Below are 57,671 nucleotides of genomic sequence, written 5' to 3'. Positions count from 1 at the left end.
TATTATGCTTTAAAGTTAATTGATAAAAGATCTTGTTTCATTTAAAAATAAATTAGATTTGTTAATTAAGAACGAAAACTTCTGCTTTAAATTAACAATCTATTGAGCTCTTATCTGTCTTTTTTTAATTTGAATAAAAAGTTATTTGTAATTATAATATTAACACACTTTGTTTTTTTTATTATTAAAATCTCATTAGGAAATTTTTATTTAGCTGATTCATACGAGTATTACGGTTTAGCCGAAAACATAAAAAACAGCTTTGAGTTTTATTCGGGTCGTTTTGGCACTGAAATAAATTTTGAGCATTATACAAAAAGACCACCAATATATAGCTTATTCATACTCATATTTTCTTTTTTTTTAAATTCGGAAATTAGCGTTTTAATTGCCCAAAATACACTTTCAATAGTAAGTGTTTTTTTATGTGTTAAGTTGTTCAAGAAATACTACAAACAAATAAATCAAAATATTTTAGTTCTCTTTCTGTTAACCTCTGTAAGTCAGTTTATTTATTCAAACTTTCTGATGAGCGAAATCTTGTTTCAATTCTTAATCATTTTATTGTGTTACTTATTTCATCACTTAATCACTAAAAACAAGGCACATCATTTATTATGTTTTCAGATTGTAATTGTTTTGCTGTTTTTAACAAAACCTGTTTTTTATTTGTTTGTTTTACCTAACATTATTTTATGTGTTTGGTTAACCAAGTACATAAAAAAAGCATTTCTATTTTCATTAATACCACTTATTGCATGCCTATTATATATGGATTGGAATTACCAAAGAACGGGCAGTTTTGAGTTTTCCAGCATTCAAAATATAAATTTAAAAAACTGGAATTTATATTATTTTCAAACCTATAAATACGGTGAAGACTATGCTGATAAAATTAGAACGGAAATTACCCAAAAAGCCAGTAAAGAAACTACCTATGCCGAACAACAAAATGCAACTAGAGATTTATGCTTAAATTATTTAAAAAAAGATTGGTTAAGTTACATCTATATGCATTTTAAGGGTGCATTTAAAATGTTTTTAGACCCCGGAAGATTTGATATATATAATTTTTTTGAATTAGACAAACAGGTAGGAGAAGGTTTTTTAAAAGCCTATTATAAAGAAGGTTTTTCAGGAGTATTTAACTATTTAAAAGTACAGCCTCTCATAATAATAATTATTATACCTATTTTGATGTTATTCAATATATTAAAATTAATTGGGTTCGCTCTATTTTGGAAAAATAATTACAAAACAGCACCAAAAGTATTTTGGTTTATGCTTTTTATCATCGCATATATAACGGTTTTAACCGGCTTAATTGGCGCATCAAGGTTTTTAGTTTCGGTATTGCCCATTTATTTGCTTTTCGCTGTTTTGGGTTTTTCAAGAAAAAAGAAACCTTTACAGGTTTTTAAGCAGGGTTTAGTTTCCCGTTCTTTATAAACACATATATTGTATATTGGCAGCCTATTCTATTTTTAATATTTATAAATGAAAAAAGCCATTGTTATTGGTGCTGGCCCCGCAGGACTTAGTAGTGCGCACGAGTTAAGCAAAAAAGGGGTCGAGGTTATTGTATTAGAAGCCAGCAACCATGTGGGTGGCATGTCTAGGAGTTTTGATTTATGGGGGCAAACAGTAGATTTGGGGCCACATCGTTTTTTTTCTAAACAAAAAGAGGTGAATGCCTTTTTTAATGAATTGATAAAAGATGATTTTACACTTGTAAATAGGCAAACCCGAATATATTATAGTGGTAAATATTTTCAGTATCCATTAAAATTTGGCAATGTTTTAAAAAACCTATCATTAGTCACTATTTTTCAAATTCTTTGGCATTATTTGGTTAGAGTTTTTTTTCCCATTAAAAACCCAAAAAATTTAGAAGAATGGATAAGCAATAGGTTTGGAGAAAAGCTATATTCCATATTTTTTAAAAATTACAGTGAAAAACTTTGGGGAATAAAATGTACCCAAATTGATGCAGATTGGGCAGCACAAAGAATAAAAACACTTTCATTGGTTCAAGCCGTAATTTCTTCAATTTTTAATAACCAAGGGCATAAGCATAAAACATTGGTCGATCAATTTGCCTACCCCAACAATGGCACCGGCACATTATATGAACGCGCAGCTGAATCAATTAAAAAGAAAAATGGAGAAATAGCTCTTAACTCACCCGTAAAAAGAGTTTTGCTCGATAAAGGCAATAAAAAGGTTAGCGGTGTAGAATTAACCGATGGCTCTGTAATTAAAGCCGATTACGTTATTTCCACCATGCCGTTAACCAATTTGGTAAATGGTTTGGGCCATCTTCCCAAAAAGGTAAAAGAAGCCGTTAATTCGCTTTATTTTAGAAATACCATCTTGGTTTATTTTGAAGTAGATACAATAAACCTATTTACAGATAATTGGTTGTATATCCACGCTCCAGAAGTTAAATTAGGAAGGGTAACAAACTTTAGAAACTGGTGCCCAACTTTAAACAAGGATAAAAACACTGCTATTTTAGCTTTGGAGTTTTGGTGTTTTGAAAAAGACAAAATGTGGAGTGCCAACGATAATGACCTGATAAAAATGGCAAAGAAAGAACTTTCTGATATCAACCTTATGCCAAAAAAATACAAAATTATCAATTCTAAAGTTATTCGGGTTCCAAAATGTTACCCTGTTTATGAAACTGGATATATGAAAAAACTAGATATAGTCATAGATTGTTTAAAAGACGTTGAGGGTTTAATGCCTATAGGACGCTATGGGGCATTTAAGTATAATAATCAAGATCACTCTATTTTAATGGGGCTTTTAGCAGCCAATAAAATAACAAATAACAATCCAACAGATTTATGGAAGGTTAATACCGATACTGAATATCAAGAAGATGCCAATATAAAGGATGTTTTAATATATTAATTGCATGCTGTTTTAAAGCTGAAAAAATAATGTATTGAACACAAAAAAAAGCTTCTGGGATACCAGAAGCTTTTTGGTCTTTTATATTACAGTTAATTTTAAACCACACCCTGCGCCAACATAGCATCGGCTACTTTAACAAAACCTGCGATATTTGCTCCTTTAACATAATCTATATAACCGTCTTCTTCCTTGCCGTACTTAATGCAAGAATCGTGGATGTTGCACATAATTTCTTTTAATTTGTTATCAACTTCTTCTCGTGTCCATGAGAGCCTTAACGAGTTTTGGGTCATCTCTAGTCCAGAAGTTGCAACACCGCCGGCATTTGATGCTTTTCCTGGTGCGTATAATATTTTGGCTTTGTGAAAGGCACCCATAGCTCCTCTGGTTGAAGGCATGTTAGCGCCTTCGCTTACACATATACATCCGTTTTTAATTAGTGTTTCGGCATCGGCCTGGTCAAGTTCATTTTGTGTGGCGCATGGCAATGCAATATCGCAGGTAACGCCCCAAGGTGTTTTGCCTTTTACAAATTCTGCATTGGGGTATTTTTCTATATATTCTGAAATTCTGGCTCTTTTAACGTTTTTTAATTCCATCACATGGGCCAATTTTTCTGAATCTATACCGTTTGAGTCTATTATGTATCCTGAAGAATCAGACATTGTTAATACTTTAGCGCCCAGCTCTAATGCTTTTTCAACAGCGTATTGTGCCACATTTCCAGATCCGGAAACAACAACTGTTTTGTTGTTAAAGCTATCGCCTTTTGTTTCTAACATTTTTTCTGCAAAATACACCGTGCCGTAGCCGGTTGCTTCCGGACGAATTAAAGAGCCTCCCCAAGAGATCCCCTTGCCGGTTAAAACGCCAGTAAATTCGTTTCTTAGCTTTTTGTACATTCCAAATAAATAGCCTACTTCTCTAGTGCCAACACCAATATCGCCAGCAGGCACATCGGTATTGGAGCCAATGTGCCTAAACAGTTCAGTCATAAAGGCATGGCAAAAACGCATAATTTCGTCATCAGATTTGCCTTTGGGATCGAAATCCGAACCGCCTTTGCCACCGCCCATAGGCAAAGTGGTTAAAGCATTTTTAAACACTTGCTCAAAAGCCAAGAACTTAAGGATGCTGGCATTAACCGTAGGATGAAAACGCAAGCCGCCCTTGTATGGCCCAATGGCCGAATTCATCTGTACACGATAACCCCGGTTTACTTGTATCTCTCCTTGGTCGTCCATCCAGCAAACCCTGAACGAAATTAAACGCTCTGGTTCTACCATTCTAAGAAGTATGTTTTTTCCGTAATAATTCTTGTTGTTTACAATAAATGGGATTATGGATTCTGCAACCTCTTCAACGGCTTGCAGGAATTCTGGTTCGTGATTGTTTCTTTTGTTTACAAGTTCTAAAAAGTCTTCGATGATGTTTTTCATTAATAAAATTGCTTTTATTTTTATTGGAAAATTGATTTAAGGCCACTAATATACACTATCTTAAAAAAACTCTCTTCTTTTTTTTGGGGTTTTAGCCCGCTTTTTTTTTGTAATTTGCGATTGCCTTGGTTTTTAAAGGTAATTAATAATTGAAATCGCATTTTTTTGCCTTTAAAAGTTGTTTTTATTTAATTTTTTTGCAGTTTTGTTGCAAAATAGATAAATGTTTGTTTGTTAATTGCATTTTTATATATTTGTCCTGATAATGCCTCAAAAAAACAAAACCTTGTTTATGCTTAACTTGAAACATTTAGCTTTTGCTATGTGCTTGTTTGTTGTATCTCAAACAGCATATTCCCAATTAGGCTTTTCTCACGAAATAGGTGTTATAACTGGTCCAGTAGAATTTAGATCTGATTTTGGCAGTCGTGATGATGTAAAAACCAATTTTGGTAATTCTGGTTTTGGTTTTGGTATTGTACATTATATAAACTTTTCTTACAGAGCAGATTGTAACTGCTATACCACCGATACCTATTTTAACGACCATTTTAAGATTAGAAACGAAATATCTTGGAATAAAACCACTTTAAACCATCATGGAGAATGGGTAAACCCCAATAGAATTACCGTTAATGCCGATAAGCTAAGAGCGCATTCTGGAATTGCACAAAATCTTGATATTGGAACCCAGATTGAGTTTTTCCCGAGGAGCATTAGGGATTTTCAGGCGTTTGCCTTTAGGTTTGCGCCTTTTGCAAGCTTAGGTGTGCATTATACTTCTTTTAGCCCAAAAGCGAGTACAACCTATGGTAATACTGCCGACCCTAATTATAGAGGGGTTTTCGATCAGGCTAATATTTATTCGCATTGGTTTGATAATTTTGATCCTGCACTAGACCCATATCCCATTAACGTAAACGGAGGTAGTACATGGTCTATGGTTAGTAGTGTGGGTGTGCGCTATAAGCTGGACAAGTTATCTGATTTAATGCTGGATTTTAGGTTTCAATATTACTTTAGCGATTGGGTAGATGGCCTAAACCACAAACTGCAATATAACAAACACAACGATTGGCTTGTGTGGGTAAATGTTGGTTACATTTATTATTTAGATTAAACACAAATTAATTAACAAATAAAAACCCCGTAATTGAAAGCTCAGTTGTAGGTTTTTTGTTTTCTAACCTAAGGCTTGTTTTAAGTCGGCAATTAAATCATCAATATCTTCAATACCTACGCTTAGTCTAATTAACGAATCTACAACCCCTGTTTTTTCGCGTTCTTCTTTTGGTATGCTAGCGTGCGTCATGCTTGCAGGATGTCCGCAAAGCGACTCTACACCGCCTAAAGATTCTGCCAAAGTAAACACCTTTAAATTTTCAACTATTTTAATAGCCTTTTCAAAATTGTTTCCTTTAGAGGTAAACGAAATCATACCTCCAAAAGCTTTCATTTGCGATTTAGCGATTTGATGATTTGGATGCTGTTCAAACCCGGGCCAATATACCTTTTCAATTTTAGGGTGGTTTGCCAAGTACTCAGCTACAGCCTTACCGTTTTCGCAATGGCGCTGCATTCTTACGTGTAATGTTTTTATGCCTCGTAACACTAAAAAGCTATCTTGCGGCCCACAAATAGCACCACTTGCGTTTTGTATAAAATACAGCTTGTCTGCCAAATCTTTGTTTTTTACAACCAATGCGCCCATAACCACATCGCTATGTCCGCCAAGGTATTTAGTTGCCGAATGCATTACAATGTCTGCTCCCAAATTTAATGGTTGTTGTAAATAGGGCGTAGCAAAGGTATTATCTACAGCTAACAGAACCTTGTGTTTTTTAGCTAATGCAGCTACTGCTTTAATATCAATAATAGCCATCATGGGGTTTGTTGGTGTTTCAACCCAAATAAGTTTTGTATTGGTGTTAATGTACCCTTCAATGTTTTTGGCATTTTCCATGCCTATAAAATGAAATTTAATGCCAAAACCCTTAAATATTTTTGTAAATAACCTAAACGAACCACCGTACAAATCGTTAGTAGAAACCACTTCGTCTCCAGGTTTTAAAAGTTTTATAACGGCATCAATTGCTGCAAGGCCAGAGCCAAAGGCAAGTCCGTAGTTACCGTTTTCAATACTAGCAAAAGCGTTTTCCAGGGCGTTTCTAGTTGGGTTGTGCGATCTGGAATATTCGAAGCCCTTATGCCCGCCAGGGGTAGTTTGGGCGTAGGTTGTTGTTTGGTAAATAGGCGGCATAACTGCACCGTAAGCCAAATCGTGCTTTTGCCCGCCGTGTATAACCTTTGTGTTAAATTTCATGCTTTGTTCTCTTTTGTACAAAAGTAGCTTTTATTTGGCCCATAAAAATAATTGTTTCTATCAAATTTTATAACCACTTTTATTAAGTTTATAAGTTTAAAACTCTCTGGCTTGCACTGTTTTTTGCCTTTTTGTGCCTATAGTTATGGGCAATAATGCATCTTGGGCTTGCCCCGAACAATTTTTATTGTTGGCATCTCTATTTCTACTAAAGCTTTTATAAACTATTTAAAATAGCTTTTTCAATTCAAATGCAATAATTACCTTTAGCACAAGTTTATAATTTACTTATGTTAAAAAAGAGATACCTTTTAATTGCGTGTTTTTTTTGGATGCTTTTTAGCTGTGAGAATGATGTGTTAATTACCTTTTCAGAAACAAATATCACTTCAGAAAACAACCGTATTGTTGATGTTAATATTCCTTTGGCAAGCCAAAATACAAGTGCTGCAAAATCTATAAATTCAGCTATCGAGGGCTATGTTATTAAAACGCTTCAAATTAGAGAGCCTAATGTAGCCAATTTAGAATCTGTTAAAGGAAGCATTGATAGTTTTAATAACGAATATACTGATTTTATTGCCCAATTCCCTGAAAGCGCACATAGCTGGGAGGCTCAAATAGATGGCGAGGTTATTTTTAAAACACCAGATATTATATGTGTTTCGTTAACGTCTTATACTAATACTGGCGGCGCTCATGGGGTGTTGAATATTTCCTTTTTAAATTTTGAAGCGGCAACCGGAAAATTAATAGATACGCCTAAATTATTCATAGATATTGAAGGTTTTAAAGCTATTGCCAAAAAACATTTTGAAGCTTCAGTAAAAGACAAAGATCTTCTTTTTAGCAGCGATAATTTTCAGCTTCCAAAAAATATAGGATACAGTGACGATGGTATTATTTTGCTTTACAACACATACGAAATTGCACCACACTCAGCTGGTATTATAGAATTTAGTATTCCTTTTGAAGACGCCAAATCTTACCTAGTTTTTAATAGCTTTTAAGAGCGCCAAAATATAACCGTAATGAATGCCCTCGTGGGTAAGTATAAACTGCAGCGCCTCATCAATAGTGTTTAAAGTGTTTCCGGTTGTAGAAACGGTATAGGCATTATAGTTTTTAAAAACGCCATTGTAGTAATCGGTTTTTGTGTTTTTCAGTGCAGAAAGCAATAAGCCTTTTATCTGGTTTGCTTCCTGTTGGGTTACAGGGCCTTCGGGTTTGGTTCCTTTTTTGTATTTGTCAATCATTTCGTCTGAAACCATAGAAGGCAGGCCCGATAGCCTGTAGGCCAACAATTGCTCTGAAACCACGATGTGGGCGATGTTCCAAATAACATTGTTGTTAAAGCCTTTAGGTACTGTGTTCAAATCTTTCAACGAAGTATTGTCTATTATTTCAGACAAAATAGTTCGTGTATTGTTTAAAACCCGAAAAGTAAAATCCATGAATATTTATTTTTTCGATAAATATAGTATTTATGCTATAATTGGTTTAATTTGTTGTTGGAATTCTTTAGATTCATGCCAACCAAAAAATTAAATTCAATATGAAAAAAGTGTACTATTTAAAAACCTGTAGCACCTGTGTTAGAATTTTAAAAGCATTGGATTTGCCCTCGGATTTTGTTTTGCAAGATGTTAAATCCGAAGCGATAACGGTTAAGCAGTTAGAGCAAATGAAAGCGCTTTCAGGAAGCTACGAAGCGCTTTTTAGCAAACGCGCTAAACTTTACAAGGAGATGGGTTTAAAAAACCAAAATCTTGAAGAGCGCGATTATAAGCATTACATCTTAGAACACTACACTTTTTTAAGTCGGCCGGTTATTATTGTAGAAAATGCTATTTTTATTGGAAATTCAAAAAAGGTAACAGAAGCCCTTAAAGCTATGTTGCACAAAAAAGGGCTAAAAACCTAAAATATATAAAAGCAAAGCGTTGTTTCTTAACAATTGATTAATGGGTTTTTTTAGCTGTTTTCCTTTTTCGGCTTGAAGATAAACGCAGAAGGAAAGTTTTTTTTAATTCTTTTTAAAGCCCTATCGGCTTCTAAACGTGTTCTAAAATTTCCTGCCCATATTTTAAAGTTCGGCGTATCAAAAACAATTTTAGAATACCAGTTGGCATAAATAGAGCCAAATTCTTTTTGTGCGGCCAATGCACTGGCCCTGTTTCCGCTGTGTATCTGTATTTTATAGCGGTCAGATATTTTTTCGTCTTTATTAAGCTCTTTTTTTAGAGCTAACAGTTTAGAGATATTTTTATCTTGGTTTATAACAACATGTCCTTCTTGGGCAAAGCAATTAGCTGTTGTAAATATAAAAAAAACTATGACAAATGTTAGTAAATTGAGATTTGTGGTTTTCATAAGTTTAGAAATTTATGCAAATGTATAAGTTATAAACTAAAACAGGACGCTTTTTGTTATTTAGAATCCCTCTAAATTGATAATTAACACTTCTGTAACATTTATAAAATCGACTTTTAATATTACTTTTGTTAGAGATTTTTTTAACTGTTTCTTTTCTGTATTTTTAAATGAAAAAATCATACCAAAGTTTAGAAGTTAATTCAACCAAAAATATGATACAGGTAATTTACCGCAAACTCACCACAAATAGTCTTCGTTTTGGGTTCATTATTTTACTAGCATTCACAAATTCTCTTTCGGCTCAAGAAGGCGATCCAGTAAAAGGAAAATCCTTATTTAACACCAATTGTGCGGCTTGCCATAGTTTAGACAAAAAAATGACAGGGCCAGCGCTACGCAACTTCGAGCAACGATTGGCCAACGAAGAAGGCTTGGATAGAGATTGGATATACGCTTGGATTAAAAACAGCGCGGGCTTGATTAAAGCCGGCGATGCTTATGCCAACAAGATTTACAACGAATACAATGGCGAGCCAATGACAGCGTTTCCGCAATTATCTGATAAGGATTTAGACGATATACTCGCTTACACGGCCCAAGAAAAGAAAGCGCCCGTAGTAACAGAAACAGCAGTGGCCGCCGAAGAAGCCGCCGGAGGTGCCAGAGGCATTTCAAACCAAATAATATTGGGGGCCTTGGCTATTTTGTTTGCTTTATTGGCCATGGGCTTGTATTTAGTAAACAAAACTTTGCGCAGGTTTGCTGCAGCAAAAAATATTGATTTTGAAGACCAAGCTAACCGAACTCCTTTATGGAAGGCTTTTGTGCAAAATCAGTTTTTAATGCTAGTTGTGGCCATATTCTTTTTGTTGGCCAGTGCCTATTTTGCATTTGGTTATTTTATGCAAATTGGTATAGACCAGGGTTACGAGCCCGTGCAGCCTATCCATTACTCGCACAAAATACATGCAGGCGATAATGGTATCGATTGTAAATATTGCCACTCATCGGCAAGAACTTCAAAACATTCTGGAATTCCTTCCTTAAATGTTTGTATGAACTGCCATAAATCCATCTACGAAGTGGCTCCAGAAACACAAGCTGAAGGCCTGAAAATAGGGGTAGATTACAATGCCGAAATTAAAAAGTTATATGCCGCAGTAGGTTGGGATGATGAAGAGCAAGAATACACAGGAGAAACCCAACCTGTTAAGTGGGTGCGTATTCATAATTTACCGGATTTTGTGTATTTTAACCATGCACAGCACGTTACGGTTGCAGGTATCGAGTGCCAAACTTGCCATGGGCCAGTAGAAGAAATGGAAGTTATGTACCAACACGCCCCATTAACCATGGGCTGGTGTATAGATTGCCACAGAACATCAAATGTTAAGGTTGAGGATAATGCCTATTACGAGAAAATACACAAAGAGCTTTCAAAAAAATACGGCGTAGATAAATTAACACCTGCCCAAATGGGAGGATTGGAATGTGGTAAGTGCCATTATTAATTTAAATTTTTTCCGCTCAGTTACCGAGCCAAATCAAAATACATGCGGAAAACTTTAAATAGTTAGTATTGATTTCCGCGAAAGCGAAAAAAGTAAAAATAAATAAGAAGTAATTCAATTATACAATATGTCATCAAACAAGAAATACTGGAAAAGTGTTGAAGAGCTAAACGAAAACAGCTCTATTGTTGAGACGCTAAAGCAAAACGAGTTTGTTGAAGAAATTCCAACAGATGAATTTTTAGGCGATAAAAGCACCTTAGAAGCAACCTCAACAACACGTCGCGATTTCTTAAAATATGTTGGTTTTAGTACTGCTGCGGCATCTCTTGCTGCCTGCGAAGGGCCTGTTGTTAAATCTATTCCTTACGTAGTACAACCCACCGAAATTATTCCTGGTGTTGCCAATTATTATGCAACAACCATTGCCGACGGTTTCGATTTTGCAAGTGTTTTGGTAAAAACACGCGAGGGGCGCCCCATAAAAATTGAAAACAATACCCTAGCAACTACTAATGGTAGCGCTAATGCCAGGGTTAACGCATCGGTTTTAGGATTGTACGACAGTTTAAGAATTCAAGCACCCGTTCATGGCGATAGCTATATTGACTGGAGTGATCTTGATAATGGTGTTAAGAGCGGTTTAGAAGCTGCAAAAGCTTCTGGGAAAGACATTGTATTATTAACACAAACATTTGCAAGCCCTTCAACTAATAAGTTAATTGCAGAATTTACTGAAAAATACGGTAATGTACGCCATGTAATTTACGATGCCGTTTCAGAATCTACCGCACTAGATGCTTACCAAGCCAGATACGGCGAACGCGGATTGGCAAATTACGATTTCTCTAAAGCGATGACCATTGTTTCTGTGGGAGCCGATTTCTTAGGCGATTGGCAAGGGGGCGGATTTGATTCGGGCTACTCTAAAAATAGAGTGCCAAATAAAGGTAAAATGTCGCGCCATATCCAGTTTGAATCTAACATGTCTTTAACCGGAGCCAATGCCGATAAGCGCGTGCCCCTAACACCAAGCCAGCAAAAAACGGCTTTAGCTAAATTATATAGTTTAATTTCAGGGCAATCTGTTGCCGCAACAGATTTGCCAACACCTATCGAAGAGGCAGTTAGCAATGCAGCAGCTCAACTAAAAAAGGCAGGAAGCAACGGTGTTGTAGTTACCGGAATTCAAGATGTAAACGCTCAAACCGTAGCTTTAGAAATTAATGAGGCCTTAAACAGTAAGGCTTTCGATGCTAAAACACCCATAAAAACAAGACAAGGTAACGATAAGGCAGTCGCTAAATTAGTTGCCGATATGAATGCGGGAACTATTGGCGCCTTAATTATGAGTGGTGTTAACCCCATATACACCTTACCCAATGCTTCAGAGTTTGCCGAAGGATTAGAAAAAGTTGATTTATCAGTAACTTTTTCTATGAAAGCAGACGAAACATCAACACTTACAGATTATATCGCAGCAGCACCGCATTATCTAGAATCTTGGGGCGATGTCGAATTAAAGAAAGGACATTATGCTTTAACGCAACCAACCATACGTCCTTTGTTTGATACCAGACAATTTCAGGACGCTTTGTTAAAATGGATAGGAAACGATAAGTCTTATCACGATTATATAAAAGACGCTTGGGGAACAACTATTTTAGCAGGAAGTTCTTTTAATAAAGCATTACACGATGGGGTTTATGTTGGAACCCTTGCAACAGATACCGCAAACACTTCCGAATCTGTTGAAGCTGAAGAGGTAGAAATCCCTTCAGGAAATGCAGCAAGAGCCTTAGCAGCATCTGTACAAACCGATTCAGAATTCGAATTAACCCTATATACCAAAGTAGGGATGGGTGATGGCCAACAGGCCAATAACCCATGGTTACAAGAATTCCCGGACCCATTAACCAGAACTTCTTGGGACAACTACTTAACCATGTCTAAAGCCGATGCCGATGCGTTGGGGATTGTTAATACACACGATGCCACCGGAGGATTAAACGGAAGTTATGCCAATATTTCGGCAAACGGCACAACTATTAAAGCCCCAGTAATAATACAGCCAGGGCAAGCAAAAGGCTCTGTTGGTTTAGCCTTTGGCTACGGAAAAACATTGGGTTTAAAAGAAGAAATGCAAACCGGTGTTAACGCCTATGCATTGTATAATAACTTTAATAATGTGCAGCCAGTTACTATTGAAGCTGCTAGTGGAGAGCACGAGTTTGCTTCGGTACAGCTACACAATACGCTAATGGGTCGTGGCGATATTATAAAAGAAACCACATTAGAAATATTTAATACCTACGACAAAGAAGATAAAGAACACGGTTGGAATGTAGTTCCAAAAGTATCTTTAAATCACAAAGAAACACCGGTAACATCTCCCGAGGTGGATTTGTGGGACGAGTTCGATCGTTCTATTGGGCATCATTTTAACCTATCCATCGATTTAAATGCCTGTACGGGCTGTGGCGCCTGCGTTATAGCATGCCATGCAGAAAACAATGTGCCCGTTGTAGGAAAAGAAGAAGTGCGCCGAAGCCGCGATATGCACTGGTTGCGCATAGATAGGTATTATTCATCTGAAGAAACCTTTACAAAAGATATTGATAAAAAAGAAAACATATCGGGCTTGGGCAGCTCTTTGAGTGAGTTTGGAGAAATGGAAAATCCAGCCGGAAACCCACAAGTTGTTTTTCAACCCGTAATGTGTCAGCACTGTAACCACGCCCCTTGCGAAACCGTTTGCCCTGTAGCAGCAACATCGCATGGTCGCCAAGGCCAAAACCACATGGCATACAACCGTTGCGTGGGTACCAGATACTGTGCAAACAACTGTCCGTACAAAGTGCGTCGTTTTAACTGGTTTTTATATTCAAGTAACGATGAGTTCGATTATCATATGAACGATGATTTAGGGCGCATGGTGTTAAACCCGGATGTGGTTGTGCGTTCTCGTGGTGTTATGGAAAAATGTTCAATGTGTATTCAAATGACACAAAAAACCATTATGGACGCCAAACGTGAAGGTCGCGAAATAAAAGACGGCGAATTCCAAACCGCTTGTTCCTCGGCCTGTAGCAATGGCGCTATGGTATTTGGCGATATTAACGATAAAGACAGTAAAGTTGCAAAACTTAAAGAAGATAACCGTATGTATCACTTGTTAGAGTATGTGGGCACCAAGCCTAATGTACAGTACCAAACAAAAGTGAGAAATACAACCGAAGCATAAATCTTAGTAAAAAGTGGAATTGTTATAAAGTTGAAAGACATTCTAACAAATAAACGAATAAACAAATAAACAATAAAAAATGGCGTCTCATTACGAAGCACCTATTAGAAGACCTCTAGTTACCGGCGAAAAATCATACCACGATGTTACTGTGGATGTAGCAAGACCTGTAGAGGGAAAAGCAAACAAACAATGGTGGATAGTTTTTGGTATTTCGCTTACAGCTTTTCTTTGGGGAGTTGGTTGCATTATTTATACCATATCAACAGGTATAGGGACCTGGGGGTTAAACAAGACCATTGGTTGGGCCTGGGATATTACCAATTTTGTTTGGTGGGTTGGTATTGGCCACGCAGGAACACTTATCTCTGCTGTACTTTTACTATTCCGCCAAAAATGGAGAATGGCCATTAACCGCTCTGCTGAAGCGATGACGATTTTCGCAGTTGTGCAAGCAGGCCTGTTTCCGCTTATCCACATGGGGCGCCCTTGGTTAGGCTATTGGGTACTGCCTATTCCCAATCAATTTGGATCGCTATGGGTAAACTTCAACTCACCATTGCTTTGGGACGTATTTGCAATTTCAACTTACTTATCGGTATCTTTAGTATTCTGGTGGACAGGTTTATTGCCAGATTTTGCCATGTTACGCGATAGAGCTATAAAGCCTTTCCAAAAGAAAATATATGCTTTATTAAGTTTTGGATGGTCTGGCAGGGCAAAAGATTGGCAGCGTTTTGAAGAAGTATCTTTAGTGCTTGCCGGTTTAGCAACACCTTTGGTGCTTTCTGTACATACCATTGTATCGTTCGATTTTGCCACATCGGTAATACCAGGTTGGCATACTACCATTTTTCCTCCATATTTTGTTGCGGGTGCTGTATTCTCTGGATTTGCCATGGTAAACACCCTGCTTATTATTATGAGGAAAGTGTGTAACCTTGAAAACTATATTACCCTACAGCACATCGAATTAATGAACATTGTTATTATGATTACAGGTTCAATAGTTGGTGTGGCCTATATTACAGAGTTGTTTATTGCTTGGTATTCTGGTGTAGAATACGAACAATACGCCTTTTTAAACAGAGCAACAGGGCCTTATGCCTGGGCTTATTGGTCGATGATGATCTGTAACGTGTTTTCTCCGCAACTTATGTGGTTCAAGAAATTAAGAACATCTATCATGTTCTCCTTCATCATATCTATTATAGTAAATATTGGCATGTGGTTTGAGCGTTTTGTAATCATTGTAACCTCATTGCACCGCGACTATTTGCCATCTTCATGGACCATGTTTTCGCCAACCTTTGTAGATATTGGCACGTTTATAGGAACCATTGGGTTTTTCTTTGTACTCTTCTTATTGTACTCAAGAACCTTTCCTATTATCGCTCAAGCGGAAGTAAAAACCATTTTAAAATCATCTGGAGAGCGCTATAAAAACATTAGAGAACGAGGTGATAGCTTAGTAGGTACAGGCGCAGACCAAAGAACATCAAGTATAAAAACAACCCAAGAAACAGCAGAGGACAATCTTAATCCAAATAATTCCGAAAAGTTAGACAACCTATTACAGGGCATAGGCAAATTCGATCCAGCCTTACAAACACCAGACGATTTAAAAGTGATTAAGGGTATTGGCCCTAAAATGGAAGGTGTACTTAACAGCTTTGGTGTTTTTACTTACCTACAGGTAAGCAAAATGACCAAAAGAGAATATGATTTATTAGACGACATTACAGGGGCTTTCCCAGGGCGCGCAGAACGCGACGATTGGTCTGGGCAAGCTAAAAAATTAATAAACTAGAAAGAAATAGAGTCAATGGAAGCTTCAAAAGTTATTCACGCTATTTATACCGATGATGATATTTTAATGTCTGCCGTAAAATCGGTAAAGGCACAAAAACATCACATTGAAGAAATATATACGCCGTTTCCCGTACACGGACTAGATAAAGCCATGGGGTTGGCGCCAACGCGAATTGCCATTACCGCTTTTTTGTACGGTTTGGTAGGTCTGGTAGTATCTGTGGTTATGATGGATTATATTATGATTGAAGATTGGCCCCAAGACATAGGAGGAAAACCAAGCTTTAGCTATCTGGAAAACATGCCCGCATTTGTACCTATTATGTTCGAGCTTACCGTATTTTTTGCAGCCCATTTAATGGTAATTACCTTTTATTTGCGCAGTAGAATGTGGCCCTTTAAAAAAGCCGAAAACCCAGACCCTAGAACCACCGACGATCATTTTTTAATGGAAATTGCAGTTCATGGCAATACCGATGAACTAGAAAACCTACTTAAAGAAACCGGAGCAGTCGAGATTAATATTATTGATAAAGAAGACGCACATTAATATGAAGAACTTAAAACATATAAGTTTTGTAGCAGTATTGTTGTTATCGGCAACATCCTGCTTTAACAAAAGCGAGCCTAACTATCAGTTTATGCCAAACATGTACGAATCTGAAGGTTACGAAACCTATGGAGAAGCTGCTTTCCCAAATGGTATGCAAGCACAATTACCAGCAAAAGGCTCTGTGGCTAGAGGGCATATACCTTTCGATATTGAAAACACCACAGCAGGTTACGAGTTGGCAAAAGCAACATTAGCTAATCCGTTGGATTCTTTACAAGTAGATTTTAAACGAGGTAAAGAACTTTACGATATTTACTGTGGCATTTGCCATGGCAATAAAGGAGACGGCCAAGGTAAATTAGTGCAACGCGAAAAAATTCTTGGTATCCCAAGTTTTAGCGATGTAGGTCGTGCCATAAACGCCGGTAGTACCTACCACACTATTTATTACGGTAAAAATGCCATGGGTTCTTATGCTAACCAATTAAACGAAGAAGAGCGATGGCAAGTCGTTTCATACGTGTTGAAGCTAAAGGAAGATTTAGAAAAGTAAGAAGATAAGATTATATAGATATGTACACATTTTCAAATAAATTAAAAACATTTTCTATCATTCTAATGGTTTTAGGAGCTGTTGGAGTTGGAATTAGTTTTGCCACATCTCATAAATCTTTTGAAGAAGTAGAGCACTTACTTACAGAAGAATCCCATGGTAATAGCCATGGAGAAGAAGCGACACACAGCGAAACAGTATCACACGATACAAATGATAATAAAGCAGACGCACATGCCGAACATGTAAAACACGTACAGCATCAAATAGCAAATAGGCCATGGGCTTCTTTATACGTGGCAGCCTTCTTTTTTATGATGATTGCTTTGGGCGTTCTCGCTTTTTATGCCATTCAAATTGCATCGCAAGCAGGTTGGTCGCCCGTGCTATTCAGAGTTATGGAAGGCATTACAGCATACCTATTGCCCGGGGCATTAATTGTGTTGTTAATAGCCGTAGCTTCCGGAACCATAGGCCACTATAATTTATTTATTTGGATGGATCCAGAAGTGGTTGCCCACGATAAACTAATCCAAAATAAATCAAGTTGGTTAAATTTGCCCTGGTTTGTTATTAGAGGCCTAATATTTATAGCCGGTTGGAGTTTATACCGCCATTTCTCACGTAAATTTTCAATAGCACAAGATACCGCCCAAGATAACAGGAACTTTAAAAAATCGTTCCGTATCGCTGCAGGTTTTTTGGTGTTCTTTATTTTTACCGAATCTATAATGTCTTGGGATTGGATTATGAGTTTAGATCCGCACTGGTTCTCAACATTATTCGGGTGGTACGTATTTGCTAGTATGTTTGTAAGTGGCATTACCGTTATCGCACTACTGTCTATTTACTTAAAATCTAGAGGCTATTTAGATTTTGTTAACGAAAACCATTTACACGATGTTGCTAAATACATGTTTGCATTTAGTATTTTCTGGACCTATTTATGGTTCTCTCAATTTATGCTTATTTGGTACGCAAACATACCAGAAGAGGTTACCTATTTTGTATCGCGTTTTCAAGATTACCAATTACCGTTCTTAGGTATGGTGGCACTTAATTTTGTGTTCCCCATTTTAATGTTAATGAATGCCGATTACAAACGTGTTCCATGGTTTGTGGTTATGACGGGCATTGTAATTCTATTCGGGCATTACTTAGATGTGTATGTTATGGTTATGCCAGCAACAGTAGGTGATAGATGGTTTATAGGCATCCCAGAAATTAGTTCCGTAATGCTTTTTACAGGGTTGTTTATATTTATAGTATTTACAGCTTTAACAAAAGCACCATTGCTGGTAAAAAGATACCCTTTCAAAAAAGAAAGCGAAGAATTTCATTATTAATCAAGATATAAATAAAGACGAACAATATCAATGACTGCTTTATTAACAATTATAGTTTTAGTATTTATTTTAGTTGCCATTTGGCAAATGGTAAAGATTTTTGATTTGGCTCAAGCTAAAATTGAAAACACCCAGGTGGCCACAGATAAAGACAACACCGTAAACGCCTATTTAATGATGGCTTTTTTGGTATTTATCTACGCCATAACCATTTACTCTTTTATTAAATGGGGCGATTTGCCATTAATGTCCAATTCGGCTTCAGCCCATGGACCAACTATAGATAATTTAATGGTAATCTTAATGATTATCATATTTATAGTACAAACCATTACTCAGTTTTTATTGCATTATTTCGCTTTTAAGTACAAAGGCGAAAAAGGAAAAAAAGCCCTGTTCTTTGCCGATAACAATAAACTGGAAGCTATCTGGACCATTATTCCCGTAATTGTTTTAGCAGGATTGATAATATACGGGCTAAACACCTGGATAAACATTATGGGTGTTGAAGAAACCGAAGACACCTTAGTTGTAGAATTATATGCACAGCAATACAACTGGAAAGCCAGATATGCAGGTGCCGATAATACCTTGGGAAAAGCCAACGTTCGATTAATTGATATTGATCGTGCCAATATTTTAGGTTTAGATGAAGCCGACCCCAACGCACAAGACGATATTATTACAACAGAATTGCATTTGCCGGTAGGCCGGCCGGTATTGTTTAAAATGCGCTCTCAAGACGTATTGCACTCGGCATACATGCCACACTTTAGAGCACAAATGAACTGTGTTCCGGGTATGGTTACACAATTTGGCTTTACGCCAACGGTAACCACTGCCGATATGAGACAAACACCACAGATTATTAAGAAAGTTAAAAATATAAACGAGATTAGAGCCGAAAACAGTAAGGAACTGTTAGCAAAAGGCGAAGAGCCACTGGAGCCATACGAGTTTGATTATTTGCTATTATGTAACAAAATTTGTGGAAAATCGCACTACAATATGCAAATGAAAATTATAGTTGAAACCCAAGAAGAATTTGATGCTTGGTTAAGCGAGCAAAAAGAATTTAAAAACTCCCTGATAAACTAATTTAAAAAGATAAATACCGAAATAAGATTATGTCAGCACACGCAGATAACCAAGCTCACGACAACGACCACGGACATCATCATAAAGAAACCTTTGTAACTAAATATATATTTAGCCAAGACCATAAAATGATTGCCAAACAGTACCTAATTACAGGTACTATAATGGGTGTTATTGGGGTTTTAATGTCTATGATGTTTCGTATGCAAATTGCATGGCCAGAAGAGCCAAACATATTGTTTGAAGCATTATTGGGCAAATGGGCACCAGACGGTGTTATGGATGCCGATATTTATTTGGCTTTAGTAACCATACATGGAACCATTATGGTTTTCTTTGTGTTAACAGCAGGTTTAAGTGGTACGTTTAGTAATCTATTAATTCCGTTACAAATTGGTGCTCGCGATATGGCATCAGGTTTCTTAAACATGGTATCGTATTGGTTGTTTTTCTTATCAAGTGTTATCATGATTATGTCTTTATTTGTCGAGGCAGGACCAGCCGCAGCGGGTTGGACTATTTATCCGCCATTAAGTGCTTTACCAATGGCACAAGGAGGCTCGGGTTTGGGCATGACGCTTTGGTTGGTTTCTATGGCCTTATTTATTGCTTCCTCTTTATTAGGATCGCTTAATTATATAGTTACCGTAATAAACTTGCGTACAAAAGGGATGTCTATGACACGATTACCACTTACAATATGGGCCTTCTTTGTAACGGCTATAATTGGTGTGGTATCGTTTCCGGTATTGTTATCTGCGGCTTTATTATTAATAATGGATAGAAGTTTTGGTACCTCGTTCTTTTTATCTGATATTTTTATTCAAGGCGAAGTATTGCATTACCAAGGAGGATCGCCCGTATTGTTCGAACATTTATTTTGGTTCTTGGGCCACCCAGAAGTTTATATTGTAATATTACCTGCTATGGGTCTTGTTTCTGAAATTATGGCATCCAACTCGCGTAAACCAATATTTGGTTACCGTGCCATGATTGCTTCAATTTTAGCTATTGCTTTCCTTTCAACAATTGTTTGGGGGCATCACATGTTTGTTTCAGGAATGAATCCGTTTTTAGGATCTGTTTTTACATTCACAACCTTATTAATTGCTATTCCATCGGCTGTTAAAGCATTTAACTGGATAACCACACTCTGGAAGGGTAATTTACAAATGAATCCTGCTATGCTATTCTCCATTGGTTTTGTATCAACTTTTATATCAGGAGGTTTAACAGGAATTATTTTAGGAGATTCTGCCTTAGATATTAACGTGCACGACACCTATTTTGTGGTTGCTCACTTCCACTTGGTAATGGGTATATCTGCACTTTATGGTATGTTTGCCGGAATTTACCATTGGTATCCAAAAATGTTTGGTCGAATGCTAAACAAAAACTTAGGCTATATCCATTTTTGGTTAACCGCTGTTTGTGCTTATGGTGTGTTTTTCCCTATGCACTTTATAGGTATGGCAGGACTACCCCGTCGTTATTATACCAATAGTAACTTTCCTTTATTTGACGATTTAGCCAATGTAAACGTTATTATTACCATATTTGCATTAATTGGTGGCGTAGTTCAAATCATATATTTATATAACTTTTTCGCTAGCATGTTTGTTGGCAAAAAAGCCACACAAAACCCATGGCGTTCTACAACTTTAGAATGGACTACCCCCGTAAAGCACATACACGGAAACTGGAAAGGCGATATCCCTCATGTATATCGTTGGGCTTACGATTACAGTAAACCTGGGCATGACGACGACTTTGTGCCCCAGAACGTGCCATTAAAAGACGGTGAAGAAGAATTGCAGCACTAAAAATTCTTTATAAATATTATTGAAAAGCCTTTCTGAATTGGAAAGGCTTTTTTGTACTGAATTTATTTCAGTATGTTTATATTTGCTTGTGCTGAACTTGTTTCAGTATCTTTATCACTTAAGAAATAAAGACTAAATGAACGAGAATCTAGACCCAACAGACAGTAATTTTTCGCCCGAAGAATTAGATGTAGAAAAAAAATTAAGACCGCTATCATTCAATGATTTTACGGGACAAGATCAAGTGTTGGAAAATCTTCAAATTTTCGTTCAAGCTGCAAACTTACGTACTGAAGCCTTAGACCATACCTTGTTTCATGGGCCACCGGGATTAGGCAAAACAACACTAGCCCATATTTTAGCAAACGAATTAAGTGTTGGCATAAAAGTTACCTCGGGCCCCGTATTGGATAAACCAGGAGATTTAGCAGGTTTACTTACCAATCTTGAAGAACGCGATGTGCTATTTATTGATGAAATCCATCGATTAAGTCCCATTGTAGAAGAGTATTTGTACTCCGCCATGGAAGATTACAAAATCGATATTATGATTGAGTCTGGACCAAATGCAAGAACCGTTCAAATCAATTTAAACCCATTTACTTTAATTGGTGCCACAACACGCTCAGGGTTGTTAACATCGCCCATGCGCGCACGTTTTGGTATTCAAAGCAGGTTGCAATATTATAAAACCGATTTGCTTACCACCATTGTACAACGAAGTGCCACTATTTTAGATGTGCCAATAACCATGGAAGCCGCTATTGAAATTGCAGGCCGAAGCCGTGGCACACCCAGGATAGCAAACGCTTTATTGCGTCGCGTTCGCGATTTTGCACAAATAAAAGGAAATGGCAACATAGATATTAAAATTGCAAAATATGCTTTAGAGGCTTTAAGTGTTGATGCCCATGGGTTGGACGAAATGGATAATAAAATCTTAACAACCATTATCGATAAATTTAAAGGAGGCCCCGTGGGTATTACAACCATTGCTACTGCAGTAAGCGAAAGCCCCGAAACCATCGAGGAAGTTTACGAACCCTTTTTAATTCAACAAGGCTTTATAATGCGCACACCGCGCGGGCGAGAAGTAACAGAATTGGCTTATAAGCACTTAGGGAAAATAAAAGGGAATATTCAAGGCGGATTGTTCCCATCTTAATCTTCCTGTTTCAACTTTGCTCAGCACAGGCTCAGGGATAAACTGTTGAAGGAAAAATAACTAAATAAATTTTAAACAAGGGCCTTGTAAATTTGTTTTGCTCCGTTAACCTATGTGTTTTCATCCGTCTTTCTCTTTCAAATAAACATATATCATATAATTGAACCCTAAAACAAAACATACCAACCTCATAAAAAACCAAGCAAAACAACTTGGTTTTCTGTCTTGCGGCATCAGTAAAGCTGTTTTTTTAGAAGAAGAGGCGCCGCGACTGGAAAAATGGCTGAACAACAACATGCACGGGCAAATGCAGTACATGGAAAACCACTTTGATAAACGCTTAGACCCCACAAAACTGGTTGAAGGTTCAAAAAGTGTCATTTCCTTATTACTCAATTATTATCCTTCAGAACAACAAAATCAAGATAGCTTTAAAATTTCCAAATACGCTTACGGTACCGATTATCATTTCATTATAAAAGACAAACTCAAATCATTTTTACAATTTATTCAAGAAGAAATAGGAGAAGTTTCCGGAAGGGCCTTTGTTGATTCCGCCCCGGTTCTCGATAAAGCCTGGGCTGCAAAATCTGGTTTAGGATGGATAGGTAAGCACAGTAATTTGTTAACCCAACAAGTTGGTTCGTTTTATTTTATTGCTGAATTGATTATCGATTTGGAGTTGGAATACGATACCGTTACCACAGATCATTGTGGCACGTGTACAAAATGTATCGATGCCTGCCCCACACAAGCCATTACAGAACCCTACGTGGTAGATGGCAGTAAATGTATTTCGTATTTTACTATTGAACTCAAAGAAAATATCCCGTCTGAGTTTAAAGGAAAGTTTGACGATTGGATGTTTGGTTGCGATATCTGTCAAGATGTGTGCCCGTGGAACCGGTTTTCTAAAGCGCATAACGAGCCGCTTTTTAATCCACATCCCGAATTAGTTACAATGACAAAAAAAGACTGGGAAGAGATAACTCAAGAAACTTTTAGTAAAGTATTTAAAAAATCGGCAGTAAAGCGTACCAAGTTTTCGGGTTTAAAAAGAAACATCAATTTTTTAAAAGACTAGCTGTTTCGTAAATAGGATTATTATATTTGTTATTCAGCGAAAGCGAAAATAAAATAACCTATCCATTATGAGCGAAGAAAGCAAACGAAGAGAAGCCCTTATATACCACGCCAAACCAACTCCGGGAAAAATAAAAGTGGTCCCTACCAAAAAATACGCAAGCCAAAGAGATTTGTCTTTAGCCTACTCGCCGGGAGTTGCAGAACCTTGTTTAGAAATTGAAAAGGATAAAAACAACGCCTATAAATATACCGCCAAAGGTAATTTGGTAGCTGTAATATCCAACGGAACCGCTGTTTTGGGTTTGGGCAATATTGGTCCGGAAGCATCAAAACCCGTAATGGAAGGGAAGGGTTTGCTGTTTAAAATATTTGCCGATATTGATGTATTTGATATTGAAGTTGATACCGAAAATGTTGACGAGTTTATTGAAACCGTGAAAAACATAGCGCCCACTTTTGGGGGCATTAACCTTGAAGATATTAAGGCGCCTGAGGCTTTTGAAATAGAACGCCGTTTAAAAGAAGAACTAGATATTCCGGTAATGCACGACGACCAGCACGGTACCGCAATAATATCGGCAGCCGCATTAATAAACGCTTTAGAGCTTGCCGAAAAGCACATTGAAGACGTAAACATTGTAATAAGCGGTGCTGGTGCAGCAGCTATTTCTTGCTCTCGTTTGTACCAAGCATTTGGGGCAAAGCGCAAAAATATGGTTATGTTAGATAGTAAAGGCGTGATAAGAGACGACCGCGAAAACCTGTCTAAAGAAAAAGCCGAATTTGCTACGCATAGAAAAATAGATACCCTTGACGATGCCATGAAAAACGCAGATGTATTCATTGGTTTGTCTATGCCAGATATAGTAACGCCGCAAATGCTGTTAAGTATGGCAAAAAAACCTATTGTGTTTGCTATGGCCAATCCAAACCCCGAAGTGAAATACGATATCGCAGTAGCCACACGTAAAGATATTATTATGGCAACAGGCCGCAGCGACCATCCTAATCAGGTAAATAATGTATTGGGGTTTCCGTTTATTTTTAGAGGCGCATTGGATGTTCGTGCAACAAAAATTAACGAAGCCATGAAAATGGCAGCGGTTAAAGCCCTTGCGAGATTAGCTAAAGAACCCGTGCCAGAGCAAGTAAATATTGCCTATGGCGAAACCCGATTAACTTTTGGAACAGATTACATCATTCCTAAACCTTTCGATCCGCGTTTAATAGCAGAAATCCCTCCTGCCGTAGCAAAAGCCGCTATGGAAAGCGGTATTGCCAAAGAACCTATTACCGATTGGGACAAGTATAAAGATATCCTTAGAGAACGATTAGGGTCCGATAATAAATTGGTTAGGCTTTTAATAAACAGAGCTAAACTAAACCCCAAACGTGTTGTTTTTGCAGAGGCCGACCAATTAGCGGTTTTAAAAGCTGCGCAAATAGTTTACGAAGATGGTATTGCATTTCCAATTTTATTAGGGCGAAAAGAAACCATTGAAAACCTAATGAAAGAGATAGAATTTGATGCCGATGTACCTATTATAGACCCAAAAGCAGACGAAGAAACCAATCGAAAAAACAAATACGCCAAAGTGTATTGGGAGCAGCGTAAACGCAGAGGTGTAACACTATATTCAGCACAAAAATTAATGCGAGAACGCAACTATTTTGCTGCAATGATGGTAAACGAAGGCGATGCCGATGCACTTATTTCTGGGTATTCCAGAAATTATCCAACCGTTGTAAAACCCATGCTGGAGCTTATTGGCATGGTAAAAGGCGCTACTAGAATAGCAACTACCAATGTGATGATGACAAAAAGAGGCCCGCTTTTTTTAAGTGATACCTCTATTAATATAGACCCAACTGCCAAAGATTTAACCAAAATAGCACGAATGACATCTTGGGTTATTAAAATGTTTGGTATGGAGCCCGTTACAGCAATGATCTCGTACTCTAATTTTGGGTCTTCAGAACATATCAATGCATCAAAAGTTCGAGAAGCCGTATCGTATTTACACCGCCATTTCCCTGATATGGTTGTAGATGGCGATCTGCAAACCGATTTTGCTTTAAATGATGCCATGCTTCGCGAAAAATTCCCCTTTTCTAAACTGGTGGGTAAAAAAGTAAACGCGCTTGTTTTTCCAAATTTAGATTCTGCAAACATTACTTATAAATTACTAAAAGAATTAAACGAAGCCCAATCTATCGGCCCCATAATGATGGGCATGCGCAAACCCGTACACATCCTTCAATTAGGGGCCAGTGTCGATGAAATTGTAAATATGGCAGCCATTGCGGTAATCGATGCGCAGCACAAAGAAAAACGAGAGCAGAAAAAGGCAAGTAACACGTAGTTTTAATAAGCCAGGAATTGTATTGGAAATAAAATAAAAACGATGGCATTTGCTTCAGTAAAAACCATGCATTGCCCCTTTGTTTAAATTTTCATTTTAAAACAAACTATCCATCAAAAAAAGAGCATTTTAGCACCGTAAAATCAAATAGCAAATGGTTTTAAATGCAAATAATTTTATTACATTTGGTCGATTAACGAAAAGGGATACATGATAACACATATACAAGGAAAACTTACAGAAAAAAACCCAACAAGTGTTGTTATTGATTGTAATGGCGTGGGCTATTTGTTAAATATTTCGTTACACACCTATTCCCAAATCCCAGATAGCGAGCATTTAAAACTATATACGCATCTTCAAGTTAAAGAAGATTCTCATACGCTTTACGGATTTTCATCATTGGCCGAACGCGAAATTTTTAGATTGCTCATTTCTGTAAGCGGCATTGGTTCTAGTATTGCACGTACCATGTTATCCTCGTTAACCCCAAAACAGGTTAGAGAAGGTATTGCGGTTGGCGATGTGGCATTAATACAATCTATTAAAGGCATTGGGGCAAAAACGGCGCAACGTGTTATTATTGATTTGAAAGACAAAATTCTGAAGATTTACGATATCGACGAAGTTTCTGTTTCTAAAGACAATACCAATAAAGATGAAGCGTTATCTGCATTAGAAGTACTTGGTTTTGCAAAAAAGCAGGCCGAACGCGTTGTCGATAAAATTATAATCTCGCAACCCAATGCCAATGTTGAAACCATTATAAAACAAGCTTTAAAAAATTTATAACAGATTTTGAATATAAATAAACCAAATTTTTATAAATCAATAAAAAAGTGCTTTACTAAGTTTAAACAATTTGAGGTTGCTGAGCGTAGTCTAAGCATTTTTTTAGTTTTTGTATTGTTATTTTCGTTCTCGGCTTGGGCGCAACAACCCGCACAAGATTCTATAAAAACAGGTTTTAGTTTAGGAAAAATAAAAGCGCCAAACCCCAATAGTGTCGAGTCTAAATACACCTATGATCCCGTTACCAACCGTTACATTTATACCGAAAAAATAGGTACTTATAACATAAAATACCCTGTTATTTTAACACCAAAAGAGTATTATGCTTTGGTGGCTAAAGAAAATTTAAAAACCTATTACAAAGAAAAAATCGATGCCTTTGATGGCAAAAAAGCAGGTGCTAAAGACGGACAAAAAAACCTAATTCCCGAGTTTTATGTGAAGTCCGATTTTTTTACCTCCATTTTTGGGAGCGATACCATAAGCGTCATTCCGCAAGGTTCAGTAGAAATGGATTTGGGTGTGCTGTTTTCAAAACAAAACAACCCGTCGTTTTCACCAAAAAACAGAAACAATTTCACGTTCGATTTCGACCAGCGCATCAGCCTAAGTTTACTTGGTAAAGTAGGTACGCGACTGCAAGTAACGGCAAATTACGATACGCAGGCCAGTTACGATTTTCAGGATATTATCAAATTAGAATATACCCCAACCGAAGACGATATTATTCAAAAAATAGAAGTTGGTAACGTAAGCATGCCCTTAAACAGCTCGTTAATTACGGGCGCACAAAGTTTGTTTGGTGTTAAAGCGCAGTTACAATTTGGTAAAACAACGGTTACCGGGGTGTTTTCCGAGCAGAAATCGCAGTCCAATAACGTCGTCGCACAAGGTGGCGGAACACTTGAAGAATTCGAATTGTTTATTAGGGACTACGATGAAAACCGGCACTTCTTTTTAGCTCAATATTTTAGAGATACTTACGACGATGCTTTAGAACGATACCCAATAATGCTTAATAAAGGATTGCAAATTACAAGACTTGAAGTTTGGGTAACTAACAGAAGTAACCGAACCGATAATGTTAGAAATATTGTGGCACTTCAAGATTTAGGGGAATCCGATTTAATTGGCTTGCAAACGCCACCTGCAGGTTTTATAAATGCAGGACCGGGTGCTGTTCCAGATAATGGTAATAACGATTTCGACCCAACGGCCATTGGCACAACAAGTGTACTAACCAATGCCGTTAGAGATGTCGCAACCGTGCAATCGGGTATTTTGGTTTCCAATGTAAATGAAGGCTTCGATTACGCCAAACTGGAAAACGCCAGAAAATTAATCAATAATCAAGAATATACTTTTAATAAGGATTTAGGATATATTTCATTAAATCAACGTTTAAATAACGATGAGGTTTTAGCGGTGGCCTTTCAATTTACCATTGGCGGAAAAGTGTATCAAGTGGGTGAGTTTGCCAACGATGGCGTAGATGCTACCGATGTTACAACAGATAATTCTGGACAAGTAACCGGTGTAACCAATAAAAACCTAATTTTAAAACTGTTAAAAAGCAGTATCACCAATGTGAATCAGCCCATTTGGAAGCTGATGATGAAAAACATTTACGATACGGGTGCGTACAATTTAAGTCAAGACGATTTTAAACTGAATATTTTTTACAACGAAGCTTCACCCTTAAACTTTATTTCACCCGTTGCAAGCACGCCGTTTCCGGCACCCGGCCCAAACGAAGACCCGTTAAACGAAACCCCTTTGCTCAGGGTGTTCAGTTTAGATAAACTGAATTTCAATAACGATCCGCAAACCAAGGGCGATGGGTTTTTCGATTTTGTGCCCAACATAACTGTACTGCCGCAAACCGGAAAAATAATTTTCCCAAGTGTGGAGCCTTTTGGGGAATATCTGTTTGATAAATTGTCTATAAATGCCAGTGAAGATTACGATAATGATGCAACATATAACGAAAACCAAGCAAAATACGTTTACGACGTATTGTATAAAAGCACCAAAACAGCAGCTTTAGAAGAGGTTGAAAAAAACAAGTTTAAATTAAAAGGGCGATATAAATCTGTTAGCGGTGGCGGTATTCCCATTCCGTTTGGCGCAGCACGAGGATCGGTAAGTGTAACTGCGGGCGGGCGCGTTCTGGTTGAAGGTGTCGATTACGTAGTGAATTATGCCTCTGCAAGAGTAGAGATTTTAGACGAAGCCTTAAAAGCATCTAACACGCCTATTAATGTTTCAACAGAAAACAATGCAGTTTTTGGGCAACAAACCAAACGTTTTACAGGCATCAATATCGAGCATAAATTCAACGAAAACTTTGTTTTGGGCGGTACGCTTTTAAACCTAAACGAACGCCCCATTACCCAAAAAGCAAATTACGGCTCAGAGCCTATAAACAATACCATTTTCGGGTTTAACGGAAACTATTCAACCAAAGTGCCCTTTTTTACGCGCTTGGTAAATAAATTACCCAATATAGATACCGATGTGGAGTCTAATTTATCCTTGCGCGGCGAGTTTGCATATTTGGCTCCAGGCGCCCCAAAAGGCACGAACCTTAATGGCGAAGCCACATCGTATGTTGATGATTTTGAAGGCTCGCAAGGCAGCATCGATTTAAAATCGCAGCAATCCTGGTTTTTATCGAGCACCCCTTTCGATCCCAGTTTAGGCTATACAGAAGTTGCAGATCCCAACAGCCCTTTAAACCTACAAAACGGTTACCAACGTGCCTTGTTAAATTGGTATAGTATAGACCCCATTTTTTACAGTAGCAGACGACCCGATGATATTTCGGATGATGATGTCTCAGATTTATTCACAAGTCGTGTTTTTATAAACGAACTGTTCCCCGAAAGGGATTTGGTACAAGGTCAAAACTCTGTGCTTTTCACTTTAGATTTGGCCTATTATCCTTCAGAAAGAGGGCCGTACAACTTCAACCCCGCGGCAAATGGCAATACACTACCCAATCCGCAACAAAACTGGGCAGGCATTACCCGAGCATTAACATCAACAGATTTAGAGCAAGCCAATGTAGAATATATCGAGTTTTGGCTGCAAGATCCGTTTCAGGAAAACCCAACAAACCCCGGCGGTAAATTGGTGTTTAACTTAGGAAATATTTCTGAAGATGTTTTATCAGACGGAAGAAAACAATACGAAAACGGATTGCCAGATTCATCAAACAACGCCTTTACAACCCAGACCGCTTGGGGGCAAACACCAGCAAACCAATCGTTAATTTATGCCTTTGATACCACGGGGCAAGATAGAGTTCTTCAAGATATTGGTTACGATGGTTTAAGCGATGCAGACGAAAGCGTTAAGTTTCCAAGCTTTGCAGGATTGGAAGATCCGGCAAACGATAATTACAGCTATTTTTTAGATACCGAAGGCAATATTTTCGAGCGTTATAAAAAATACAATGGCGTTGAAGGGAATACACCCGATACGTTTTCTGATACCGTTAGGGCCGCCAATACACAACCCGATGCCGAAGACATTAATCGTGATAATACCATGAATACGATTAATAGTTATTTTGAATACGAGCTGGATATTACACGCCAAAATTTACCCGAAACCGAAGCCGATTTTGATAATATCCCTAACAGTAATCCGTTAAAAGATTTTTTAAGAGATTTTAAAAACAGACCCAGATTATTGCCAAATGGCGATACAAAAAACGTGCGGTGGTATCAGTTTAGAATTCCGGTTCAAGGTAGTCATGTTACCTCAATTGGTGGTATTAGCGATTTAAGATCGGTACGTTTTGCTCGTGTATTTCTTAAAGAATTTTCAGAAAATACGGTATTCCGTTTCGGAACTTTAGATTTAGTGCGAAGCGATTGGAGACGTTATACACAAGCTTTAGATAAAAACGATCCTACGCCCGATGATCCGCAAACCGATTTTTCAGTGGGTGTTATTGGTACACTTGAAAACGAAGGAAGCTACAAAAGACCTCCCGGAATTGATCCTGAGGAATTGTTTAATAACAATACGGTTATTCAACAAAACGAGCAATCGTTGGTTGTAAATGTCTGTAATTTAGAGCAAGAAGATTCAAAAGCAGTTTATAAAAACATAAGCATAGATATGCGTCAATACAAACGTTTACGCATGTTTGTACACGCAGAAGCCGATGATTCCGGAAGCGCTTTGGCTAACAATGAACTGGTTGGGTTTATTCGAATTGGTAACGATTTAACCGATAATTTTTATCAAATAGAAATCCCGTTGCAAGTTTCCACATCAACAACAAGAGAAGGTTTGTGGCCAGAAGATAATGAGATTAATTTACCCATTGATGTTTTAGGACAAATTAAATCCATCGGAATTTCAGATGGAACATTAACCAATTTGGATCCCACCTTTTACGATGTTATTAATGGCGAAGCAATTCCTATTACCAGCGATCAATATTCAAATTATGTAGCGGGACAACACAGAATAGCCATAAAAGGAAACCCGAATTTTGGTGATGTAAGAACGTTGATGGTCGGTATAAAAAATGCCACCAATAGAGACGATGTCTGTGCCGAAGTTTGGTTTAACGAATTGCGTTTATCCGATTTAGATAACGAGGGCGGTTGGGCAGCTGTTTTAAGCATGGACACCAATTTTGCTGATTTTGCAAATATTAGTGCCACGGGCAGACAAAGCACTTCTGGTTTTGGTACTATTGAACAAGGACCCAGCCAGCGCAGTTTAGAAGATGTTAAGCAGTACGATGTGGTAACCAATGTAAACGTTGGGCAGTTATTGCCAAAAAAATGGGGCGTTCAATTACCGTTTAATTATGCGCAAAGCGAAGAATTAATTACACCAAAATACGATCAGTTTTATAAAGATTTAACCTTAGAATCCAGATTGGATGCTGCCAATGATGCTGCGGAGAGAAAGCAGATAAAAGAAAACTCAGAAGATTACACCAGACGCCAAAGCATCAATTTTATTGGCGTTAGAAAAATAAGAACTGGCGACTCCAAACCGCGTTTTTACGATGTTGAAAATTTAACGCTAAACTATTCCTATAATAAATTAGAGCATCGCAATTTCGAAATTGAAAATTCAGTCAATAAAACGGTTAGGGTTGGTGCTAATTATGCCTTTAATTTTAATCCGATAACCGTTGAACCTTTTAAAAAGAACGATTCGTTATTCACAGGAAAATATTGGAAAATCCTAAAAGATTTCAACTTCAATTTATTGCCTACCAGTTTTACGGTTAATACCGATATTAATCGTCAATTCAACCGACAAAAATTTAGGGATATCGATTTAGGTACTGGCAACATAGGTATTGAAGAGCTGTTTAGAAGAAATTACACCTTCGATTTTCAATACACCATAAATTACAACTTAACAAAGGCCTTAAGCTTAAACTTTACGGCAGCAAACAATAACATTGTCCGTAATTATTTTAAAGACAATATTGTAAATGGCGAGCAAGACCCAACACTTGATGTTTGGGATGGCTTTTTGGATTTTGGCGACCCCAACAGGCAAACCCAAGATTTAGGAATAACCTACGAATTGCCCATACATAAAATCCCAACATTCAGCTTTTTAAAAGCAAGCTATCAATATTCCGGGAATTTCCAATGGCAAAAAGGGTCCGATTTGTATGGCGAGGTTTTGGGAGGCGATGTTAACACCATTCAAAACGCAAATACCCATAATATCAATTCAACCTTAGACATGAAAAAGTTGTACAGATATATTGGGTTGGTAAAAAAACCGGTACGGCGGGTAAGGAGCAGAACACCACAAGCAGCTAGCCCACCGGGAGCAAACCGAAACGCTAAACCTGCAAAAAGTAAAAACAAATCGGTTACAAAACTGTTAAATGCCGGAGTAGATGTTTTAACCAGTATTAAACGCATTCAATTTAATTATTCTGAAAACAACGGCACATTTTTACCGGGCTATACCCAAACCCCTGGTTTTATAGGTACATTAAAACCCACGTTGGGCTACACTTTTGGAAGCCAAAGCGATATTAGGCATTTGGCAGCAAGAAACGGTTGGTTAACCGTATTCCCCGACTTTAACCAACAATACACCGAAACCCATACCAAACAATTGGACTTTTCGGCAAATTTGGAGCCCGTAAGCGATTTAAAAATTGATATTGTTGGAAACCGAGCACATTTTGAAAACTATAACGAGAACTATAAAGTTGAAAACGGCGTTTATCAATCCTTAACCCCAAACACCTTTGGTAACTTTAATATTTCTACCCTTTTAATTAAAACCGCATTTGGTAAAAGCGATGAAAACACATCTGATGCCTTTAACGATTTTAGGGCAAATAGATTAAAAATAGCCAATAGGCTTGCCGAAAAGTTTTACGGTAATTCAACCTATACCAGAGATGCAGAGGGTTACCCGTTAGGATTCGGCAAAAATAATCAAGCGGTATTGCTGCCCGCATTTTTAGCGGCTTATTCTGGGCAAGATGCCAACAAAGTTAAAACCAGTGCTTTTAGAGATGTGCCCATTCCTAATTGGGATTTAAAATACACAGGCTTTATGAAGTTTGCGTGGTTTAAAAAACGCTTTAAACGCTTCTCTGTAACCCACGGATACCGTTCAACTTACACCATTAATCAGTTTAGCACAAACTTAAATTTGAATTTAGATGCGAATGCAAACGAAGCTCCAATTCCGGGAACGGATTTTGCTAGCCAACCCCCTGAGGCTTTAGATCAATCGGGTAATTTTAAAAACGGTACCTTATTTAGCAACATTAATTTAACCGAGTTATTTAGTCCGTTGATTCGAATCGATTTCGAAATGAAAAACTCCATAAAAATTCTTGCCGAAGTAAAAAAAGACAGATTATTGTCGCTTAGTTTCGATAATAATTTAATGACGGAAATTCAAGGGAATGAGTACGTTATCGGTTTAGGCTATCGCATAAAAGATGTCCGCATCCGTTCACAGCTTGCAGGGCCAAAAAAACGTATTGTAAGCGATTTGAATATGAAAGCAGACATATCGGTTCGAGATAATAAAACCATAATTAGATATTTAGATTTGGAGAACAACCAAGTAACCAGCGGGCAAACCATTTGGGGTTTAAAATATTCGGCAGATTATGCGTTTAGCAAAAACTTAACAGGTATTTTCTATTTCGATTATGCGTTTTCAGAATATGCGATTTCAACAGCATTTCCGCAAACCACCATTCGCTCAGGCATTACACTCAGATATAATTTTGGTAATTAATCGAAAAGAATTCCTCAATGCTATACGTTGGGGTTTCCGTTTAAATTGTCATTCCCATGAAAATGGAAATCTTAATAAAAGGATTTTGATTTTTGAACCTAAGGTCAAAATGAAACGAGAAAAACACTTCTATAGCTCTGCCTCGAAGGTAGTTCGTTTCAAGAAATTCTTTTATTTTGAAATTATCAATTGAATAAATACATTTGTCAAAAGAAATAAACGAAATTAAATTATTATAAATGAATATTCCATCAGAATTAAAATACACCAAAGACCACGAGTGGGTTCGTATTGAAGGCGACGTTGCCACCATTGGTATTACAGATTTTGCACAAAGCGAATTGGGCGACATCGTATATGTTGAGGTTGAAACCGTTGATGAAACCCTTGAAGCCGACGAAGTTTTCGGTTCTGTAGAGGCTGTAAAAACCGTATCCGATTTGTTCTTGCCTTTATCTGGCGAAATTATTGAGTTTAACGAAACCTTAGAAGACGAACCCGAAAAAGTAAATACCGATCCTTATGGCGACGGCTGGATGATAAAGCTTAAATGCTCAGATCTTTCGCAGGCCGAAGGCCTTATGTCTGCCACCGATTATAAAGCACTAATAGGTGCTTAAAAAGTACGCACTTTTAATCGCCGTATTTTATTCGCTCGCACTTGCATTAGTAAGCCTTGTTAGGCTTAACAATTTGCCAGATGTAGGGGTGTCATTTGGTGATAAAATATTTCATTTTTTAGTGTATGCTGTTTTGGCTTTTTTGTGGTTTAACACCTTTTTCTTTGTGTTTAAGCAAAAAAAAACAAGGGCTGTTCAATATGCGGCAGTCTTCTCAATAGTTTTTGGTATAATAATTGAGGTGTTACAAGGGAGTATTACCGTATCAAGACATACCGATGTTTATGATGCCATAGCCAATACTTTGGGCGTACTAATTATGGCAATAATATTGTTAGTTAACAAAAACGCCCCTATTAAAAAATTATAAACGCTTGCTTTATTGACAAATAAATAGTTATTTTAGCAATCTTCTAAAAACATTTAAATTATGGAACCCAAAAAAAATCCTAAAGCCAATGTGGGGCGCAACAGTTCGCTTTATTTTGCAATTGGTTTGGTATTGATGCTTTTTTTAACAAATTACGCCATCAATTACAAAGTTTACGATAAAGATGCTATCGACATTGGACAACTGAATTTAGACGATCTAGATGAAGAAGAAATCCCACTTATCGAACAAATAAAAACCCCGCCACCGCCACCGCCACCGCCCGCAGCACCAGAAGTTATTGAGGTTGTTGAAGATGAAGAAGAGGTAGAGGAAACCGTAATCGAATCTACAGAAGCCGATCAAGAAACAGAAATTGTAGAGGTTGAAGAAGTAGAGGTTGAAGAAGTAGAAGAAGATATTGAGGTGCCTTTCGCGGTTATTGAAAACGTACCGGTTTTTCCAGGATGCGACAAAGGAAACAATGCCGCCAAGAAAAAATGCATGTCCGATAAAATCACAAAATTTGTACAAAGAAAATTCAATACAGATTTAGCCGGCGATTTAGGTTTGTCTGGAAGACAGCGTATTAACGTTATCTTTAAAATAGATAAAACAGGTAATATAACAGGCATACGCTCTAGAGCACCACATCCAGCTCTAGAAAAAGAAGCCGCTAGAGTTATTAAAATGTTACCTAAAATGAAACCAGGTAAACAACGTGGTAAAGCCGTAACTGTTCCATATTCTTTACCTATTATTTTCCAGGTGCAAGATTAAATAAATATAGAATAATTTGTCATTGCCACGAAAGCGGGAATCTCATTAAATAGAATTTTAGGGTTTACCTATAAACTCTAAAGCATATAATCCCGTTGCAATTCCGAAATTTCGGAATTGCAACGGGATTTTTTTTGGTATGCTTATTGTTATTTTACCATAATATTAACATTTAAACTATAAATATTATGAAATAAGCACAAACAAAATACAGATTTAAACACTCTGAAAAGTATAAATTTTGTTTTGCGAATTGCATTTTCACCTTAGTTTGAAATTAAACAATAACAAATGAAAATTCCAAAGAAAACCCACAAGCTCATTCGGCAAAAGGAGCAAACCTTTAGCAAACCACAAAAGCACGATGCCAATTTGCAAAAAAACACAACCCTTTACTTTCAAATTGGTTTAATTGTATGTCTGCTTGTCGCCTATGGTTTGTTTGAAATGAAGTTTAAAACAACAATTCCCAATTATGGCGATCTGCCCGAAATAGAAGAGCCTTTTTACATCGCGACACCAATCATTAAAACAGTAAAGCCTACTTTTAATGAGCCTGTTAAGAAAAAACAAAAACAGTTTAATACCTTTACAGAAGTGCCCAACGATGCACCCGATAAGCTATTTAAAGATGAGCCAACAGAAATAACCTCAGATGATGTAAACCCACCAATCGACCCCGGTGATATTGAGGTTATTCCAGAACCCGAAGAGGTAGATGTCCCTATCTCTTTTGTAGAGCAAGTACCCATTTATCCCGGTTGCGAAAAGAAAAAAACAAACAACGACAGGCGTAAATGCATGTCTGAAAAAATAAGCAAACTTATCCAAAAAAAGTTTAATACAGGTATTGGTGATGATTTGGGCTTATCTGGAAAACAAGTTATTCGCACACAGTTTAAAATTGATAAAACAGGCAACGTAACCCATGTTAAAGTTAGGGGCACTCATCCAGAATTGGAAAAAGAAGCAAAGCGTGTTATTAAAACAATACCAGAAATGACACCCGGAAAACAACAAAATAAAAACGTGGGTGTTATTTACGCTTTGCCCATTGTGTTTAAAGTGCAGCATTGAAATACAAAAGCTATCGTTTATAAATAACAAAACCGTTATCGAGTTAAATTGATACCGGTTTTGTTTTTTGTTTCAAGCAGAATCTATTCCGGTTCTCATTACAATTGCATGTTGCGAAATAATATCCCAAATCTTTAGTAAGCCCATCAATCTTAAAAAATATAGTATCTTTCAGCACAAAACCAATGCTTATTAAATCCTATGAAGCAATACCTTGTCCTAATTCTGCTTTTAGTTCAAAATAATATCTTCGCCCAAGATACTTTTCAATATGAAAAGCCGCCGGTTTTTCCTAATTGCGAATCTGTAAATATTGAAGCCTTGCAGCAATGTTTTGATAAAAGCATATTCACTCACGTTTACAACAGTTTTAAAGTGCCGCAAATAGCTTTAGACGAAAATTACAAAGGCAACGTTGCCGTACTTTTTGAAGTGGATACCACAGGTGCATTTAAAGTGATTTATGTCGATGCCATTTATAGCGAATTAAAAGCGGAAACAAAACGGGTTTTTGCATTGTTGCCCAAGGTAAAACCGGCAACTTATAATGGAAGAACGACTTATAAACAATATTCCATTGAAATTAAAATACCATTGGTAAATCCATCTGCCAGTTCTAAAAATTCAACACAAGTTAACGCAATCTCTAAATTGGAAGCCGCTGCAAAAACTGAGTTTGATAGTGTAAACGCAAGCTTAAAAACCTTCGAAAACAAAGGGTATTCCAGTCAGTTAAATATTCCTTTTACGCATAGCGATTATTCCAAATTTGATAGACAAATGAATCTTATCGGAACAAATAGCCACACGGCATCAAAACCTTATGTTTACGAAGAAGTTTCGAATTATTACGATTTTAAAGACGAAAACCAAAAACTCCAAAAAGAAGCCAATACTTGGGCAAGAAAAAAACTTTGGAACGAACACTTAGTGCAAATACAAAGTAAAGATTATTGGTTTACCATCGACCCCATTTTCGACTTGCAAGTGGGTAAAGATACCGATGCCGAATTTAGCTCAACCTACAACAATACCCGTGGATTTTTGGTTCAAGGTGGTTTGGGTAAAAAGCTCAATTTTTACGCCTCGGTTTTCGAGAGTCAAGGGCGATTTGCACAATATGTTAATCAATATGCTGAGAGTTTAAAAGCCTTTGGTCCAGACCCTGCGATAATTCCTGGGCGAGGTATCGCAAAACGATTTAAAAGTGATTCTTACGATTATCCGGTTGCCGAAGCCTATTTGTCGTACGCGCCAGCAAAATTTATTAACATGCAGTTTGGCCATGGTAAAAACTTTATTGGCGATGGGTACCGCTCGCTGTTGTTAAGCGATGTGGCGAGTCCGCACCCATTTTTAAAATTGAACACCAAATTTTGGAAAATAAAATATACCAATACTTGGCTATGGCTAAAAGATGTACGACCAGAAGTTACGGAAGATGGCGCGTTTTTAACCAAATACATGGCCAACCATTATTTAAGTTGGAATGTATCAAAACGATTTAATTTAGGTTTGTTTGAATCGGTTATTTGGACGAATTCCAATAACAGAGGCTTCGATGTTAACTATTTAAACCCAATCATTTTTTACAGAGCCATTGAGTTTGAAACGGGGCAAGATGCCGGAAATGCCATTATTGGCGCATCGGCAAAATATAAATGGAACGATAATGTGAATATTTACAGTCAGTTTATTTTAGATGAATTCTCGCTGAGCGATATAAAAGGTGGCGAAAGAAGTTGGAAAAATAAATACGGCTATCAAATAGGTGTTAAATATTTTAATGTGTTTAAAGTTGATAATTTAATGCTTCAGTTTGAATATAACCGCATACGGCCTTATACCTATTCGCACAACACGATTGCTACAAATTACGGACACAACAACCAATCTATGGCGCATTTATGGGGTGCAAACTTTAGTGAAGCGATTATAATTGGGCGTTACCATTACAAGCGTTGGTTTGCCGATGCTAAACTTATTTTTGGTGTTCGCGGATTAGATTTTAACGAGGGCACCGATAATTTTAGCTACGGTGCAGATATTTTTAGAAACTATAACGACCGACCTTTTGATACTGGTGTAGAAGTGGGGCAAGGTATAAAAACAAAAACCTTTAACGGCAATCTGCAAGCGGGTTATATAATAAATCCGGCAACAAATTTAAAGCTGTTTACCGATATTACGTTTAGAAATTTTAACCCCGAAGCCACCACCGCATCAACCTTTAAAAACAATACGGTTTGGTTTAATTTTGGGTTACAGACCGATTTGTTTAATTGGTATTTCGACAACTAAAGTTGTCGTGCTGAACTTGTTTCAGCATCTCATAATTCTTTTCCTAAAACCAAGTTGAACTCATTCCGATGCATATCGGGATTTTATCAATTTCATCATTCCCTCGAAGGAGGGAATCTCATAAATAGAACCTAGTTTCAAATTATTCCTTTCCTAAAATTTATTAAAACTCAATTTTTTACGGGTTTCCCACAGCACTAAATATTAAAAAGCATCTGTTTTCGATGAAGTACATAGTATTGCTTATGCTTTATGGTGTTTTTTCTTATATTTATATTGAATAAAAAATAAAATTATGAAATTAAATTTTTTCACACTTAATGACTTTATGAAAACGAATATTTTAATTATTTCACTATTGTCTTCAATAAGTTTTAATTATGCACAAAATGTGAATACATCTGTTGCATCTGATATGAATACTGTATTCAGTCTTTTAGAAAAAAAACGAATACCTTATGATATTCACCTTGATTATGGCTATGATTTTATTGATGTAAGTCAATATAATGGTACTTTACAGACTAATAACTACTTGAGTATTGGCAATTAAAAAGAAATATATAACACCTTAGTATCTTCAATAACTGCCACTGGTGTTTCAGGAATTGCTTCTCCAATGCAAGAGTATAACGAATGGGCAAATCTTCAAAAACAAGAAAACAATACAAACAAGACCACTAATACTGTCTCAGTTGTTTTAAGTGGTTTGCTATATAATTATTCTAAAATTAATAACAATGCTTTAGCTAATAATAAAATACAAGTTGTAAATGGTAAATATGACGACAAATATATTAATGGTGTTTGGCAAAACCCTTACGATACAAATATAACTTTTGCAATAGCTTCTCCAGTAATTACTTTAAGTAAAGCAAATGTTGCAGTTACATTACCAACCACTTTGTGGCAAAAAAACGTCTCAACTAGCAGCATTGATATTGATTTTGGCGATGGTACTGGTTATAAAAGCCTAAATAATGCTGCTACAGCTTCAACAACATATACAACAATTGGTAATTATACTTGGACTTACAAGGTGCAGCTCTCTGGTGGGCAATATAAATATTGTAGACAGAAAGTGATTGTAAAACAATTTATTACAACCGTCTGATAATGAATTTACAGGTGGTTCGGCAACCTACGTTACTGATATTTCTGAATCAACTGGACAATATGAAACTGATGAAAATAATTTTGGAGAAATAACTTTTACAAGATTTAATGAACAAAACGGTATTATGTCTGGTACGTTTTACTTTCAAGCACAAGAAACAACATCAGGAGAAATATTAACGATTACTGATGGCAGATTTGATTTAACATTTACAAACTAAAAAAATTATAAAACTATATTTACACTACTTTTTCATTATACTATTGAATTTAACTTTAAATGCACAAGTAATTTATCCAACACAACCAATTCCAGCTAAGCGTGCCTATTTAGGGCAAACAAGTTCTGCTACCATACAAATTGATGATGCTAATAGTGATGGATTAATAACTAAACCATTAATTGTTGCAGAAGGCTTAGATACTGGCTTTTTTGCACAAGGCGGTACTATTGGAGATAATGATTTATCTACTTTCGTTAGAGCAATTAATGATGCATTTAGTTTGGATTTTCAAAATTTGTTAACAGGAGGAACATTTTTTCCAACAGGCAATCAAGATTATGACATTATATATGTAAACTGGGATAATGGAGTAGATTATTTACAGCGTAACGCTTACGCCTTAGAGGCAGTAATAGCTTGGGTAAACCAACAAAAAGCGAGTGTGGGTAGTACAGAGCAAAATGTTATTTTGGCCAAAGTATGGGCGGTGTTATTGCCCGTTGGGCATTGGCAGATATGGAGGCGTGGTTTAACCCACGATACCCGTTTGTATATAAGCCACGATGCGCCACAGCAAGGGGCAAACACAGCTATAAGCGTACAGTTGGCTGGTAGTCACTTGCGTAGCCAATATATTATGTCTCCCATACCGCTTATTGAAGGCGAAGTACTACTGCTATTAGCTTATAATTTTGCTGAAGGATTTTCTGCTGTTTATAATTTATTTGGAGGAGATTAAAGTATCCCTCCTGTAATTACACCACTTCGTGCATTTTCAATAGCCTATGTAGCTGCGGCAAGACAAATGCAATATTGTTGGGTAAATAATAATTATGGAATAGACAACACCATTCACAATGCTTGGATAAATGAATACAGTCAAATGGGTTATCCACAAGGTTATAATGGGAATCCCATTCGTAATATAGCAATTGCAAACGTTAGCGAATGTGGTATTGAACAGGTTGTTAATGCAAACATAATTAGTTATATAAAAACTTCTGGTAAAAATACTGTTTTAAGTGCTTTTATCAGTTTATTAGATATCGCATTGGGGGCTACTCTTTTAAGATCCGATATAGTTGTTACATCTTTGTTTCCGGGTAATTCTTATTGAGACATAAATTTTCAATGTAAATACATGGAATATCTTAATCAAAATAAAAACTTATACCACGGTAGTATAAATGCAAAGAGACTGTCATTTAAAACAGTCTCTTTTTTATTTGTAGTAGCGGTTGACTTATATGTTTTTTAGTATAATACTATAAAACCGCCAGCTTTAATTTAGTAATTCAGCAATAAACCTATTTAAAACAATTACGAAACGGCTTTAAGTTTCTTAATGGTGGTTTTAGTTAATTTGCTCTCTGCGTATATTTTGGTAACGTTAAGTTTGTTTTCGTTGCTACTTGGTAATTCAAACATGGCATCGGTTAATATTTCTTCGCATAACGAGCGTAACCCTCTAGCGCCAAGTTTATATTCAATGGCTTTGCCTACAATAAAATCTAAAGCACCGTCTGTAATGGAAAACTCAATGTTATCCATATCAAACAACTTTTTGTATTGCTTGATAATGGCATTTTTAGGCTCTGTTAAAATAGCTCGAAGTGTTTTAGCATCTAAAGGATCCATATAGGTTAACACGGGTAGTCGCCCAATAATTTCTGGAATTAATCCAAAGTCTTTTAAATCTTTCGGGATAATATACTGCAATAAATGATTTTGATCGACCACATCATCAGACATTGAAGCGCTGTAGCCAACGGCCTGCATGTTTAATCGTTTAGAAATAACCCGTTCAATGCCATCAAAAGCACCACCTGCTATAAATAAAATATTTTCTGTATTGACCTCTATAAATTTTTGATCCGGATGCTTGCGCCCGCCTTTTGGCGGAACGTTAACAACGGTACCTTCTAAAAGTTTCAATAGGGCTTGTTGCACACCTTCGCCAGATACATCGCGAGTAATGGATGGGTTATCGCTTTTACGGGCAATTTTATCAATTTCATCAATAAAAACAATGCCTTTTTCAGCCTTTTCCAGATTGTAGTCGGCGGCTTGCAAGAGGCGCGTTAAAATGCTTTCTACATCTTCGCCTACGTAGCCCGCTTCGGTTAAAACCGTAGCGTCAACAATGGCAAGGGGTACATTTAGCATTCTTGCTACTGTTTTGGCCATTAGTGTTTTTCCGGTTCCTGTTTGGCCAACCATGATGATGTTTGATTTTTGAATCTCGATATCATCTTTAGTTGGGGGTTGCAATAATCTTTTGTAATGGTTGTAAACGGCTACAGACATAACCTTTTTGGTCATGTCTTGCCCTATAATATATTCATCAAGAAAAGCTTTTATTTGCTGTGGTTTTCTAAGTTTGAGCTCAGCAGATAAGTCGCTGCTATCGGTTTGTTTGGATTCTTCTAGTACAATACCGTGAGCTTGCTCGATACAACGGTCGCAAATGTGGGCATCTAAGCCTGCTATTAATAAATTTGTTTCAGGTTTTTTTCGTCCACAAAACGAGCATTCTAATTCTTCTTTTGCCATTAATCTATATTTTTAAGAAGATGTAATTTTATAAGATCTTCTTTATCAATCTTATAAAATTACAAAAATTTTATTTAATTACGTGCTAAGATTTCATCTATCATTCCGTATTCCTTTGCTTTATCGGCTTTCATCCAATAGTCTCTGTCGCTGTCTGCATATACTTTGTTGTAATCTTGCCCCGAATGCTTGCTTATTATTTTGTAGAGTTCTTCTTTAAGAATTAGTATTTCTCTTGCCGTAATCTCAATATCGCTGGCTTGCCCTTGTGCGCCGCCCAAAGGTTGGTGAATCATTACTCGGGAGTGTGTTAAGCCGCTGCGTTTCCCTTTTTCTCCGGCGCAAAGCAGTACTGCGCCCATGGAGGCTGCCATTCCTGTACAAATTGTGGCTACGTCTGGTTTTATAAACTGCATGGTATCGTAAATGCCTAAGCCTGCATATACGCTGCCTCCTGGTGAGTTGATGTAAATTTGTATGTCTTTTGTGGCATCGGTGCTTTCTAGAAACAGTAGTTGTGCTTGTACGATGTTGGCAACTTGGTCGTTAATGGCGGTTCCCAGAAATATGATCCTGTCCATCATTAGGCGCGAAAACACATCAAAAACGGCAATGTTCATTTGGCGTTCTTCGATAATGTTTGGGGTTAGCCCCGTTGGGTACATGCTACTTATTATTTTGTTGTAATAGGTACTGCTGATGCCTTGGTCTTTTATTGCGAATTTTTCGAACTCTTTTGCGTAATCCATAGTAAATTTTAATAATTTAATTTAGCTAAACTCTTGATAAGTATCCAGATAATTTATAATCTATTTTTGGTAGATTGTTTAGTTGAATAAAAAGGCACTTAAATATGTTTATTTAAGTGCCTAAATATAAGGAATTATTCTATTATTTATTTGTCTCCGTAAACTTCTTTAACAAACTTTTCGTAAGTTACTTCTTTTACTTTTATGTTTGCGTTTTCTTTATATACGGCCAATAGTTTTTGGCTTACTAATTGTTCTGAGATACGGCGGGCTTCTTCTGTGTTGGACAGTATGCGTCTGGCTATATCGTCTAATTCTTTTTCAGAAGGGTTGGGTTGTCCAAATTGAGCCATTTGCGCTTTTATCATGTCTTGCGCATGGTTTTTAAGATCGACTACAGATACTTCAATGTTGTGCTCTTTGGCTATTTTGCCTTCAATTAACTGGCAGCGCAAGCTTTTTTCTGATTTTTCGTATTGTTCTTTTGCTTTTTCTTCGTCGATTTCTTCTTCGCTTGCGGCTTGCATCCATTTTGTAAGGAATTCTGCAGGTAAATCGAATTTTGTGTTTTCGATTAAATATTCGGTAACATCGTTTAAAAACTTTTGGTCTGCTTGTTGAACAAATTGGTTTTCCGCATCTTCTTTAATTCTGGCTTTTAATTCGGCTTCAGAAGTTATTTCGTCTTTCCCAAAAAGTTTGTCGAACAGTTCTTGGTTTAGCTCTGCGAGCTCGCGTTTGTTTACTTCGGTAATGGTAAAAAGCACCTCGATATCAAGGTCTTTTGCTTCTTCTGCGCTTATGTTGAGTACACGGGTTAGGTCTAGCTCATTCTCATAAAGCCCTTTTGTTTTTAAAGTGATAACATCGCCTACTTTGGCTCCAACAAATAGTTTGGCGGTAGATTTTGATTTGAATTTATCTAAAAACAGGGTTACGGTGTTGTTTATCTCTTTTTCTTCGTTGGTAAAGGTACCGGTTACTTCGCTGTTTTTCTCAACGGTGTCTTGCGATATTAATTTACCGTATTTTTTTTGAAGACGCTCAATTTGCTCGTCGATCATTTTATTGTCTGCAACAATGTTGTATTGCGTAATGGCTTTTTTGCCTTTAAGGTTTACTTCAAATTCTGGTGCTAAACCCAATTCGAATTCAAACGAAAAATTATCGGCATCCCAATCTATTTCGTCCTGTTTTTTGGGAAGTGGTTGGGCAAGCACATCTAACTTTTCTTCTGTTAAATATTTGTTTAAGGCTTCTTGCAACAGCTTGTTTACCTCATCGACTAAAACAGCTTTACCGTATTGTTTTTTAACCATGCCCATGGGTACGTGCCCTTTTCTAAAACCGGGTATGTTTGCTGTTTTACGGTAATCTGTTAAGATCTTTTCTACCTTGTCGCTGTAGTCTTCTTTTGCAATATCTACTTTTACTACGGCGTTTACGGCATCAACGTTTTCTCTTGTAATGTTCATTTTAAAATGATATATAACCTTTAATCAGGCATTTAACAAAAAGGTTTATTTTAAAAAACCTATATTTTATGTGTTTAAAATTGGGATGCAAAAATAATATATTTTTACATCCAAACAAAGTTTTTAATTGCTTGATTTAAAACTACTTTTTATCTTCTTTTAAGAGTGAATGCAGAATGGATTCTAAAATGGACAATAGGATGCTAAAGAGCAATGCCCACCAAAAACTATCGACCGAAAAACCGTTTACTAATTTATCGGCCAAAAGAATAATTATGGCGTTAATAACTAATAGAAACAATCCTAAAGTTAAGATGGTGGCAGGTAAGGTAAAAATAACCAAAATGGGTTTTACAATTACATTTAAAATTGAGAGCACTACAGCTACAATTAACGCACCAACGTAACCGTTAACATGTACCCCAGAAAGTAAGTGTGCTAAAATAAAAACGGCGACGGCATTTAGTAGCAGTTTGATTAAAAGTTTCATTTGTGTTTTGTTATGTAAATTGCTAAAACTAACGAGCGGTTATAAATAATCAAATTTAAAGATAATAAAATTTGGTTAGAAAATCTAAGATACAAATTGAATTACAGCATCAAAAAAGTCCGTCGGGTTTTCGGCATGCAACCAATGCCCCGAATTGGCAATGGTAACTATTTTTGCTTTTGGGAAATGGTTTAAAATGATACGCTCGTCGTCAACACCAATATATTCTGATTGATCGCCACGTAAAAACAGGGTGTCTTTTTCAAATCTTGAATAACTGGGTAAGGCTTCGCCAATCTCGGCAACCTCATCTTTTAAAACCTTTAAATTTAGGCGTAATGCCAGTTTGCCCTTTTCAATCCAATACAGGTTTTTAAGTAAAAACTGTCGCGTCCCAAAATCTGTAACATATTCGCTCAAGGCTTTGTCTGCTTGCCCTCTGCTTTTTATCGTCTTAAAATCCAAAGCGTTAAAGCCTTCTAAAATGGTGTCGTGGTGAACGGGGTAAAAGCGCGGTGAGATATCGGCAACCAATAATTTTGACACCAATTCTGGGTATTGTGCAGCAAAGAACATGGCTGTTTTACCGCCCATGGAATGCCCCAGCAAAATAATATTTTTTAGTTGGTGCGTATTGCAGTAGTGTTTTAAATCTTTGGCAAGAATTTCGTAATTAAAGGTATCGCTCCAAAAGCTTCGCCCGTGGTTTCTTTGATCGACCAAATGCACCTCGAAACCCTTTTCGCTCAAGTTTTTACCGTGGGTTTTCCAGTTGTCGCCCATGCCCAAAAAGCCATGTAAAATAATAAATGCTTGCCCTTTGCCAATTATGTTAGAATGTAAAATATCTTGTTTTGCCACGAATTCACAAATATTTAACTGTTATTTACTGCCGACTGCCAACTTACTTCAATTTATGCAAATACATCTGTATCACGTTTTCTACGCCTAAATATAAACTTTCTGAAATAAGCGCGTGCCCAATGGAAACTTCCAACAAGTTAGGTGTATTCTCTTTAAAAAACTTGATGTTATCCAACGATAAATCGTGCCCTGCATTAATGCCCAAATCCAAATTATTTGCTAATTCGGCACATGCGGCATACGGTTTTACAGCTTCTTTATTTCCTAAGCTATATTGATGTGCAAAGGCTTCGGTGTACAATTCAATTCTGTCTGCGCCTGTTTCTTTTGCGCCATCAATCTGTTTTAAAACAGGGTCCACAAAAATAGACGTTCTTATATTGTTGTTTTTAAATTCCTTTATCACATCAACTAAAAAATCTTTGTGCTTTAAGGTGTCCCAACCTGCATTGCTGGTAATAGCATCAACTGCATCGGGTACTAGGGTAACCTGTGTTGGTTTTACCTCGAGCACCAATTTTACAAAAGAATCTATGGGGTTTCCTTCTATATTGTATTCGGTATAGACTTCGGGTTTTAAATCGCGTGCATCTTGGTAGCGTATGTGGCGTTCGTCTGGTCTTGGGTGTATGGTTACGCCTTGGGCTCCAAAGCGCTGTACGTCTTTTGCAAACTGCACTACGTTGGGCAAATCGCCACCTCGTGAGTTTCTTAAAGTTGCTATTTTATTTATGTTTACGCTTAACTTTGTCATTTTTCAATATTTATATGGGCATTAAATTAAAGCTTTTGGTTTTTGGCTAAAAATTACTTCTTCTAATTATATGTTAAGGTGTTCTTGCACAGTTGTTAGGCTATGGGCTTAAGGTAAAAATAGGGTTTAAAATATATAGCACTGAAATTTTCGCTTCCTAAGGAAAAATCTCTTTTAATTCTGCAAAAATACAAAGTAGAACATGCTTATATACTATTTTTTTGATTAATTTGCACACTTACAATGTTTACCAATGAAACTTTCAGAATATATTATAAACGACATAAAGCCATTGCGTAGCGATAGCAAAATAAGCGATTTACAGCATTTGTTTAATCAGTTAACCTATTCGCACATTCCGGTTAAAGATTTGGAAAACAGGTATTTGGGAAGTGTTTCTGAGACCGATGCTCACTGTTTTGAAAGCGACAAGCAATTAAGCGAATACGCCTATGCACTTGAAGATTTTTACGTTAGGGACACCGCCATTTGGTTAGATGTTTTAGAGGCTTTTGCAAAAAACGCAACTAATATTATGCCGGTTTTAAGTGCCGGAAATGTGTATTTGGGGTATTACGAATTAAACGATGTTATTGGGCTTTTTAACGAAACCCCTTTCTTTTTTGAAGCTGGCGGCATTTTGGTTATTGAAAAAGGCTTAACAGATTATTCGTTTAGCGAAATAAGCCAGATTGTAGAGTCTAACAATGGCAAGCTTTTAGGTGCCTTTATTTCTAACATTAAAAACGATGTGGTGCAAATTACACTTAAAATTGGCAACTCAAGTTTAAGCGGTATTATTCAAACCTTTCGTAGGTACAGTTATAATGTAGTGTCTGGGCACGAAGAAGACAGTTACAACGCGAGCCTTAAAGAACGGTCTGATTATTTAAGAAAATATCTAAACATTTAGTTTTATGAAGGTTGCTGTTTTTGGTCTGTTTTACAACGAGCGTACTGCTGTTTCGGTAGAGTCTTTGTTTAGCTTTTTGTTAAAAAATAATTTCGACACCTATATAGAAAGCGCGTTTTGCAAGCTTATAAACCAAGAGGCCAACAATAAAAAAGATTATGCGTCTTTTAAAACCTTTGAGGCTTTAGATGCATCTTTCGATCTGCTTATTAGTATTGGTGGCGACGGTACCATTTTAAGGGCCATAGCATTTGTGCAAGATTTGGGTATTCCGGTGATAGGTATAAACACGGGCAGGCTTGGGTTTTTGTCCACCATACAAGTTGACGATATTGAAAATGCCATACAAAACATTGTTGATGGCAAGTATAGTATCTCCGAGCGTAACTTGCTTGCCGTTGAAACCCTGCCCGAAAACAGTAAGATAGCCTCGCTTAATTTTGCTTTAAACGAGGTAGCCGTAAGCAGAAAAAATACCACCTCGATGATAACCGTAGATACGCACCTTAACGGCGAATACCTTACAACGTATTGGAGCGACGGCTTAATCGTTTCTACACCAACAGGCTCAACCGGATATTCTTTAAGTTGCGGTGGTCCGGTAATAGCACCGGGTACAAATAGCTTTGTGTTAACACCCATTGCCCCTCACAATTTAAGTGCGCGCCCATTGGTAATCCCTAATAATACCGAAATACAACTTAAAGTAAAAGGTAGGGAAGAGCAGCACTTAGTGTCGCTCGACTCCAGAATAGCAACCTTAAACAACGGGACTTTAATTAAAATAAAAAAAGCGCCCTTTAAAATTAAAATGATAAATCTTTTAAACGAAAGCTTTTTAGATACCCTTCGCAAAAAACTACTTTGGGGCGAAGACAATCGCAATTAAGCCTTTGCAAAAAACAATAATTTACCAGAAAAACTGTTTTACACAACACCAAGTACGCTAAGGGTGGCAGTAAAATCTTATTTTATTATATTTGCAAACTTTTAAATATTTATGAAGCACTTAACGGTATTGATATTAAGCCTTTTAAGCTTTCAATTAAGCCATTCGCAAATTAACGAAATTGGTGTTTTTGCCGGTGGTAGTAATTTTATTGGCGATGTTGGTGCAACCAATTACATTGCGCCAAACAGTCCTGCTTTTGGCCTGATTTACAAATGGAACGCCAGCCCCAGACATTCTTGGAGGGCAACCTTGATATATTCTGATTTAAAAGCTGATGATATAGATTCAGACGACCCAAGGCGTATCCAGCGCGGTTACAGTTTCGATTCTAATCTGTTAGAACTTTCGGCGGGCATAGAATTTACCTTTTTCGATTTCAATTTACATACCGGCGAAAAATTGGTTACACCGTATTTATATTCGGGAATAAGTGTAGCTAAACACGATAACCACTATTTTGTTAATGGCGTACAAACCCCCGAAAACACTTCTAGTTGGGCCTTTGGCATCCCTATGGCTCTAGGTGTTAAAAGCAATGTTTTTGGCAACATTGTTTTAGGCTTAGAGGTTGGCGCACGCTATACGTTTTCTGATGCAATAGAGGGTAGTTTTCCAGACAGTGCAGCAAATCTGCAATACAGATTTGGCAACATAAACAATAACGATTGGTATGTGTTTTCTGGTTTAACGTTAACTTATACATTTGGATTAAACCCTTGTTATTGCCCCACAGATTAAAAATGGATATAAAACAAAACATAAACACGAAAGCGCTACCAAAGCATATTGCCATTATTATGGACGGCAACGGGCGTTGGGCAAAGCAAAAAGGCATGCTGCGGGCTATTGGGCACGAAAATGGCACCAAAGCTGTAAGGCAAACCGTAGAAGCTTCAGCAGAATTGGGCATAGAAAACCTAACGCTATACGCCTTTTCTACCGAAAACTGGAACCGCCCAAAACTAGAAGTACAAACTTTAATGAAACTTTTAGTGTCTTCGCTAAAAAAAGAAATAAAAACACTTCAAGATAATAACATCAAACTATTGGCTATTGGCAATTTAAACACCTTGCCAAAAAAAGTCCACAAAGAACTAAACGAAGTTATTGAAAGCACTAAAAGTAACAATAGGATGACTTTAACCCTGGCTTTAAGCTATGGCTCTAGGGAAGAAATACTAAATACTGTTAAAGAGATTAGTATTAAAGTTAAAAATAATATAATTTCGCCCGATAAAATTGATGAATCGATTATTAATGAGCATCTTTACACGCAAAATTTGCCAGATGTAGATTTGCTTATTAGAACCAGTGGCGAACAACGTATAAGCAATTTTTTGCTTTGGCAAATAGCTTACGCAGAATTGTATTTTACCAATACGCTTTGGCCAGATTTTTCAAAGCAACATTTGTACGAAGCTATTATTGAATATCAAAAAAGAGAACGACGATTTGGGAAAACAAGTGAACAACTTAGCTAATAATTTATCTTTTACAAAATTAAAACACTGTTTATTAGCAATAACAATATTGTGCGGTTTTAGCATAAAAGCACAAGACTTGCCGTACAGCGATGGTAAAAAATACACCTTAGGAAGCGTTTCGGTTTCTGGAAATACTACATTTAGCGAGCAAACCATAGTTACCTATTCTGGTTTAAGAAAAGGCAAGCAAATGACTATTCCTGGAGAGGATATTAGTAACGCCATAAAAAAACTTTGGAGCTCTAAATTATTTAGCGATATAGAAATTTTCATTACCAAAATTGAAGGCGATGTAGCGCATTTGGAAATCAGATTATCCGATTTGCCACAGCTTAACGAGCTGAAAATAAACGGCATTAAAAAAGGCAAAAAAGAAGCTGTAATTAACGATGCAGGACTAAAAAAAGGTACCAAAGTAACAGAAAACCTAATAACCAATACTAAAAATTTTCTTACAAAAAAATACAAAAAAGAAGGGTTTTACAACACCAAAATACTTATAAATACCATTGATGTTAAAGACTCTATAGAAACAGCCAGGGTAAACATGGTGGTAAACATAGATAAGGGCGAAAAAGTAAAAGTAAAGGATATTGTGTTTAACGGCAACGCCGTTTTAAGCGACAAAAAGCTTAGAAAGGCCATGAAAAGCACAAAAAAAATTAACCGTCTTCGCATATTAAAACGCTCAAAATTTGTTGATTCTGCCTATCAAGAAGATTTATCTAAAATCATCGATAAATACAAAGAAAACGGATACAGAGATGCGCGTATTCTATCGGATAGCTTAATTGTTAACAACGATAACAAAACCGTTTCACTTCATATTAATGTTAATGAAGGCGAGCAATACACCTTTGGCGACATTACATTTATTGGCAATACCGTTTACAGCAACGAGTTTTTAAGCAGGTATTTAAGAATTAAAAAAGGCGATACCTACAACGGTGTTTTACTGCAAGAGCGTATTGCAGACAACACAAAGCCCGATGCTATCGATATTACAAACCTATACCAAAACAGCGGATATTTATTCTCTACCATAAACCCTGTTGAAGTAAATGCCGACGACAATGTTATTGATATGGAAATTAGAATATCTGAAGGAAAACCGGCATATTTCAATAAAGTATCGGTTGTTGGAAACGATAAAACCAACGACCATGTTATTTACCGCATGTTACGTACGCGCCCTGGGCAATTGTACAGTAAAGAAAACGTGGTGCGTTCGGTTAGGGAATTGGGGCAATTAGGCTTTTTTGATGCCCAAGAGATTTCACCAAACTTTAACAACCCAAACCCAAATGAAGGGACCATTGATATGGAATACTCTGTTAAAGAAACAGGTTCCAGCCAAATAGAACTGCAAGGTGGTTATGGCGGCGGCGGCTTTATTGGTACGCTTGGGTTGTCGTTTAACAACTTTTCAATAAAGGACATCTTTAAAAAAGACGCTTATAAACCCATCCCCATGGGCGACGGGCAAAAATTGGCGCTTCGTTTACAAGCCAGCCGTTTTTACCAAACCTATAGTTTCTCGTTTTCTGAACCTTGGTTGGGTGGAAAAAAACCAGTGCAGTTTTCAACATCTTTATCGCATACAAGGCAATTTGCATACAATCCACTTACTAGAAATGCAGATAAAAGTCAAAATTTTAATATCACAGGAATTTCAGTTGGTTTAGCAAAACGTTTAACCGTACCTGATGATTATTTTACATTATCACAAGCTGTAAGTTTCCAGAGGTATGATTTGAATAATTATAACATAAGTTCTTTATTCACATTTGGAGATGGTTACGCAAATAACTTTTCATATACCGTTGGTTTAAGCAGAAACAATACTAGAATAGATCCTATTTACCCAACGGGTGGTTCAAGCTTTTCGGCTACAGCAAAACTTTCTTTACCATATTCTTTATTTGATGGTGTCGATTACAAAGCATTAAAAGAAGATAGAGAACAAGCTATTATCGATCAAGATGCAACTAAACTAGGAGAAATAGACCAAGAACGTTACAAATGGTTAGAGTTTTATAAAATAAACTTTAAAGCCGACTGGTACACCGAAATTGTAAAAGACCTCGTATTAAAACCAAGCGTAGAATTTGGTTTCTTGGGAGCGTACAACAACGACAGAGGCGTTATCCCTTTTGAGCGTTTCTTTGTTGGTGGCGATGGTTTGGGCAGTTACAGTTTAGATGGCAGGGAATCTATTGCACTTCGTGGGTATCCAAATCAATCCTTATCAAATCAAGATGGAGGCACCATTTACAACAAATTTTCATTAGAGCTTCGTTACCCTATCACTTTAAAAGCATCAGCAAAAATATTTGCATTAGGTTTTATTGAGGGTGGTGCATCCTATAATAGTTTTAGGGATTACAACCCATTTAGCATAAAACGATCTGCTGGTTTGGGGGTTCGCATTTTTATGCCGGCATTTGGTTTGTTAGGTATCGATTTTGGCCATGGATTCGATCCATTGCCGGGAGAAACTGTTAAAAATGGTTGGGAAACCCATTTTATTATAGGACAACAATTTTAATCAATCTATATAGCAAAATTTACTTTGGCACGATATTTTCTAATAGCAATTTGATGATTTGAGTTCCAATTGAAATTTTTCAGGTTAAAATTCGTTAATTTTGAAATGCGCAACCTAAAATTTTTCAAATTGCGGAAAATGATTACTTTGCGAATGACATCTGACTGTTAAAAATCAATGTAAAACAATCAGATAAAAGCACAATTCAAAAAACGACAGAATTCAAAAAAAAAAAAAATCATCTGTCTATTTTAGAATTTATAGCCAATAAATTATAAAACACCAAACAGATGAAGATGAAATTAAAAGTTCTTTTTTTACTGATAACAATGTTTACATTAAGCCTTTCAATACATGCGCAACGTGGCGTAAGAATAGGCTATATAGATACAGAATATATTTTAGAGAACGTTCCGGAATATAAAGAAGCCATGGCGCAATTAGATGAAAAAGCCCAAAAATGGCAAAACGAAATCCAAGCGAAGCTAAGCGCTGTAGAGCAAAAACGTAAAGATTTAAGCAACGAAAAAGCCCTTTTAACAAAAGCGCTTATTGATGAGCGCGAAGAAGACATCACTTTTGAGGAACAAGAAATATTAGATTACCAACAAAAGCGTTTTGGGCCAAATGGCGATTTAATGATTCAGAAAAAACAACTTATGCAACCTATACAAGATCAAATTTTTGCCGCGGTACAAGATTTGGCCGGAAGCAGAAAATACGATTTTATATTTGATAAATCTGCCGATGTTGTTATGCTGTATTCGGCAAAACAATTCGATTTAAGCGAGCAAATTTTAAGAAGCATAAAAAGAGCCTCAAAACGTAAGCAAGTACAAACCAAGGCAGAACGTAAAGAAGCAGAAAAAGAAGATGTTGTACCAGAGGTTAATTTAGAATTGGAAGCACGCGAAAAGGCATTAGAAGAAAAAAAAGCAGCCCGACAAAGTGCTGTTGAAAAAGCAAGACAAGAAAAATTAGCCGCTCGCGAAGCTAAAGTAAAAGCAGCAGCAGAAAGACGCCAAAAAGCTATAGACGATCGTGCAAAAGCAAAACAAGCTAAATTAGACGAAAGAAACAAAACAACAAAAAATGAAGCCAGTAAATCTGCCGATGTAAAAACAACCGGAGAAACAAAAACAAGAGCACAACTTATAGAAGAAAACAGACAAAAGAAATTAAAAGATAGAGAAGCCAGAAAAAAAGCTTTAGAAGACCGAAAGAAAAAAATATTAGAAGACCGCAAAAAAGTAAAAGACAGTATAAATAACAATTAACAAAACAATTTATAACACATTAACACTATTTAAAAAATGAAACAATTTAAAACTATTTTATTAGCAACGGCATTATGCATAGGAACCTTAAGTTTTTCTCAAGCACAAAATAAAGTTGCCCATATAAATACACAAGAATTAATTAGTGCCATGCCAGAGATGAAGGCTGCACAAACACAACTTGAAACGCTTGGTAAAACCTACCAAACCGATATTCAAAATATGGCAACCGAGTTTCAAAATAAGGTAAAGCAATACGATGCCGAGGCTTCTACAAAAACCCAAGAAGAGAATACCAAAAGAGCCCAAGAAGTACAAACAATGGAACAAAATATCCGTCAGTTTCAAGGACAGGCCCAACAAGATTTGCAGAAAAAAGAAATAGAGCTTTTAAAGCCTATCACAGAAAAGGCCAAAACAGCTATTTTAAAAGTAGCACGAGCACAAGGTTTTGAGTATGTATTAGATTCTGCACAAGGCGTAATGATTATGGCCGACGGTAAAAACCTGCTTGACGATGTAAAAAAAGAGTTAGGCATATAGTAAACAACTACTCTTTATAAAATAATAAAAAAGCCACCTCAAACAAGGTGGCTTTTTTATTTTTATTACCTAAATTTATACACATGAGTAAACATCCTATTGGTATTTTCGATTCTGGCGTTGGCGGCACGTCTATTTGGAAAGAAATTCATCAACTTTTACCTAAAGAAAACACCATATATTTGGCCGATAGCAATAATGCGCCCTATGGCCCAAAAGGGAAAGAAGCCATTATAGAACTCAGTATAAAAAACACCGAATATTTATTGAAAAAAAGCTGTAAACTTATTGTCGTGGCATGCAACACCGCTACTACCAATGCCATTGACTATTTACGCAAAACCTATAATGTGCCATTTATTGGCATTGAACCCGCCATAAAACCCGCAGCCTTACAAACCAAAACAAATGCCATTGGAATTTTAGCTACCAAAGGGACTTTAAGCAGTGCGTTATTCTCGAAAACCTCGGGGTTATTTGCCAGTAATATTAATGTTGTTGAACAGGTTGGAGAAGGCATAGTTGAATTGATTGAAAGCGGAAAATTGTATTCTCACGAGATGAAAAGCTTGCTGAAAATTTATTTGCAACCCATGATTGACGCTAACATTGATTATTTGGTTTTAGGTTGTACGCATTACCCGTATTTAATGCCTTTACTTATTGATTTATTACCAAATCATGTAAAAATTATAGATTCTGGTGAAGCAGTGGCACGACAAACTAGAACTGTTTTAAAACAACATAATTTGCTAAATAGTCAAGTTTTAAATACTAAAAATGATTTTTTTACTAATGGAAATCCAGATGTGATGCAATCGCTTTTACACGGAAAATTTAATGTTGATTATCTGGGGTTTTAATTAGAATGTCATTCTATGGAGTGCAACGACGTGATAATCTCATAATCGATTGATAGATTGCCACAGAAAATTAGAAATTTTCTTCGCCTTTGCGCTCAAAAAAAACGTGAAGAAAGTTGTGAATAAAAAATGATAATACAACCAACAAAAATAAAAATCTTTATTAACTTGTACAGTTAAATAGGAGATAATGACTAAGGGAAGAATTAAAATAGAAAACATTGACGGACAGCTATTTGAGATAAAAGTAGTTGATCCTGAAAATTCTAAACCAGCTTCATTCACACATTATATACATAATCACAAAAATGGAGTTTCTCAATTCTATAAAAAAGATGCACTCTCTTTTGTCCGAGAAATCCTCGAAAAAGAATATCCCAAAAAAAAAGTCACAAATAAAATTGCTGAAGAAGCACTTCAGTATCTAATTTTTGACCTCAATAAATCCGTTCCATTTCCATCACCTAAAAAACCAAAATTTAAATTCATAGATCTTTTTGCAGGAATTGGAGGGTTTCGGTTGGCACTTCAAAACCTAAAAGGTAAATGCGTTTTTACAAGCGAATGGGATAAGTATTCGAAACTAACTTATAAAACAAATTTTGGAGAAATACCATTTGGAGATATTACAAAACCTGAAACAAAAAGCTATATCCCTGATAACTTTGATGTACTTTGTGCTGGATTTCCGTGTCAAGCATTTTCAATTGCAGGAAAACGTGGTGGATTTGAGGATACAAGGGGGACTTTGTTTTTTGATGTTGCAGAAATCATAAGGGAAAAGCAGCCAAAAGCTATTTTTCTTGAAAATGTAAAAGGATTAAGAAACCACGATAAAGGAAAAACTTTAGCAACAATTTTAAATGTACTTCGAGAAGATTTGGGCTATTTTGTTCCTGAACCACAAATAATAAATGCAAAAGGATTTGGTGTACCCCAAAATCGAGAGCGAATTTTTATAGTTGGCTTCCACGAAAACACTAGAATAACCGAATTTGAGTACCCAAAACCAACCAATAATGAAGTTGTCTTAGAGGATATTTTAGAAGAAAATGAAGTTTCTGTAAAATACTACCTTTCTACAACTTACATCGACACTTTAAGAAAACACAAGGCAAGACACGAAAGTAAAGGAAATGGCTTTGGCTATGAAATTATCCCAAATGATGGGACAGCAAATGCAGTAGTTTGTGGAGGAATGGGAAGGGAAAGAAACTTGATTTTTGATGATAGATTAACCAATTTTAAGCCTATAACAAACATTTCTGGAGAAGTAAATAGAGAAGGCATAAGAAAAATGACACCGCGTGAATGGGCTAGGCTACAAGGATTTCCAGACAATTTTAAAATCTTAGTTTCAGACGCACAGGCATATAAACAGTTCGGTAATTCAGTTGCAGTTCCCGCAATTCAGGCAACAGCTGAAAAAATAATAGAAAAACTAAACGATGCTTAAAGAACTAGGAATTGTCATTGGAAATGACACAAAAGCTGGAAATATATTTAAACATCTTTTTTCTGATTTTATAGAAATAGATTATGAGAAACCTTCAGAATATATTAAACTCTTTTGGGATAAATATGAGGCTTATCCAAAACGAAATTCAAACCTGAATGGTAAAATGTTTGAATACATTTTGGCTTCTCTATGTATTAGAGAGAAAATTTTACCTATTTATATGAGTGCAAAAGTAGCTTTTGTGCCGAATGTAGTTTATGATTTAATGTTCTATTCATCTGAGCGTGGACCAATTTGTTGGAGTGTAAAAACTAGCTTAAGAGAAAGATACAAGCAAGCAGATTTGGAGTCAATTGCCTTAAAATATGTTCATAGAAAAGCTTTAAGTTATTTAATAACACTAAACGAAACAGAAGCGCAAAGTGTGAAAAAGAAGATAAAAACTGGCGATGTTATTGACACTATCCCATTAAGTGTGTAAACTTAATTTATCGAGGGTTTGACTTTCTTAAAGTTGAACCCTTTTTTCAAATATAGTTAAAAATTGGTTTAAAATAATGCCCCAATTCCTAATAGGCATTGAC

The 57,671-nt window shown here is 36.6% G+C and carries 47 protein-coding genes and 1 pseudogene; 38 read left to right on the top strand and 10 right to left on the bottom strand.

All coding sequences use genetic code 11. The features are described from left to right. Positions 1-102: 102 nt before the first annotated feature. The 3 genes and pseudogenes from ACFSQS_RS14820 to ACFSQS_RS14810 form a co-directional block, all read left to right on the top strand. Positions 103-753 (top strand): annotated as a pseudogene (locus tag ACFSQS_RS14820) (glycosyltransferase family 39 protein); the annotation flags it as partial. Positions 754-771: 18 nt separating this feature from the next. Further along, positions 772-1,449 carry a hypothetical protein gene (locus tag ACFSQS_RS14815; protein WP_388020993.1) on the top strand — a complete coding sequence of 226 codons (678 nt, stop codon included), beginning with the start codon at positions 772-774 and terminating at the stop codon, positions 1,447-1,449. A 48-nt stretch (positions 1,450-1,497) separates the two neighbouring features. Beyond that, entirely contained in the window at positions 1,498-2,919 is a 1,422-nt protein-coding gene (locus tag ACFSQS_RS14810; protein WP_388020729.1) for an FAD-dependent oxidoreductase, read from the top strand. Between the two features lie 98 nt (positions 2,920-3,017). On the opposite strand, the gene gdhA is transcribed toward ACFSQS_RS14810, so the two are convergent. Beyond that, positions 3,018-4,361 carry an NADP-specific glutamate dehydrogenase gene (gene gdhA / locus ACFSQS_RS14805; protein ID WP_388020726.1) on the bottom strand — a complete coding sequence of 448 codons (1,344 nt, stop codon included), beginning with the start codon at positions 4,359-4,361 and terminating at the stop codon, positions 3,018-3,020. 292 nt (positions 4,362-4,653) lie between these two features. Between gdhA and ACFSQS_RS14800 the strand changes: the two genes are divergently transcribed. Continuing rightward, the gene (locus ACFSQS_RS14800) at positions 4,654-5,481 is read left to right on the top strand and encodes a THC0290_0291 family protein (protein WP_388020723.1); all 828 of its coding nucleotides are present in this window, start codon (positions 4,654-4,656) and stop codon (positions 5,479-5,481) included. Positions 5,482-5,544: 63 nt separating this feature from the next. Here the strand turns inward: ACFSQS_RS14800 and ACFSQS_RS14795 are convergent, their stop codons facing one another. Then, a complete protein-coding gene (locus ACFSQS_RS14795; RefSeq protein WP_388020720.1) occupies positions 5,545-6,684 on the bottom strand; it encodes a cystathionine gamma-synthase in 1,140 nt (379 codons plus the stop codon). Positions 6,685-6,974: 290 nt separating this feature from the next. Between ACFSQS_RS14795 and ACFSQS_RS14790 the strand changes: the two genes are divergently transcribed. Next, complete coding sequence (locus tag ACFSQS_RS14790; protein WP_388020717.1) at positions 6,975-7,694, top strand: DUF3298 and DUF4163 domain-containing protein; 720 nt, start codon at positions 6,975-6,977, stop codon at positions 7,692-7,694. On the opposite strand, the gene ACFSQS_RS14785 is transcribed toward ACFSQS_RS14790, so the two are convergent. Then, positions 7,674-8,138, bottom strand: a complete 465-nt coding sequence (locus ACFSQS_RS14785) for a DinB family protein (protein WP_388020714.1) — start codon at positions 8,136-8,138, stop codon at positions 7,674-7,676. The genes ACFSQS_RS14790 and ACFSQS_RS14785 overlap by 21 nt on opposite strands. Positions 8,139-8,239: 101 nt before the next feature. On the opposite strand from ACFSQS_RS14785, the gene ACFSQS_RS14780 reads away from it, so the two are divergent. After that, positions 8,240-8,608: an arsenate reductase family protein gene (locus tag ACFSQS_RS14780; protein ID WP_388020711.1), complete on the top strand. Its 369-nt coding sequence runs from the start codon at positions 8,240-8,242 to the stop codon at positions 8,606-8,608. A gap of 50 nt (positions 8,609-8,658) precedes the next feature. On the opposite strand, the gene ACFSQS_RS14775 is transcribed toward ACFSQS_RS14780, so the two are convergent. Continuing rightward, positions 8,659-9,057: an SPOR domain-containing protein gene (locus tag ACFSQS_RS14775; protein WP_388020708.1), complete on the bottom strand. Its 399-nt coding sequence runs from the start codon at positions 9,055-9,057 to the stop codon at positions 8,659-8,661. 215 nt (positions 9,058-9,272) lie between these two features. On the opposite strand from ACFSQS_RS14775, the gene ACFSQS_RS14770 reads away from it, so the two are divergent. The 22 genes from ACFSQS_RS14770 (at position 9,273) to ACFSQS_RS14665 (ending at position 41,280) form a co-directional block, all read left to right on the top strand. Next, complete coding sequence (locus ACFSQS_RS14770; protein ID WP_388020991.1) at positions 9,273-10,571, top strand: c-type cytochrome; 1,299 nt, start codon at positions 9,273-9,275, stop codon at positions 10,569-10,571. Between the two features lie 127 nt (positions 10,572-10,698). After that, a complete protein-coding gene (locus tag ACFSQS_RS14765; RefSeq protein ID WP_388020705.1) occupies positions 10,699-13,815 on the top strand; it encodes a TAT-variant-translocated molybdopterin oxidoreductase in 3,117 nt (1,038 codons plus the stop codon). Between the two features lie 79 nt (positions 13,816-13,894). Then, positions 13,895-15,625 (top strand): NrfD/PsrC family molybdoenzyme membrane anchor subunit, encoded by a 1,731-nt coding sequence (nrfD, locus tag ACFSQS_RS14760; RefSeq protein WP_388020702.1) that lies wholly within the window; start codon positions 13,895-13,897, stop codon positions 15,623-15,625. 15 nt (positions 15,626-15,640) lie between these two features. Beyond that, on the top strand, positions 15,641-16,177 hold the full coding sequence (locus tag ACFSQS_RS14755; protein WP_388020699.1) for a DUF3341 domain-containing protein: 537 nt from the start codon (positions 15,641-15,643) through the stop codon (positions 16,175-16,177). 1 nt (position 16,178) lies between these two features. Beyond that, positions 16,179-16,733 carry a c-type cytochrome gene (locus ACFSQS_RS14750; protein WP_388020696.1) on the top strand — a complete coding sequence of 185 codons (555 nt, stop codon included), beginning with the start codon at positions 16,179-16,181 and terminating at the stop codon, positions 16,731-16,733. Between the two features lie 20 nt (positions 16,734-16,753). Then, on the top strand, positions 16,754-18,079 hold the full coding sequence (locus ACFSQS_RS14745; RefSeq protein ID WP_388020693.1) for a quinol:cytochrome C oxidoreductase: 1,326 nt from the start codon (positions 16,754-16,756) through the stop codon (positions 18,077-18,079). Between the two features lie 30 nt (positions 18,080-18,109). After that, on the top strand, positions 18,110-19,177 hold the full coding sequence (locus ACFSQS_RS14740) for a cytochrome c oxidase subunit II (protein ID WP_388020690.1): 1,068 nt from the start codon (positions 18,110-18,112) through the stop codon (positions 19,175-19,177). Between the two features lie 29 nt (positions 19,178-19,206). Then, positions 19,207-21,000, top strand: a complete 1,794-nt coding sequence (locus ACFSQS_RS14735; protein ID WP_388020687.1) for a cytochrome c oxidase subunit I — start codon at positions 19,207-19,209, stop codon at positions 20,998-21,000. A gap of 136 nt (positions 21,001-21,136) precedes the next feature. After that, positions 21,137-22,165, top strand: a complete 1,029-nt coding sequence (ruvB, locus tag ACFSQS_RS14730) for a Holliday junction branch migration DNA helicase RuvB (protein WP_388020684.1) — start codon at positions 21,137-21,139, stop codon at positions 22,163-22,165. A gap of 160 nt (positions 22,166-22,325) precedes the next feature. Further along, positions 22,326-23,249, top strand: a complete 924-nt coding sequence (gene queG / locus ACFSQS_RS14725) for a tRNA epoxyqueuosine(34) reductase QueG (protein ID WP_388020681.1) — start codon at positions 22,326-22,328, stop codon at positions 23,247-23,249. A gap of 67 nt (positions 23,250-23,316) precedes the next feature. After that, positions 23,317-25,614 (top strand): NADP-dependent malic enzyme, encoded by a 2,298-nt coding sequence (locus tag ACFSQS_RS14720; RefSeq protein ID WP_388020678.1) that lies wholly within the window; start codon positions 23,317-23,319, stop codon positions 25,612-25,614. 210 nt (positions 25,615-25,824) lie between these two features. Next, complete coding sequence (gene ruvA, locus ACFSQS_RS14715; protein ID WP_388020675.1) at positions 25,825-26,406, top strand: Holliday junction branch migration protein RuvA; 582 nt, start codon at positions 25,825-25,827, stop codon at positions 26,404-26,406. A 114-nt stretch (positions 26,407-26,520) separates the two neighbouring features. Next, positions 26,521-33,675: a T9SS outer membrane translocon Sov/SprA gene (sov, locus tag ACFSQS_RS14710; RefSeq protein WP_388020672.1), complete on the top strand. Its 7,155-nt coding sequence runs from the start codon at positions 26,521-26,523 to the stop codon at positions 33,673-33,675. A 239-nt stretch (positions 33,676-33,914) separates the two neighbouring features. Then, entirely contained in the window at positions 33,915-34,295 is a 381-nt protein-coding gene (gene gcvH, locus ACFSQS_RS14705; RefSeq protein WP_388020669.1) for a glycine cleavage system protein GcvH, read from the top strand. Then, positions 34,288-34,665, top strand: coding sequence for a VanZ family protein (locus tag ACFSQS_RS14700; protein WP_388020666.1), 378 nt, complete (start codon positions 34,288-34,290; stop codon positions 34,663-34,665). The genes gcvH and ACFSQS_RS14700 overlap by 8 nt, the downstream gene beginning before the upstream one ends. Positions 34,666-34,725: 60 nt before the next feature. Further along, positions 34,726-35,445 carry an energy transducer TonB gene (locus ACFSQS_RS14695; RefSeq protein ID WP_388020663.1) on the top strand — a complete coding sequence of 240 codons (720 nt, stop codon included), beginning with the start codon at positions 34,726-34,728 and terminating at the stop codon, positions 35,443-35,445. A gap of 291 nt (positions 35,446-35,736) precedes the next feature. After that, positions 35,737-36,522 (top strand): energy transducer TonB, encoded by a 786-nt coding sequence (locus tag ACFSQS_RS14690; protein WP_388020660.1) that lies wholly within the window; start codon positions 35,737-35,739, stop codon positions 36,520-36,522. Positions 36,523-36,723: 201 nt separating this feature from the next. Beyond that, positions 36,724-38,823: a gliding motility protein RemB gene (locus ACFSQS_RS14685; RefSeq protein WP_388020657.1), complete on the top strand. Its 2,100-nt coding sequence runs from the start codon at positions 36,724-36,726 to the stop codon at positions 38,821-38,823. Between the two features lie 295 nt (positions 38,824-39,118). Beyond that, complete coding sequence (locus tag ACFSQS_RS14680) at positions 39,119-39,376, top strand: hypothetical protein (RefSeq protein WP_388020654.1); 258 nt, start codon at positions 39,119-39,121, stop codon at positions 39,374-39,376. 66 nt (positions 39,377-39,442) lie between these two features. Further along, positions 39,443-39,937, top strand: coding sequence for a hypothetical protein (locus ACFSQS_RS14675; protein WP_388020651.1), 495 nt, complete (start codon positions 39,443-39,445; stop codon positions 39,935-39,937). A gap of 266 nt (positions 39,938-40,203) precedes the next feature. Beyond that, positions 40,204-40,902: a hypothetical protein gene (locus ACFSQS_RS14670; RefSeq protein WP_388020648.1), complete on the top strand. Its 699-nt coding sequence runs from the start codon at positions 40,204-40,206 to the stop codon at positions 40,900-40,902. Between the two features lie 66 nt (positions 40,903-40,968). Continuing rightward, positions 40,969-41,280: a hypothetical protein gene (locus tag ACFSQS_RS14665; protein WP_388020645.1), complete on the top strand. Its 312-nt coding sequence runs from the start codon at positions 40,969-40,971 to the stop codon at positions 41,278-41,280. A 203-nt stretch (positions 41,281-41,483) separates the two neighbouring features. Here ACFSQS_RS14665 and clpX read toward each other — a convergent pair whose 3' ends face one another. The 6 genes from clpX to ACFSQS_RS14635 all read right to left on the bottom strand — a co-directional run bounded on the left by clpX (position 41,484) and on the right by ACFSQS_RS14635 (position 47,048). Continuing rightward, on the bottom strand, positions 41,484-42,716 hold the full coding sequence (clpX, locus tag ACFSQS_RS14660; protein ID WP_388020642.1) for an ATP-dependent Clp protease ATP-binding subunit ClpX: 1,233 nt from the start codon (positions 42,714-42,716) through the stop codon (positions 41,484-41,486). 74 nt (positions 42,717-42,790) lie between these two features. Beyond that, positions 42,791-43,465, bottom strand: coding sequence for an ATP-dependent Clp endopeptidase proteolytic subunit ClpP (gene clpP, locus ACFSQS_RS14655; RefSeq protein WP_388020639.1), 675 nt, complete (start codon positions 43,463-43,465; stop codon positions 42,791-42,793). Between the two features lie 146 nt (positions 43,466-43,611). Continuing rightward, positions 43,612-44,940 (bottom strand): trigger factor, encoded by a 1,329-nt coding sequence (tig, locus tag ACFSQS_RS14650; RefSeq protein ID WP_388020636.1) that lies wholly within the window; start codon positions 44,938-44,940, stop codon positions 43,612-43,614. Positions 44,941-45,082: 142 nt separating this feature from the next. Next, positions 45,083-45,430 carry a phage holin family protein gene (locus ACFSQS_RS14645; RefSeq protein WP_388020633.1) on the bottom strand — a complete coding sequence of 116 codons (348 nt, stop codon included), beginning with the start codon at positions 45,428-45,430 and terminating at the stop codon, positions 45,083-45,085. An 84-nt stretch (positions 45,431-45,514) separates the two neighbouring features. Next, a complete protein-coding gene (locus ACFSQS_RS14640; protein WP_388020630.1) occupies positions 45,515-46,291 on the bottom strand; it encodes an alpha/beta fold hydrolase in 777 nt (258 codons plus the stop codon). 43 nt (positions 46,292-46,334) lie between these two features. Continuing rightward, a complete protein-coding gene (locus ACFSQS_RS14635; RefSeq protein ID WP_388020627.1) occupies positions 46,335-47,048 on the bottom strand; it encodes a pyridoxine 5'-phosphate synthase in 714 nt (237 codons plus the stop codon). Positions 47,049-47,301: 253 nt separating this feature from the next. Between ACFSQS_RS14635 and ACFSQS_RS14630 the strand changes: the two genes are divergently transcribed. From ACFSQS_RS14630 to ACFSQS_RS14585, 10 genes are all read left to right on the top strand, one after another. Beyond that, positions 47,302-47,961 (top strand): CBS domain-containing protein, encoded by a 660-nt coding sequence (locus ACFSQS_RS14630; protein WP_388020624.1) that lies wholly within the window; start codon positions 47,302-47,304, stop codon positions 47,959-47,961. 4 nt (positions 47,962-47,965) lie between these two features. Beyond that, complete coding sequence (locus tag ACFSQS_RS14625) at positions 47,966-48,850, top strand: NAD kinase (RefSeq protein ID WP_388020621.1); 885 nt, start codon at positions 47,966-47,968, stop codon at positions 48,848-48,850. 111 nt (positions 48,851-48,961) lie between these two features. Beyond that, positions 48,962-49,651, top strand: a complete 690-nt coding sequence (gene porG / locus ACFSQS_RS14620; RefSeq protein WP_388020618.1) for a type IX secretion system protein PorG — start codon at positions 48,962-48,964, stop codon at positions 49,649-49,651. A 2-nt stretch (positions 49,652-49,653) separates the two neighbouring features. Next, positions 49,654-50,394, top strand: a complete 741-nt coding sequence (locus ACFSQS_RS14615) for an isoprenyl transferase (RefSeq protein WP_388020615.1) — start codon at positions 49,654-49,656, stop codon at positions 50,392-50,394. Beyond that, positions 50,366-52,945 (top strand): BamA/OMP85 family outer membrane protein, encoded by a 2,580-nt coding sequence (locus ACFSQS_RS14610; protein WP_388020612.1) that lies wholly within the window; start codon positions 50,366-50,368, stop codon positions 52,943-52,945. Before ACFSQS_RS14615 ends, ACFSQS_RS14610 begins: the two co-directional genes overlap by 29 nt. A gap of 329 nt (positions 52,946-53,274) precedes the next feature. Then, positions 53,275-54,222: an OmpH family outer membrane protein gene (locus ACFSQS_RS14605; protein ID WP_388020609.1), complete on the top strand. Its 948-nt coding sequence runs from the start codon at positions 53,275-53,277 to the stop codon at positions 54,220-54,222. A 36-nt stretch (positions 54,223-54,258) separates the two neighbouring features. Next, the gene (locus tag ACFSQS_RS14600) at positions 54,259-54,765 is read left to right on the top strand and encodes an OmpH family outer membrane protein (protein ID WP_388020606.1); all 507 of its coding nucleotides are present in this window, start codon (positions 54,259-54,261) and stop codon (positions 54,763-54,765) included. An 83-nt stretch (positions 54,766-54,848) separates the two neighbouring features. Next, entirely contained in the window at positions 54,849-55,628 is a 780-nt protein-coding gene (murI, locus tag ACFSQS_RS14595; RefSeq protein ID WP_388020603.1) for a glutamate racemase, read from the top strand. Positions 55,629-55,818: 190 nt separating this feature from the next. Next, positions 55,819-57,084: a DNA cytosine methyltransferase gene (locus ACFSQS_RS14590; RefSeq protein WP_388020600.1), complete on the top strand. Its 1,266-nt coding sequence runs from the start codon at positions 55,819-55,821 to the stop codon at positions 57,082-57,084. Further along, complete coding sequence (locus ACFSQS_RS14585; protein WP_388020597.1) at positions 57,077-57,568, top strand: hypothetical protein; 492 nt, start codon at positions 57,077-57,079, stop codon at positions 57,566-57,568. Before ACFSQS_RS14590 ends, ACFSQS_RS14585 begins: the two co-directional genes overlap by 8 nt. Positions 57,569-57,671 lie beyond the last annotated feature (103 nt).

Origin of the sequence: Gelatiniphilus marinus, from assembly GCF_042684345.1 — a bacterium.
GTDB classification, from domain to species: domain Bacteria; phylum Bacteroidota; class Bacteroidia; order Flavobacteriales; family Flavobacteriaceae; genus Gelatiniphilus; species Gelatiniphilus marinus.
This window is presented reverse-complemented; position numbering and strand designations above follow the sequence as displayed.

Excerpts from the sequence above, each read along its gene's own strand:
- ACFSQS_RS14815 (WP_388020993.1), top strand. The coding sequence starts at position 772 with ATGGATTGGAATTACCAAAGAACGGGCAGTTTTGAGTTTTCCAGCATT.
- ACFSQS_RS14810 (WP_388020729.1), top strand. The coding sequence starts at position 1,498 with ATGAAAAAAGCCATTGTTATTGGTGCTGGCCCCGCAGGACTTAGTAGT.
- gdhA (WP_388020726.1), bottom strand. The coding sequence starts at position 4,361 with ATGAAAAACATCATCGAAGACTTTTTAGAACTTGTAAACAAAAGAAAC.
- ACFSQS_RS14800 (WP_388020723.1), top strand. The coding sequence starts at position 4,654 with ATGCTTAACTTGAAACATTTAGCTTTTGCTATGTGCTTGTTTGTTGTA.
- ACFSQS_RS14795 (WP_388020720.1), bottom strand. The coding sequence starts at position 6,684 with ATGAAATTTAACACAAAGGTTATACACGGCGGGCAAAAGCACGATTTG.
- ACFSQS_RS14790 (WP_388020717.1), top strand. The coding sequence starts at position 6,975 with ATGTTAAAAAAGAGATACCTTTTAATTGCGTGTTTTTTTTGGATGCTT.
- ACFSQS_RS14785 (WP_388020714.1), bottom strand. The coding sequence starts at position 8,138 with ATGGATTTTACTTTTCGGGTTTTAAACAATACACGAACTATTTTGTCT.
- ACFSQS_RS14780 (WP_388020711.1), top strand. The coding sequence starts at position 8,240 with ATGAAAAAAGTGTACTATTTAAAAACCTGTAGCACCTGTGTTAGAATT.
- ACFSQS_RS14775 (WP_388020708.1), bottom strand. The coding sequence starts at position 9,057 with ATGAAAACCACAAATCTCAATTTACTAACATTTGTCATAGTTTTTTTT.
- ACFSQS_RS14770 (WP_388020991.1), top strand. The coding sequence starts at position 9,273 with ATGATACAGGTAATTTACCGCAAACTCACCACAAATAGTCTTCGTTTT.
- ACFSQS_RS14765 (WP_388020705.1), top strand. The coding sequence starts at position 10,699 with ATGTCATCAAACAAGAAATACTGGAAAAGTGTTGAAGAGCTAAACGAA.
- nrfD (WP_388020702.1), top strand. The coding sequence starts at position 13,895 with ATGGCGTCTCATTACGAAGCACCTATTAGAAGACCTCTAGTTACCGGC.
- ACFSQS_RS14755 (WP_388020699.1), top strand. The coding sequence starts at position 15,641 with ATGGAAGCTTCAAAAGTTATTCACGCTATTTATACCGATGATGATATT.
- ACFSQS_RS14750 (WP_388020696.1), top strand. The coding sequence starts at position 16,179 with ATGAAGAACTTAAAACATATAAGTTTTGTAGCAGTATTGTTGTTATCG.
- ACFSQS_RS14745 (WP_388020693.1), top strand. The coding sequence starts at position 16,754 with ATGTACACATTTTCAAATAAATTAAAAACATTTTCTATCATTCTAATG.
- ACFSQS_RS14740 (WP_388020690.1), top strand. The coding sequence starts at position 18,110 with ATGACTGCTTTATTAACAATTATAGTTTTAGTATTTATTTTAGTTGCC.
- ACFSQS_RS14735 (WP_388020687.1), top strand. The coding sequence starts at position 19,207 with ATGTCAGCACACGCAGATAACCAAGCTCACGACAACGACCACGGACAT.
- ruvB (WP_388020684.1), top strand. The coding sequence starts at position 21,137 with ATGAACGAGAATCTAGACCCAACAGACAGTAATTTTTCGCCCGAAGAA.
- ACFSQS_RS14720 (WP_388020678.1), top strand. The coding sequence starts at position 23,317 with ATGAGCGAAGAAAGCAAACGAAGAGAAGCCCTTATATACCACGCCAAA.
- ruvA (WP_388020675.1), top strand. The coding sequence starts at position 25,825 with ATGATAACACATATACAAGGAAAACTTACAGAAAAAAACCCAACAAGT.
- gcvH (WP_388020669.1), top strand. The coding sequence starts at position 33,915 with ATGAATATTCCATCAGAATTAAAATACACCAAAGACCACGAGTGGGTT.
- ACFSQS_RS14695 (WP_388020663.1), top strand. The coding sequence starts at position 34,726 with ATGGAACCCAAAAAAAATCCTAAAGCCAATGTGGGGCGCAACAGTTCG.
- ACFSQS_RS14690 (WP_388020660.1), top strand. The coding sequence starts at position 35,737 with ATGAAAATTCCAAAGAAAACCCACAAGCTCATTCGGCAAAAGGAGCAA.
- ACFSQS_RS14685 (WP_388020657.1), top strand. The coding sequence starts at position 36,724 with ATGAAGCAATACCTTGTCCTAATTCTGCTTTTAGTTCAAAATAATATC.
- ACFSQS_RS14680 (WP_388020654.1), top strand. The coding sequence starts at position 39,119 with ATGAAATTAAATTTTTTCACACTTAATGACTTTATGAAAACGAATATT.
- ACFSQS_RS14675 (WP_388020651.1), top strand. The coding sequence starts at position 39,443 with ATGCAAGAGTATAACGAATGGGCAAATCTTCAAAAACAAGAAAACAAT.
- ACFSQS_RS14665 (WP_388020645.1), top strand. The coding sequence starts at position 40,969 with ATGCAATATTGTTGGGTAAATAATAATTATGGAATAGACAACACCATT.
- clpX (WP_388020642.1), bottom strand. The coding sequence starts at position 42,716 with ATGGCAAAAGAAGAATTAGAATGCTCGTTTTGTGGACGAAAAAAACCT.
- clpP (WP_388020639.1), bottom strand. The coding sequence starts at position 43,465 with ATGGATTACGCAAAAGAGTTCGAAAAATTCGCAATAAAAGACCAAGGC.
- tig (WP_388020636.1), bottom strand. The coding sequence starts at position 44,940 with ATGAACATTACAAGAGAAAACGTTGATGCCGTAAACGCCGTAGTAAAA.
- ACFSQS_RS14645 (WP_388020633.1), bottom strand. The coding sequence starts at position 45,430 with ATGAAACTTTTAATCAAACTGCTACTAAATGCCGTCGCCGTTTTTATT.
- ACFSQS_RS14635 (WP_388020627.1), bottom strand. The coding sequence starts at position 47,048 with ATGACAAAGTTAAGCGTAAACATAAATAAAATAGCAACTTTAAGAAAC.
- ACFSQS_RS14630 (WP_388020624.1), top strand. The coding sequence starts at position 47,302 with ATGAAACTTTCAGAATATATTATAAACGACATAAAGCCATTGCGTAGC.
- ACFSQS_RS14625 (WP_388020621.1), top strand. The coding sequence starts at position 47,966 with ATGAAGGTTGCTGTTTTTGGTCTGTTTTACAACGAGCGTACTGCTGTT.
- porG (WP_388020618.1), top strand. The coding sequence starts at position 48,962 with ATGAAGCACTTAACGGTATTGATATTAAGCCTTTTAAGCTTTCAATTA.
- ACFSQS_RS14615 (WP_388020615.1), top strand. The coding sequence starts at position 49,654 with ATGGATATAAAACAAAACATAAACACGAAAGCGCTACCAAAGCATATT.
- ACFSQS_RS14605 (WP_388020609.1), top strand. The coding sequence starts at position 53,275 with ATGTTTACATTAAGCCTTTCAATACATGCGCAACGTGGCGTAAGAATA.
- ACFSQS_RS14600 (WP_388020606.1), top strand. The coding sequence starts at position 54,259 with ATGAAACAATTTAAAACTATTTTATTAGCAACGGCATTATGCATAGGA.
- murI (WP_388020603.1), top strand. The coding sequence starts at position 54,849 with ATGAGTAAACATCCTATTGGTATTTTCGATTCTGGCGTTGGCGGCACG.
- ACFSQS_RS14590 (WP_388020600.1), top strand. The coding sequence starts at position 55,819 with ATGACTAAGGGAAGAATTAAAATAGAAAACATTGACGGACAGCTATTT.
- ACFSQS_RS14585 (WP_388020597.1), top strand. The coding sequence starts at position 57,077 with ATGCTTAAAGAACTAGGAATTGTCATTGGAAATGACACAAAAGCTGGA.